The 56,188-nt window shown below is 66.1% G+C and carries 53 protein-coding genes (1 of these 53 running past the window's edge); 10 read left to right on the top strand and 43 right to left on the bottom strand.

Going from position 1 to position 56,188, the window contains the following annotated elements:
* The 18 genes from AC5P8J_RS15130 to hisS form a co-directional block, all read right to left on the bottom strand.
* A protein-coding gene (locus AC5P8J_RS15130) for a heavy metal translocating P-type ATPase (RefSeq protein WP_188249757.1) crosses the window boundary here: on the bottom strand, positions 1-1,463 show its 5' portion. 1,039 nt of this gene lie to the left of the window's left edge; 1,463 of the gene's 2,502 nt are visible here — the first part of the coding sequence; its start codon is at positions 1,461-1,463; its stop codon lies off the left edge, out of view.
* Positions 1,464-1,625: 162 nt separating this feature from the next.
* Positions 1,626-4,583, bottom strand: coding sequence for a TonB-dependent receptor plug domain-containing protein (locus AC5P8J_RS15125; RefSeq protein ID WP_227853980.1), 2,958 nt, complete (start codon positions 4,581-4,583; stop codon positions 1,626-1,628).
* Positions 4,584-4,924: 341 nt separating this feature from the next.
* On the bottom strand, positions 4,925-5,509 hold the full coding sequence (locus AC5P8J_RS15120) for a hypothetical protein (protein WP_227853981.1): 585 nt from the start codon (positions 5,507-5,509) through the stop codon (positions 4,925-4,927).
* 167 nt (positions 5,510-5,676) lie between these two features.
* Positions 5,677-6,414, bottom strand: coding sequence for a copper homeostasis protein CutC (locus AC5P8J_RS15115; protein WP_164144262.1), 738 nt, complete (start codon positions 6,412-6,414; stop codon positions 5,677-5,679).
* Positions 6,411-7,409 carry a glycosylasparaginase gene (locus AC5P8J_RS15110; protein ID WP_164144263.1) on the bottom strand — a complete coding sequence of 333 codons (999 nt, stop codon included), beginning with the start codon at positions 7,407-7,409 and terminating at the stop codon, positions 6,411-6,413. The genes AC5P8J_RS15115 and AC5P8J_RS15110 overlap by 4 nt, the downstream gene beginning before the upstream one ends.
* A 51-nt stretch (positions 7,410-7,460) precedes the next feature.
* Positions 7,461-8,483: a glucokinase gene (locus tag AC5P8J_RS15105; RefSeq protein WP_164144264.1), complete on the bottom strand. Its 1,023-nt coding sequence runs from the start codon at positions 8,481-8,483 to the stop codon at positions 7,461-7,463.
* Between the two features lie 89 nt (positions 8,484-8,572).
* The gene (locus AC5P8J_RS15100; RefSeq protein WP_005409434.1) at positions 8,573-8,857 is read right to left on the bottom strand and encodes a hypothetical protein; all 285 of its coding nucleotides are present in this window, start codon (positions 8,855-8,857) and stop codon (positions 8,573-8,575) included.
* A 35-nt stretch (positions 8,858-8,892) separates the two neighbouring features.
* Positions 8,893-10,482 (bottom strand): calcineurin-like phosphoesterase C-terminal domain-containing protein, encoded by a 1,590-nt coding sequence (locus AC5P8J_RS15095; RefSeq protein ID WP_058982388.1) that lies wholly within the window; start codon positions 10,480-10,482, stop codon positions 8,893-8,895.
* A gap of 148 nt (positions 10,483-10,630) precedes the next feature.
* Positions 10,631-11,251 (bottom strand): bifunctional phosphoribosyl-AMP cyclohydrolase/phosphoribosyl-ATP diphosphatase HisIE, encoded by a 621-nt coding sequence (gene hisIE / locus AC5P8J_RS15090; RefSeq protein WP_227853982.1) that lies wholly within the window; start codon positions 11,249-11,251, stop codon positions 10,631-10,633.
* Positions 11,241-12,017 (bottom strand): imidazole glycerol phosphate synthase subunit HisF, encoded by a 777-nt coding sequence (hisF, locus tag AC5P8J_RS15085; protein ID WP_046985961.1) that lies wholly within the window; start codon positions 12,015-12,017, stop codon positions 11,241-11,243. The genes hisIE and hisF overlap by 11 nt, the downstream gene beginning before the upstream one ends.
* Positions 12,011-12,745 (bottom strand): 1-(5-phosphoribosyl)-5-[(5-phosphoribosylamino)methylideneamino]imidazole-4-carboxamide isomerase, encoded by a 735-nt coding sequence (gene hisA / locus AC5P8J_RS15080; RefSeq protein ID WP_111099137.1) that lies wholly within the window; start codon positions 12,743-12,745, stop codon positions 12,011-12,013. The genes hisF and hisA overlap by 7 nt, the downstream gene beginning before the upstream one ends.
* Positions 12,742-13,344, bottom strand: a complete 603-nt coding sequence (gene hisH / locus AC5P8J_RS15075; RefSeq protein ID WP_006436751.1) for an imidazole glycerol phosphate synthase subunit HisH — start codon at positions 13,342-13,344, stop codon at positions 12,742-12,744. Before hisH ends, hisA begins: the two co-directional genes overlap by 4 nt.
* On the bottom strand, positions 13,341-14,414 hold the full coding sequence (gene hisB / locus AC5P8J_RS15070) for a bifunctional histidinol-phosphatase/imidazoleglycerol-phosphate dehydratase HisB (RefSeq protein WP_111099135.1): 1,074 nt from the start codon (positions 14,412-14,414) through the stop codon (positions 13,341-13,343). The genes hisH and hisB overlap by 4 nt, the downstream gene beginning before the upstream one ends.
* Positions 14,411-15,505 (bottom strand): histidinol-phosphate transaminase, encoded by a 1,095-nt coding sequence (gene hisC / locus AC5P8J_RS15065; RefSeq protein WP_111099134.1) that lies wholly within the window; start codon positions 15,503-15,505, stop codon positions 14,411-14,413. Before hisC ends, hisB begins: the two co-directional genes overlap by 4 nt.
* A complete protein-coding gene (gene hisD, locus AC5P8J_RS15060; protein WP_495216938.1) occupies positions 15,502-16,797 on the bottom strand; it encodes a histidinol dehydrogenase in 1,296 nt (431 codons plus the stop codon). The genes hisC and hisD overlap by 4 nt, the downstream gene beginning before the upstream one ends.
* A complete protein-coding gene (hisG, locus tag AC5P8J_RS15055; RefSeq protein WP_059034314.1) occupies positions 16,794-17,705 on the bottom strand; it encodes an ATP phosphoribosyltransferase in 912 nt (303 codons plus the stop codon). Before hisG ends, hisD begins: the two co-directional genes overlap by 4 nt.
* A gap of 34 nt (positions 17,706-17,739) precedes the next feature.
* Positions 17,740-18,048 (bottom strand): YerC/YecD family TrpR-related protein, encoded by a 309-nt coding sequence (locus AC5P8J_RS15050; protein ID WP_180832226.1) that lies wholly within the window; start codon positions 18,046-18,048, stop codon positions 17,740-17,742.
* Between the two features lie 259 nt (positions 18,049-18,307).
* Positions 18,308-19,702: a histidine--tRNA ligase gene (gene hisS, locus AC5P8J_RS15045; protein ID WP_021202836.1), complete on the bottom strand. Its 1,395-nt coding sequence runs from the start codon at positions 19,700-19,702 to the stop codon at positions 18,308-18,310.
* 126 nt (positions 19,703-19,828) lie between these two features.
* Between hisS and AC5P8J_RS15040 the strand changes: the two genes are divergently transcribed.
* Positions 19,829-20,581: a Crp/Fnr family transcriptional regulator gene (locus AC5P8J_RS15040; RefSeq protein ID WP_021202837.1), complete on the top strand. Its 753-nt coding sequence runs from the start codon at positions 19,829-19,831 to the stop codon at positions 20,579-20,581.
* Between the two features lie 129 nt (positions 20,582-20,710).
* On the opposite strand, the gene thrC is transcribed toward AC5P8J_RS15040, so the two are convergent.
* From thrC to thrA, 3 genes are read right to left on the bottom strand one after another with little or no spacing between them, the layout of a single operon-like run.
* Entirely contained in the window at positions 20,711-22,000 is a 1,290-nt protein-coding gene (thrC, locus tag AC5P8J_RS15035; protein WP_021202838.1) for a threonine synthase, read from the bottom strand.
* A gap of 29 nt (positions 22,001-22,029) precedes the next feature.
* Complete coding sequence (locus AC5P8J_RS15030) at positions 22,030-22,944, bottom strand: homoserine kinase (RefSeq protein WP_227853983.1); 915 nt, start codon at positions 22,942-22,944, stop codon at positions 22,030-22,032.
* Positions 22,941-25,445, bottom strand: a complete 2,505-nt coding sequence (gene thrA, locus AC5P8J_RS15025) for a bifunctional aspartate kinase/homoserine dehydrogenase I (protein ID WP_134735656.1) — start codon at positions 25,443-25,445, stop codon at positions 22,941-22,943. Before thrA ends, AC5P8J_RS15030 begins: the two co-directional genes overlap by 4 nt.
* A gap of 27 nt (positions 25,446-25,472) precedes the next feature.
* On the opposite strand from thrA, the gene AC5P8J_RS15020 reads away from it, so the two are divergent.
* Entirely contained in the window at positions 25,473-25,742 is a 270-nt protein-coding gene (locus tag AC5P8J_RS15020; RefSeq protein ID WP_494540104.1) for a hypothetical protein, read from the top strand.
* Between the two features lie 60 nt (positions 25,743-25,802).
* Here AC5P8J_RS15020 and AC5P8J_RS15015 read toward each other — a convergent pair whose 3' ends face one another.
* Complete coding sequence (locus AC5P8J_RS15015) at positions 25,803-26,753, bottom strand: DMT family transporter (RefSeq protein WP_188249766.1); 951 nt, start codon at positions 26,751-26,753, stop codon at positions 25,803-25,805.
* A 166-nt stretch (positions 26,754-26,919) separates the two neighbouring features.
* Positions 26,920-27,615, bottom strand: a complete 696-nt coding sequence (locus AC5P8J_RS15010; protein ID WP_180877147.1) for a helix-turn-helix transcriptional regulator — start codon at positions 27,613-27,615, stop codon at positions 26,920-26,922.
* 81 nt (positions 27,616-27,696) lie between these two features.
* On the opposite strand from AC5P8J_RS15010, the gene AC5P8J_RS15005 reads away from it, so the two are divergent.
* On the top strand, positions 27,697-28,476 hold the full coding sequence (locus AC5P8J_RS15005) for a DUF6491 family protein (protein ID WP_021202844.1): 780 nt from the start codon (positions 27,697-27,699) through the stop codon (positions 28,474-28,476).
* On the opposite strand, the gene AC5P8J_RS15000 is transcribed toward AC5P8J_RS15005, so the two are convergent.
* From AC5P8J_RS15000 to AC5P8J_RS14990, 3 genes are all read right to left on the bottom strand, one after another.
* The gene (locus tag AC5P8J_RS15000; RefSeq protein ID WP_058982689.1) at positions 28,473-29,525 is read right to left on the bottom strand and encodes a linear amide C-N hydrolase; all 1,053 of its coding nucleotides are present in this window, start codon (positions 29,523-29,525) and stop codon (positions 28,473-28,475) included. The genes AC5P8J_RS15005 and AC5P8J_RS15000 overlap by 4 nt on opposite strands.
* 65 nt (positions 29,526-29,590) lie before the next feature.
* Positions 29,591-30,004, bottom strand: a complete 414-nt coding sequence (locus AC5P8J_RS14995; protein WP_019661402.1) for a DUF6691 family protein — start codon at positions 30,002-30,004, stop codon at positions 29,591-29,593.
* Positions 30,001-30,438, bottom strand: coding sequence for a YeeE/YedE family protein (locus AC5P8J_RS14990; RefSeq protein WP_019661401.1), 438 nt, complete (start codon positions 30,436-30,438; stop codon positions 30,001-30,003). The genes AC5P8J_RS14995 and AC5P8J_RS14990 overlap by 4 nt, the downstream gene beginning before the upstream one ends.
* A gap of 85 nt (positions 30,439-30,523) precedes the next feature.
* Between AC5P8J_RS14990 and AC5P8J_RS14985 the strand changes: the two genes are divergently transcribed.
* On the top strand, positions 30,524-30,838 hold the full coding sequence (locus AC5P8J_RS14985; RefSeq protein ID WP_019661400.1) for an ArsR/SmtB family transcription factor: 315 nt from the start codon (positions 30,524-30,526) through the stop codon (positions 30,836-30,838).
* A 9-nt stretch (positions 30,839-30,847) separates the two neighbouring features.
* Here the strand turns inward: AC5P8J_RS14985 and AC5P8J_RS14980 are convergent, their stop codons facing one another.
* From AC5P8J_RS14980 to AC5P8J_RS14960, 5 genes are all read right to left on the bottom strand, one after another.
* A complete protein-coding gene (locus AC5P8J_RS14980; RefSeq protein WP_019661399.1) occupies positions 30,848-31,276 on the bottom strand; it encodes a BLUF domain-containing protein in 429 nt (142 codons plus the stop codon).
* 83 nt (positions 31,277-31,359) lie between these two features.
* The gene (locus AC5P8J_RS14975) at positions 31,360-32,493 is read right to left on the bottom strand and encodes a hybrid sensor histidine kinase/response regulator (protein ID WP_188249768.1); all 1,134 of its coding nucleotides are present in this window, start codon (positions 32,491-32,493) and stop codon (positions 31,360-31,362) included.
* Entirely contained in the window at positions 32,490-33,065 is a 576-nt protein-coding gene (locus AC5P8J_RS14970) for a chemotaxis protein CheB (protein ID WP_111103713.1), read from the bottom strand. The genes AC5P8J_RS14975 and AC5P8J_RS14970 overlap by 4 nt, the downstream gene beginning before the upstream one ends.
* Positions 33,065-33,889: a CheR family methyltransferase gene (locus tag AC5P8J_RS14965; RefSeq protein WP_019661396.1), complete on the bottom strand. Its 825-nt coding sequence runs from the start codon at positions 33,887-33,889 to the stop codon at positions 33,065-33,067. Before AC5P8J_RS14965 ends, AC5P8J_RS14970 begins: the two co-directional genes overlap by 1 nt.
* Complete coding sequence (locus AC5P8J_RS14960) at positions 33,886-36,993, bottom strand: response regulator (protein WP_171952066.1); 3,108 nt, start codon at positions 36,991-36,993, stop codon at positions 33,886-33,888. Before AC5P8J_RS14960 ends, AC5P8J_RS14965 begins: the two co-directional genes overlap by 4 nt.
* Positions 36,994-37,144: 151 nt before the next feature.
* Here AC5P8J_RS14960 and AC5P8J_RS14955 point away from each other — a divergent pair, with 151 nt between their 5' ends.
* Complete coding sequence (locus AC5P8J_RS14955; RefSeq protein WP_457894825.1) at positions 37,145-38,308, top strand: two-component system sensor histidine kinase NtrB; 1,164 nt, start codon at positions 37,145-37,147, stop codon at positions 38,306-38,308.
* Positions 38,298-38,657: a response regulator gene (locus AC5P8J_RS14950; protein ID WP_021202849.1), complete on the top strand. Its 360-nt coding sequence runs from the start codon at positions 38,298-38,300 to the stop codon at positions 38,655-38,657. The genes AC5P8J_RS14955 and AC5P8J_RS14950 overlap by 11 nt, the downstream gene beginning before the upstream one ends.
* A 107-nt stretch (positions 38,658-38,764) precedes the next feature.
* Here AC5P8J_RS14950 and AC5P8J_RS14945 read toward each other — a convergent pair whose 3' ends face one another.
* Complete coding sequence (locus AC5P8J_RS14945) at positions 38,765-39,229, bottom strand: GNAT family N-acetyltransferase (RefSeq protein WP_032953541.1); 465 nt, start codon at positions 39,227-39,229, stop codon at positions 38,765-38,767.
* A 628-nt stretch (positions 39,230-39,857) separates the two neighbouring features.
* Here AC5P8J_RS14945 and AC5P8J_RS14940 point away from each other — a divergent pair.
* Positions 39,858-40,721, top strand: a complete 864-nt coding sequence (locus AC5P8J_RS14940) for a hypothetical protein (protein WP_495216936.1) — start codon at positions 39,858-39,860, stop codon at positions 40,719-40,721.
* A 277-nt stretch (positions 40,722-40,998) separates the two neighbouring features.
* On the opposite strand, the gene AC5P8J_RS14935 is transcribed toward AC5P8J_RS14940, so the two are convergent.
* From AC5P8J_RS14935 to AC5P8J_RS14920, 4 genes are all read right to left on the bottom strand, one after another.
* Entirely contained in the window at positions 40,999-41,442 is a 444-nt protein-coding gene (locus tag AC5P8J_RS14935; RefSeq protein WP_251102351.1) for a RidA family protein, read from the bottom strand.
* Positions 41,443-41,512: 70 nt separating this feature from the next.
* Positions 41,513-42,025: a hypothetical protein gene (locus AC5P8J_RS14930; protein WP_495216935.1), complete on the bottom strand. Its 513-nt coding sequence runs from the start codon at positions 42,023-42,025 to the stop codon at positions 41,513-41,515.
* 207 nt (positions 42,026-42,232) lie between these two features.
* Positions 42,233-42,967: a HEPN domain-containing protein gene (locus tag AC5P8J_RS14925; RefSeq protein ID WP_478427239.1), complete on the bottom strand. Its 735-nt coding sequence runs from the start codon at positions 42,965-42,967 to the stop codon at positions 42,233-42,235.
* Between the two features lie 292 nt (positions 42,968-43,259).
* Complete coding sequence (locus tag AC5P8J_RS14920; RefSeq protein WP_495216934.1) at positions 43,260-43,874, bottom strand: hypothetical protein; 615 nt, start codon at positions 43,872-43,874, stop codon at positions 43,260-43,262.
* Between the two features lie 62 nt (positions 43,875-43,936).
* Between AC5P8J_RS14920 and AC5P8J_RS14915 the strand changes: the two genes are divergently transcribed.
* Positions 43,937-44,227, top strand: a complete 291-nt coding sequence (locus tag AC5P8J_RS14915) for a hypothetical protein (RefSeq protein ID WP_495216933.1) — start codon at positions 43,937-43,939, stop codon at positions 44,225-44,227.
* On the opposite strand, the gene AC5P8J_RS14910 is transcribed toward AC5P8J_RS14915, so the two are convergent.
* Positions 44,209-44,658, bottom strand: coding sequence for a BLUF domain-containing protein (locus AC5P8J_RS14910; protein ID WP_495216931.1), 450 nt, complete (start codon positions 44,656-44,658; stop codon positions 44,209-44,211). The genes AC5P8J_RS14915 and AC5P8J_RS14910 overlap by 19 nt on opposite strands.
* Positions 44,659-44,830: 172 nt before the next feature.
* Between AC5P8J_RS14910 and AC5P8J_RS14905 the strand changes: the two genes are divergently transcribed.
* Both AC5P8J_RS14905 and AC5P8J_RS14900 read left to right on the top strand, forming a co-directional pair.
* Positions 44,831-45,097 carry a hypothetical protein gene (locus AC5P8J_RS14905; RefSeq protein ID WP_495216930.1) on the top strand — a complete coding sequence of 89 codons (267 nt, stop codon included), beginning with the start codon at positions 44,831-44,833 and terminating at the stop codon, positions 45,095-45,097.
* 6 nt (positions 45,098-45,103) lie between these two features.
* Positions 45,104-45,769: an SOS response-associated peptidase gene (locus tag AC5P8J_RS14900; protein WP_495216929.1), complete on the top strand. Its 666-nt coding sequence runs from the start codon at positions 45,104-45,106 to the stop codon at positions 45,767-45,769.
* Between the two features lie 51 nt (positions 45,770-45,820).
* Here the strand turns inward: AC5P8J_RS14900 and AC5P8J_RS14895 are convergent, their stop codons facing one another.
* The 6 genes from AC5P8J_RS14895 to AC5P8J_RS14870 all read right to left on the bottom strand — a co-directional run bounded on the left by AC5P8J_RS14895 (position 45,821) and on the right by AC5P8J_RS14870 (position 56,188).
* A complete protein-coding gene (locus tag AC5P8J_RS14895; RefSeq protein WP_495216928.1) occupies positions 45,821-46,465 on the bottom strand; it encodes a hypothetical protein in 645 nt (214 codons plus the stop codon).
* Between the two features lie 43 nt (positions 46,466-46,508).
* Positions 46,509-46,808: a hypothetical protein gene (locus AC5P8J_RS14890; protein WP_134729594.1), complete on the bottom strand. Its 300-nt coding sequence runs from the start codon at positions 46,806-46,808 to the stop codon at positions 46,509-46,511.
* A 51-nt stretch (positions 46,809-46,859) separates the two neighbouring features.
* Positions 46,860-51,200, bottom strand: coding sequence for a hypothetical protein (locus tag AC5P8J_RS14885; RefSeq protein WP_495216927.1), 4,341 nt, complete (start codon positions 51,198-51,200; stop codon positions 46,860-46,862).
* A gap of 6 nt (positions 51,201-51,206) precedes the next feature.
* Positions 51,207-54,914, bottom strand: coding sequence for a phage tail protein (locus AC5P8J_RS14880; protein ID WP_495216926.1), 3,708 nt, complete (start codon positions 54,912-54,914; stop codon positions 51,207-51,209).
* A gap of 64 nt (positions 54,915-54,978) precedes the next feature.
* Positions 54,979-55,386 (bottom strand): hypothetical protein, encoded by a 408-nt coding sequence (locus AC5P8J_RS14875; protein WP_180832873.1) that lies wholly within the window; start codon positions 55,384-55,386, stop codon positions 54,979-54,981.
* A gap of 58 nt (positions 55,387-55,444) precedes the next feature.
* Positions 55,445-56,188 carry a hypothetical protein gene (locus AC5P8J_RS14870; protein ID WP_495216925.1) on the bottom strand — a complete coding sequence of 248 codons (744 nt, stop codon included), beginning with the start codon at positions 56,186-56,188 and terminating at the stop codon, positions 55,445-55,447.

The following is a 56,188-nucleotide window of genomic DNA, read 5'->3' as shown; positions in this document are numbered from 1 at the left end:
GCGCCGCGGCCGGTACCGACCATGATCGAGGTCGGCGTGGCCAGCCCCATCGCGCAGGGGCAGGCAATGATCAGCACCGCCACCGCATTGACCAGCGCGAAGCTCAGCGCCGGCGACGGGCCGAAGATCAGCCAGACTGCGAAGGTCGCCAGCGCGGCCAGCATCACCGCCGGCACGAACCACAACGTGACCTTGTCAACCACCGCCTGGATCGGCAGCTTCGAGCCCTGCGCCTGTTCGACCATGCGGATGATCTGCGCCAGCAGGGTCTGCGCGCCCACCGCCGTCGCACGTACCGTCAGTGCGCCCTTCTGGTTGACCGTACCGCCCACCACGCTGCTGCCCGGCTGCTTCTCAACCGGAATCGGCTCGCCGCTGATCATCGATTCGTCGATGTAGCTGCGGCCTTCAACCACCTCGCCATCGACCGGCACACGCTCGCCTGGCCGCACTTCCACCACGTCGCCGCTCTGCACTTCATTGACCGGGATATCGACGGTGCGGCCGTCACGGATCACGTGGGCGACCTTGGCCTGCAGGTTGACCAGACGCTTGATCGCCTCCGAGGTGCGGCCCTTGGCGCGCGCTTCGAGGAAGCGGCCGAGCAGGATCAGTGCGACGATTACCGCCGCCGCTTCGTAGTAGACGTTCACCGTGCCCGGCGGCAGCAGCCGCGGTGCAAAGGTCGCGACCACCGAATAGCCGAACGCCGCAGCGGTGCCCACCGCCACAAGCGAATTCATGTCCGGTGCAAGGCGCAGCAGCGCCGGGAAGCCCTTCTGGTAGAAACGGCGACCGGGGATGGCCAGCACCAGGAGCGTCAGTGCGAACTGCAGGTACCAGCTGGCCTGCATGCCAATCGTGGCCATCACCCATTCGTGCATGCCGGGAATCAGGTGCGAGCCCATCTCCAGCACGAACACCGGCAATGCCAGCGCAGTGGCCACGATCAGGTCGCGCTTCAGTTCGGCACGCTCGGCATCCTTCTTTTCTACGGCCTCGTCATCGGACTGCACACCCGCCTCGATTACGCGTGCGTCATAGCCGGCCTTGTCGATGGCGGCGACCAGCGTCGCAGCATCCGCCACGCCACGCACCGTGGCGCGCTCGGTGGCCAGGTTGACGCTGGCCTGGCTCACGCCTGGCACCGCCAGCAGCGCGCGCTCCACGCGGCCCACGCAGGAGGCGCACGTCATGCCTTCCACGGCCAGTTCAACGGTGGCGGCAGGTACGTCGTAGCCCACCCGCTCCACCGCCTGGATCAGCGCGGCCCGATCGACCGGGCCGGACGGGCGGATATCCGCGCGCTCGGTGGCCAGATTGACCGAAACACTGCCCACACCTTCGACCCTGGACAGCGCCGCCTCGACCCGGCCGACACAGCTGGCGCAGGTCATGCCCTCGATGGGCAGGCTGATGGTGGCAGGACTTGCGGAGGCGGCAGCGGCGCGGGGCGTGCTCATGATCGGATTCCCGGGGTTCCTTCTGGATGCGGACAGGCTAAACCTTGCCATCGTGGGAAGGTCAAATCCAGCCTGTCCGCATGCCTGAAGGGGGGGGGCCGCCCCTGGCGTTCCGTTTCCGCATCCACGCATGGCGTGGATCTACCGGCGAGGTCGGTCTCTTCAGAACGTGAACACATACTCCAATGCGAACTCACGGCCGACCGCGCTCAGCAACCGGGTCGGGGCGAAGTCATAGTCCAGCTTGTACGGATCCTTGTGGTTCCAGCTGGCGGAGTTGAAGGCGTTGTTGACGTACACGTTTACCTTCGCGTGTTCGGTCACCTGGTAGCCCACGTTGAAGTTCCAGGTGATGAACGGCCCCACTCGACCGTAGTAGCGCGCCGTCTGCTGCCCGGCATTGGGGTTCGGGTTCGGCGAGCCATCCGGACGCGTTGCCGGCTCCAGGCAGTTCAGCGACGGGCTGTCGCTGGGCACGTAGCCATCGGCGAACGGCAGGCAGCCGCCGGGGTTGTCCAGGCGGTCGGTGCCCCAGTGGTAGCGCACGCCCGGCACCGAGCCCACGCGGTCGGCATAGACATTGGCATTCCAGTTGCCGCGCTGCCAGGCCAGGCTCGCGCGCAGCTTGCTGCGCAGGTCGCGGTCGCGGCGTTCCGGGTTCGGGTCGTTGGCGTAGCGCTGTTCCTTGGTGGAGATCTGGTTGGTGTAGTTCACACCCAGCTGGAAGCTGCCCCATTGCGCGGTCTCCAGACGGTAGCGCGCGGTCAGGTCGACGCCACGCACTTCGCGGCTGGCCAGGTTGAACGGGCCGCGCTCGATCGACACCAGGCGCCCGTTGCTGTCACGGCTCACGCGCGCCAGGATGCCGGCGCAGTAGTCGCCACCGGCCGGATTGGCCCATGGCGTGCCATCGATGTTCTTGCCGGTCAGGCAGCCGGCCTCGCTGGCCAGCACCTCGTCGGCGCCGACGTCGACGATCATGTCTTCCAGCTTGATCGCCCAGTAGTCGGCGCTGACCGACAGGTTGGGCATCACGTCCCAGACGAAGCCGACCGTCCACGAATCACCGGTTTCCGAGCGCAGCAGCGGCGTGCCACGGCGGTTCACGTCGAAGGTGTACCAGACATCGGTGTTGCCCACGCCACAGTTGTTGACCAGGTAGGCACCGCTCTGGATGCAGCGCAGGCGATCATAGGTCTGCACTTCGGAACTGCTCGGCTGGCCCAGCAGGTAGTGCATGTCCGGCGCGTGGAAGCTGGTGGCATACGAGCCACGCACCAGCAGCGATTCGACCGGGCGCCATTCCAGGCCGACGTTCCAGGTGGTTTCCTTCTGGCTGCCGATATCCAACGCTTCACTGCTGTCATCGGCCTTGTAGTTGCCATAGCGGTCGTAGCGTGCGGCCGCGGTGGCCGTCACGCTCTCCAGCAGCGGGATCTTGAACTCGACTCCCGCTGAATACCGGGTGCGCTCGCCACCACCGCGGTCGACGTTCTGCAGGTCGAAATCGATGCCGGCGCGTGGGTCCGGGCTGAGGTGGTAGCCCTGCTGCGCGACTTCAGCTACCGCTGCGAACGAGATCGGGCCTGCCCAGCCCTGGAACAGCTCGCCGGTGATATCCGCCGAGGCCTGGTTGACCCACGATGACGCGCGGTTCCTGGCCACCGTGCCCATCTGCCAGTATTGGTCCGGCGTGAGCGGATTCCACCAGCGCGATTCGTTCAACGCGTAGATCGCCTCGCCATCGGGGGTGGTGCCCAGGCGCGGGCCGAGGAAGTAGTCGTACGACTTCTGCTCGTCCACCACGTTCTGCCGTTCTTCCACGCGGTAGTAGGAACGGCCCACCGAGGCGCTCCAGTCGAAGCGATCGGCAAGGCGGCCACGCAGGCCTGCGCTCCAGTCCCAGGACAGCTCGCGGTTGGTGTTGCGCAGGGTATCCAGGCCACCGACTTCGTTCGGAGTGAACTGGCGCACGCCCAGGATCGGGCGGTTGCGGTTGGCATCCCAGTAATAGCCGTTGTCGTCGTCGATCAGCGAGACGCTGGGCGGATTGGTGCCCCAGATCGCTTCGGAGTGGTACACCGCCAGGTTGGTCCAGGCCTGCAGGTCGCTGCTGAAATCGAAGGTGGCGTAGAGGTTGCCGGAAACATTCTCGGCGCCGCCGGTGAGCAGCCAGTTGGCGTAGTCGGCGCTCATGCCGCACAGGCGGCCGGTGTTGGTGATGGTGTTGGTAGCGTAGTTGTAGACCAGCCGATCGGCAGTGTAGTACTCGCCGTCGAACTTCTCGCAGGTGCCTGCAGGCGGTGCCAGGCGCTGGCCGTTGGTCGGGTCGATCAATGCCAGGCCCGAGGTGGGGCGGAAGCCGACCTTGCGCTGCTCCATGTTCCAGGAGGGATACGGTGCGTCGTCGGCGTCGTCCATCTGCGGTCGGTCGCGTCCGAACAGCGGATCGCGCTTGGTGTACTGCAGCGCGTAGGTCACGCTCCAGTTGTCGCCGGTCTTGCCGCCGGCCCAGGACAGGTCCCAGGTATCTCGTCCACCTTCTGTGGAGGTACCGCCACGCACGCGCACTTCGTCGCCGTCGTAGTTGGTCTTGAGGATGACGTTGACCACGCCGGCGATCGCATCCGAACCGTAGATGGCCGAGGCGCCGCCGGTCAGCACTTCAATGCGCTCCACTGCTGCGGCCGGAATGTTGCCGTAGTTGGAGAAATTGGTTTCGCCGCCGTAGGGCAGCGGGTAGTCGGCCACACGGCGGCCGTTGACCAGCAGCAGAGAACGGTTCGGGCCCATCCCGCGCAGGTTCAGGCCACTGGCGTTGGGCGTGTGCGAGCCCCATTGCGAGGCGGCTTCAACGGTGCCGGTCGCTTCGGTGAGCGTCTTCAGCGCGTCATACACGCTGACGAAGCCCTCTTTCTGGATCTGCTGCGCGGTGATCACGTTGACCGGGGCCGGGCCTTCGACACTGGCGCGCTTGATGCGCGAGCCGGTGACGGTGACCGCGTCGAGATCCTTGGTAGACGAGCTTGAGGCTTGCTGCGCATTGGCAGCCAGGGGAAGCAGGGCCAGGATCAGGGCCTGGGACAGCAGGTGGCGACGCTTGTGGACGATCTGAGCCATGGTGGTTGCTCTTCGAAGATGTGGACGCACGGGCGGACGGTGGCGCGGCACTACGACGGATCCAGGCGCTTGGATCGGTTCACGACCGATATGGCACCTCCCCTGTGGATCGATCCAAACTAAAGCACAGCTGAACCACGCCCGGCATGCGGCGGCGCAGCAACAGCCGGCGGAATGCCGCTAGCGGCCATCGACATCCATAACAATCAAAATGGTTGCGACACATCGCTGAGAGAACGGCGCACGAAGTAGTGACACGATCACGACAACCGCGCGCGGAACGGTTTTGTCCGCCCTCAGCGATTCCCCTCACCCGATCGAGTCGGGACGAAGCGGTCATTTCAGAGCGCGTAGTGGCTCGACGTATCGCCTCCGGGTCCGATACCCCACCACTCGATGGAGAACCCGTCCCCCTGCCAGATGACCGAGGAAAAGTCGGATTCACTGTTGGATCGCCCTGAGTTCTGGCTCACCAGAGACAGGGTTTCAAGGCAGCTGCTGATCAACACCCTGCCGCGCTCAATGGGCTTCGGCAGGGTCAATTCGTAGACGAACAGATGGATCTCGCGCCCAGCGCCACAACGTCCCATCGGGTTGGAAGCGTTTGAATCGAACACCTGATACAGCGCGCGAAAGCGCTTCTCCCCGATCCGATGTACGCGCGTGTCGAGGAACGCGCCCCGCGCGGTTGGCTCAATCCTCACACCAACCATTTCGGGGTCAACCTGCAGGTCCTTGTCGGCAGTCACCTCCCGCACCCACTCCGGTGCATGCCCTTCACGTGCGCCGATTGCAATGGCTGGCACCACGCAGACAAGCAGCAGGAACAGTCGAAACATGCGGGAGTTCGTTGGCGAACGACGGTATGAACCACTATCGGCAATCACCGACTGCGCCGCCATGCGACGGCGCACCAGCGTATCCATTTCAACGACTTGGCCTGCCGCCCCAGCCGTTCGAACGTGCTGTAAGCGTCACTTCTTCGGCCCCGCAACGATGGGCAGGCCCGGGGTCGGAGCCATTCTGCGAAGGGATCCGACCCCGGGGCCCAAAGAGCAGCCGAGCGTGGGCTCGGCTCTACAGAGGAAGCGGGCTACCTTGCGCCGTCCAGCGCCTGCCGCAGCGCGGCAACAGTGGCGGTGGCGGTCTGGCTCCAGTCCGGGTCCAGCCCGCGCAGCGCCGGGTTCTGGAACTGCATCACCGACCGGCGCAGGCCCTTGGCTGAGGCGTGCAGTTCGGTGCAGCCGGTCCGTCGCGCAACGGCGGCGATATTGGCCGGGCCCAGCCCCGCGCCGGCCATCACACTGATGCGTCCCTTCGCCTGGGTCACCAGGCCCGCCAGCACTTCGGCACCGGCCTCGGCGCTGACCTGCCCGCCCGAGGTCAGCACGCGCTGGCAGCCCAGCCCGATCACCTGTTCCAGCGCTGCCGGCAGGTCGCGGGCCGCATCGAAGGCGCGATGGAAGGTCACCTGCAACGGCCCGGCGGCCTGCACCAGTTCCCGGCACAGCGCCAGGTCGATGCCGCCCTGCACCTCCAGCGCACCGATCACCACGCCATCGCAGCCCAGCGCGCGGCACTGCGCGATGTCACGCAGCATCAGTTCGGTTTCCAGCGCGTCGTAGTGGAAGTCGCCCGGGCGTGGCCGCACCAGCACGAACAGCGGAATCGACAGGCGTTCGCGGGCAATCGCGATGCTGGCGAAGGACGGCGTGGTGCCGCCCTCGGCCAGGTTGTCGAACAGCTCGATGCGGTCGGCGCCGCCGGCCTGCGCGGCCAGTGCCGAAGCCAGCGAATTGCTGGCGACCTCCAGGGTCAGCCGCGTGCTCACGCCTGGCTGCTCGTGTAGATCGACGGCGAGTCGCGCAGGTCATCCTGGCGCTGCGCATCGCACACCGCGTAGACGAAGCCGCGATGCAACGCGCAGGCGCCCACCTCGCCCTGCTTGTTCATGGCCAGGAAGCACACCTGCAGGGTCTTGCTCGCCTCCGGCCGCTTGCGCACCACACGGTCGATCGCTTCGCGGCAGGCCTGTGCCGGCGAGCGCCCCTGGCGCATCAGTTCGACCACCAGGAACGAAGCGGCGTTGCGGATCATCTCTTCACCCACGCCCGAAGCAGTGGCCGCGCCCACGTCGTTGTCGACATACAGGCCGGCACCGATAATCGGGCTGTCGCCGACCCGGCCGTGCAGCTTCCAGGCCATGCCGCTGGTGGTGCAGGCACCGGCAAGGTGGCCCTTGGCATCCAGCGCCAGCATGCCGATGGTGTCGTGGTTGTCGCTGTTGCCGGGAATACCACGGCGCTCGGCGTTGATCTGCGGCTGATACTTCTCCGTCTTCAGCCACTCGCGCCAGGCCGCTTCGGCCTGCGGCGTCAGCAGGTGCTTGCGCTCGAAACCCTGCTGCATCGCGAACTGCTGCGCGCCCTCGCCCACCAGCAGCACGTGCGGGCTGTTCTCCATCACTTTGCGGGCCACCGACACCGGATGCAGGATGTCGACCAGCGCAGCCACTGCGCCACAACGGCCATCGCCATCCATGATGCTCGCGTCCAGGCTCAGCACGCCGTCGCGATCCGGGTTGCCACAATGGCCGACGGTGGGGTTGCACAGCTCGCTTTCAGCCCAGCGTGCGCCTGCTTCCACCGCATCCAGCGCGCTGCCGCCCTGCGACAGCACCTTCCATGCGGCCTGGTTGGCCGGCACGCCGAAGTCCCAGGTCGAAACCACCTTGGCCCCACCCTGCGTGCGCGCCTGCACGCCCGGCAAAGCCGCCATGCCTGCAGCCAGTGCACCGGCCTGCAGGAACTGCCTGCGATCCACCATCTTCCCCTCCCAGTCTGCAATGCACGGCCGGCACGATGCCGGTCATGCCGATCAGTCGTGCGTGGGCTGCCGTGCGGCGTGCCAGACCGCTGCGCCGAGCACGCCCAACTGGCCGTGCTCCACGCGCCATACCGGCACCTGGCGCAGCACCTCGGTCAGCACGCCCTTGTTGAGGAAGCGCTCACGGAAGCGGCCATCGGCCAGGAAATCCTGCACATGCGCGGAAATACCTCCGGCGAGGTACACCGAGCGCGCACCGACGGCGATCGCTGCGTCGCCGGCCAGGCTGCCCAGCCAGGCGCAGAACACCTGCAGCGTCTCCACCGCCAGCGCGTCTTCACCGCTGCGGGCGGCACCGATCAGTGCTTCGGTACTGGTCCACACCGGGGTGACGCCGCGCAGCTCGCACAGGCACGGGTACAGGTTCATCAGGCCACTGCCGGACAGCACGCGCTCGTTGTCCACGTGCGTCCAGCGCTGCAGCAGTTTGCCCAGCACCTGCAGTTCCAGCGCGTTGCCGGCGCCGAGCGCGGCATGGCCGATCTCGCTGGCCAGCACCGGGCGCTCGCCATCGGCGAAACGCAGTGCCGCGCCCAGGCCGGTACCGGCGCCCAGCACCAGCGCCGGGAACGCCTGCGCCGGGTCAGCATCGCCGTTCAGTGGCACCAGAGTGGCAGGCTGCAGGTACGGGATGGCCAGCGCCACCGCTTCGAAATCATTGATCAACTGCAGCTCATGCAGCCCGGACTGCGCGCGGGTGGCCGACAGCGAGACCGTCCACGGCAGATTGGAATTGATCAGTACATCGCCATCGAGCAGGCCGGCGATGGCGACCACCGCGGTCTGCACCGGCTGGCCGAGGCCAGCGGTGAAATCAGCAAGGATCGCTGCCAGGCTGGGGTGCTCGGCACAGGCATAGGTGCGGTGGCTGCCCAGCCGTGGTGCGTGGCCGGGTTGCGCTTCAGCCAGCGCCAAACGGGCGAAAGTGCCGCCGACATCGGCGACAACGAGACTGCGCGGAAGACCGCCGCGGGCGGAGTCGGTGGAAACCGTGGACGCTGCTGCGATGGTCACGCTGGCCTGGCCTGCTTGGATCGATTGAATCGCCTCGATTCTCAGGCATCGGGGCGGCTTTGCCTAGCGCGCCGGCGGTTCAGGTTGGCCTACATGCCTTCCTGTTCGGCCACCTGCACGCCATCCACCAGCACGCGCAGCCGCTGCGGGCGGAAGCCGGCAAACAGCAGCGGCCGGGTGCGCTCGACCAGCACTTCGTGGCCGGCGATGTGGCGCAGCCACGACTGTACCAGCGAGAAGGAGAAGTGCGTGCCCGGATGCAGCGGATGCTGCACCCAGACCTTCTCGGTGGCGCTCTGCAGCAGCATCGCGCCGGTGAACCAGTGGCGGCTGAGGGTCACCGGCGTGGTGCCGGCCATGAAGCGGATATCCATGCGGGGTCCTTTCGCTGGAGAGGCCTTGCGGCGTGTCAGGGCTGGGCCGTCTGCAGGCTGTAGCGGGTGGTGGCGGTGAACACCGCGCCATCGGGCTGGGTGGAGCGTACCTCGACCTTGTGGCTGCCCACGGCCAGGTCGGTCGGCAGCGCGCCACGCCACAGGTGCGGCGACGCGGTGGCCTCCGGCGAGCGGTCGTAGCCACGCAGGCTGTCAGCCAGATCGTCGGCCACGTTCTCCACCATCAGGCGCGGGTCGGGCTGGCTGACCTGCTTCATCGGCTGCCAAGCGCCGCCATCAACGCGGTACTCAACCACGCTGGCATCCTCACCCATGTAGACGTTGGCATAGATGCCCCACGCCGGGTAAGCCCCCTGGCGCAGCACTTTCGGCGCATGCAGGCCGATCTGCTCGCTGGCCGGCTTGCCGGCCACGCGGTACTGCAGGCGATAGCTGCCGTTGCCGGCCACGTCGAGCAATGCGTAGCCCTTCGGCGTGCCATCACTCATGGTGCTGTCCGGCACGCCGGCGGCATCCTTCACCCCCGACCAGAACGCGCCGCAGTTGGCGCCGACGTTGTACTCGTGCAGCGGCTTGTCGCCGTTCCAGCCGTCGGCCTTGCCGTGGTAGACGTGCTGCTGGGTGTGGCTGTGGCCGCTGAGCACGAGCACGTTGCGGAAGTCCTTGAGCAGGTCGAACAGGCGCTGGCGGTCGGCATGGCGGAAGGTCTCGCGCCCCGGCGCCGCGTCGAACAGCGGGATGTGCATGCCCAGCACCAGCAGGCGGTCTTTGTGCAGGCCCTTCAGGTAGCTGGCGAGGAAGGCGAACTGGTCTTCGCGCAGGCCACCGATGTACTTCGGCCTGGCCTTGGGGTCGTACACCACGTCGTCCAGGAACACGAAACTGGCGCCGCCCTCTTCCACCGCGTAGGTGTCCGGACCGTAGATGTTGCGCCAGCTGTCCAGCGAGTGTTCGTCGCTGGCCGCATCGAAATCGAGGTCGTGGTTGCCCGGCACATGGAACCACGGCACGCCAAGTCCGGTGGTGACCTTGTTGATCGCCGGGTAGAGCGTCAAGTCATCGTTGACGATGTCACCCAGGGTGGTGCCCATGCGCGCCTTGGTCTGGCCGACCAGCGGCGCCACGATCGACTGCTGGTAGTAGCCGATGTCCTTCAGGCTCGCGGTCTGGGAGTCGGTGAACACCAGCATCTGGAAGCCGCGCCGACTGTCATGGCGATCCGACTGCAGGGCGAAATCCCAGTTGCGGGTGACGTCGCTGGTCGCGGCGATGCCGCCGTACTTCAACGCCGGCGAACCGTTCGGGCGATAGTGCCGCCAGAACGAAGGCAGGCCGTCGGCCGCTTTCGGGAAGGAATACGCATCAGGCTTGATCACGAATACGGTCTGGCCGTCGCGCACCGGCAGGCTGTAGCTGCCGTCAGCGGCAGTCTTGACGATGGTCTCGCCGTTGGAAACCTGCACCCCGGCCAGGCCCGGATCGGTCGCACCGCGGCCAGGCTTGCCGTCACGCTCCAGATACACCTTGCCGCTGACCACGGTGTCCGCAGCCCAGGCCGGCGAGGTCAGCAACAGGCAGCACAGCCAGGCGGCAGGCAGTTTCATGGGAGGCATCCGGCAGAAAGAGACGCGGTATTGTAGAGCCGAGCCACGCTCGGCTGCATTGCCGGCGGGTCGTGCCGGCCGCTGGCCGGCAAGCCCTAGATGCCCGAAGATGATGAGGTTGCCGGCCAGCGGCCGGCACTACCGCACTTCAACGATGGCGTTTTTCCAGTACCGCGCGCGCATCATCCAGCGACAGGCCGCGCGCGCGCAGCAGCACCAGCAGGTGGTACAGCAGGTCCGACGCCTCGCCCAGCAATGCCTCGTCATCCTGCGCCACGGCGGCCAATGCGGTCTCCACGCCCTCCTCGCCCACCTTCTGCGCGATACGGCGGATGCCGCCCTCGAACAGGCTGGTGGTGTAGCTGCCCGGCGGGCGTTGCGCCTCACGCATCGCCACCAGCTGGCCCAGCCCGCCCAGGAAATCCTTCGGCGCCTGGTCAAAGCAGCTCTCTGCACCGGTGTGGCAGGTTGGCCCCGCCGGCCGCGCCATCACCAGCAAAGTATCGGCATCGCAGTCGACGCTGATCGACTGCACCACCAGCACGTTGCCGGACTGCTCGCCCTTGGTCCACAACCGCTGCTTGCTGCGGCTGAAGAAGGTCATGTGGCCGATGGCCAGCGTGGCCGCCAGCGATTCGGCACTCATATAGCCCAGCATCAGCACCTGCAGGGTGTCGGCATCCTGAACCACGGCCGGCAGCAGGCCGTCGCCCTTGCTCCAGTCCAGCGCCTGCAATGCGTCCGACGACGGCCTGACTTCAATAGACATCCCGCACCTCGATCTGCTGTCCGCGCAGGTAGCGCTTCAATTCTGGAATGGCGATGGCGCCGCTGTGGAACACGCTCGCCGCCAGTGCACCATCGACGTCGGCCTGGTCGAAGGCTTCTGCGAAATGTTCCATCGCACCGGCGCCACCAGAGGCGATCAGCGGCACCTGGCACAGTGCCCGCGCCTGCTGCAACTGTGCGACATCGTAGCCGCGGCGCACGCCATCGCTGTCCATGCAGTTCAACACGATCTCGCCGGCTCCACGCCGTTGCGCTTCGACGATCCAGTCGAGCGTGCGCAGCGGCACCGCCTGGGTCTTGTCCGGATCGCCGCTGAAACGACGCACCCGCCATTGCCCGTCGGCCTCGCGCACCGAATCGACCCCCACCACAACGCACTGCACGCCGAACTCGTCCGCCAGCTCGGTGATCAGCTCCGGCCGGCCCAGCGCCGGCGAATTGATCGACACCTTGTCGGCACCGGCGAACAATACGCGGCGCGCGGTTTCCACGCTGTCGATGCCACCGGCCACGCAGAACGGAATGTCGATCAAGCGTGCGATGCGCTCGATCCAGGCCACGTCCACTGACCGCGCCTCGGGGCTGGCGCCGATGTCATAGAACACCAGCTCGTCGGCGCCCTGGTCACGGTAGCGCTGCGCCAGCTCGGCGATATCGCCCATGTCGACGTGATCGCGGAAACGCACGCCCTTGACCACGCGGCCATCGCGCACGTCCAGGCACGGAATGATGCGCCGGCTCAACATGCCAGTGCCTCCGACAGGTCCATGCGCTGCTCCAGCAGGGCCTTGCCGAGGATGGCACCGCCGCAGCCGGCAGCACGGGCCTCGGCCACATCGTCCACGTCGCGGATGCCACCGGAAGCCTGCACGGCCACGCCCGGCAGCAACGCCGACAGGTGCTGGTAGAGGCTGATGTTGGGCCCAGCCAGCATGCCGTCGCGGGCAATGTCGGTGCACAGCAGGTGGCGCATGCCGGCGCGTGCGTAGCGCTGGGCCAGGTCATCCAGGGTCACCCCGGCGTTCTCGGTCCAGCCGTGCACCGGCAGCTGCCACTGGCCCTGTGCATCCTGGCGGGCGTCAAGCGCAATGGTGATGCGTTCGGCGCCGAATTCCTCCAGCCAGCCGACCACTTCATCGGGGCGACGCACCGCCAGCGAGCCGACCACTACGCGACCGGCGCCGGCATCGAGGATGCGCGCCACGTCGTCGCGGCCGCGCACGCCACCGCCGGTCTGCACCTGCAGCGGCGTCTGCGCACGGATCGACGCCAGCAGCGGCGCAAGGGTGTAGCCACCGGCACGCGCAGCGTCCAGGTCGACCAGATGCATCCACTGCGCGCCCTGCGCAGCGAAGGCCTGTGCACGCGGCAGCGGATCGTCGCCATACGAGGTTTCCTGCGCGTAGTCACCCTGGCGCAGCCGCACCACGCGGCCGTCGCGGATATCCAGCGCGGGGTAGACGATGAAACTCATGCAGCAGTGCCCTCAAGGAAGTTGCGCAGCATCAGCGAGCCGGTCTCGCCGGAGCGCTCGGGATGGAACTGTGCGCCGTAGTAGCGGCCCTGCTCCACCACGGCCGTGAACAGGCCGCCGTGATCACAGGCAGCAACGGTGTGGGTATTCAGTGGCGCCGCATAGCTGTGCACGAAATAGGCGCTGGCCCGCTCGGGTACACCCTGCAACAGCAGCGACTCACGTAGCGGCAGCAGGCGGTTCCAACCCATGTGCGGCACCCGGATGCCGCAGGCTGGTACCAGCTTGCGCACCACCCCGGGAATCAGCCCCAGCGTTTCCACGCCGGCTTCCTCGGAGCGCTCGAACAACAGCTGCATGCCCAGGCAGATGCCCATCAACGGCACTTCCAGCCGCTGCAACGGCTCGACCAGGCCTTGCGCATGCAGGCGCTGCATGCCGGGACCGGCGGCACCGACGCCGGGCAGGATCACCCGCTGCGCGCCGACCAGTCCATCGGCATCGCGCACCAGCCGAACGCTGGCGCCAAGACGTTCGAGCGCATAGCGCACCGAGCCCAGGTTGGCACCACCGGCATCGATCAGCGCGACGTCACTCACAACGCCCCCTTGGTACTCGGCAGTGCCGTGCCCTGCCGGGCCAATGCAGGGCGCAGCGCGCGTGCCAGAGCCTTGAAGCAGGCCTCGACCTTGTGGTGATCGTTGTCGCCCCGTACCTGCAGGTTAAGGTTCAAACCGCTGGCATCGCACAGCGAACGGAAGAAGTGCGGCACCAGCTCGGTCGGCATATCGCCCACGCGCTCACGCTTGAACTCGCCCTCGAACACAAAGTAGGGCCGGCCGCTGAAATCCAGTGCGGCGCTGGCCAGCGTCTCGTCCATCGGCAGGGTGAAACCGTAGCGGCCGATGCCGCGCTTGTCGCCTAGTGCTTCGCGCAGGGCCTGGCCCAGGGCCAGCCCGGTGTCCTCGATGGTGTGGTGCTCGTCGATGTGCAGGTCACCCTCGGCCTGGATGTCCAGCGCGAAGCCGCCATGCTTGCCGATCTGTTCCAGCATGTGGTCGAAGAACGGCAGGCCTGTGGAGATGCGTGCATCAGCGGCACGGTCCAGGTCCAGTTCCACGCGGATCTTCGTTTCTTTCGTATTGCGCTGGACTACGGCGGTGCGCGGTGCGTCGGCCAGCGCGTGGGCAATGCCCGGCCAGTCCCACTGACCACCGAACTGCGCGGTGCGCAACTGGAAACCGCGGATGTTGAGGTTGTCGGCAAACTGCAGGTCGGTGATGCGATCGCCGACCATGCCCGAACGCGCCCAGTCGATGCTGCGGTCCTGCAGATAAGCCGTCATCAGTCCGATGCCCGGCTTGCGGGTCGGCGCATTGTCGTGCGGCCAGCTGCAGTCGATCAGCACATCACGGAAGGTGATGCCTTGGCTCTCGAAGATCTGCAGCATCAGGTCGTTGGGGCCATCGAAGCTGGCGCGCGGGTAGCTGTCGCTGCCGAGGCCGTCCTGGTTGGTGACGATCACGAACTGGTAGCCGGCGTCACGCAGCTTCAGCAGCGCCGGGATCACCTGCGGCACGAAGCGCAGCTTCTCGTAGGCGTCGATCTGGAAGTCGGACGGCTCCTCGATGAGGGTGCCGTCGCGGTCAATGAACAGGATCGGGGTCATGCTGCGGCCCTCCGCGCCGACAGGGCCGCAAGCACGCGGTCATTCTCTTCTGGGCTGCCGATGCTGATGCGCAGCGCATCACCCAACTGCGGCGCGGCGCGCTGGTCCCGCACCACCACGCCCGCAGCCAGCAGCGTATCGAACGCGGCCTGGGCATCGGCGAAGCGCACCAGCAGGTAGTTGCCGGATGAGCGGTAGACGCGACGCACGCCGGGCAGGCCCGGCAGCGCCACGCGCAGGCGTTCGCGCTCGGCAATCACCGTGGCTACGCGTTCGGCGGTCCTGGCCAGCGCGCCGGGTTGCAGCGCCTGTACCGCCAGTTCCGCGCACGGCGTCGGCACCGGGTACGGCGCCTGGCAGCGGCGCAGCACGGCAATCAGCTCCGGGGCGGCGATGAGGGTGCCGACGCGGGCAGCAGCCAGCGCGTGCGCCTTGGACAAGGTGCGCAGTACTGCAAGATTGGCATGTGCGGCCAGAAGCGTGATGGCCGATGCGCGCCCTGCGTACTCGACATAGGCCTCGTCCACCACCACCAGCGCCTGCCCGCGCAGCGCAACCACCACGCGCTCGACTTCATCCAGGGCGATATCACTGCCGGCCGGGTTCGACGGGGCGCACAGGAACACCAGCTTGGCGCCTTGCGCCTTGGCCGCGTCGATCACCGCATCCAGGTCGGCGCGCAGGCCATCCTCGCTGTCCACCAGCGGCACTTCAATCAATGCGGCACCCTGCAGGCGTGCGCAGACAGCGTACATGCCGAACACCGGCGGCGTGACCAGCACGCCATCGCGGCCCGGCACGCACAGCGCGCGCACCAGCAGATCAATGGCTTCGTCGCTGCCGCGACCGATCAGCAGCTGCTGTGGCGTCACGCCGTACAGCGCCGCCAGTCCCTCACGCAATGCCAACGGCTGCGGTTCGGGATAGCGCCGGCTGCTGCCAGCCGCGTCGGCCGGATTGGCCCAGGCCGACTCGTTGGCGTTCAACCAGACCTCGCCCTGCACCGCCGCGCTGCGCGCCGAACTGTAGCCAGCGAAGGCCTGCAGATCGGGGCGCACCAGCCCCAGCACGTCATCGATCGCCGTGCTCATGCTGCCACCTCCATGCGCACTGCGACCGCACGTTCATGTGCATCCAGGCCTTCGGCGCTGGCGATGATGCGCGCGCAGCGGCCGATCGCGGCCAGGCCGGCGGCGCTGGCGCTCTGCACGCTGATCAGGTTCTGGAAGCTGGCGACGCTGACGCCACTGTGGGCACGCGCCGCACCGGCGGTCGGCAGCACGTGATTGGTGCCACTGCAGTAGTCGCCCAGTGCTTCGGGCGTGTAATCCCCCAGGAACACCGAGCCGGCCGCCTGCACCTTGTCCAGCCACGCGCGCGGATCACGCAGTGCCAGGATCAGGTGCTCCGGCGCATAGCGGTTGCTGATCGCGAAGGCTTCCTCCAGCGAATCGACCTGGATCAACCGCGAGGCCGACAAGGCCTGGCGCGCGATCTGCTGGCGCGGCAACAAGACCACCTGGCGCTCCACCTCGACTTCGACCGCGGCCAGCATCGCGGCATCGTCGGTCAGCAGCAGCACCTGTGAATCCGGGCCGTGCTCGGCCTGCGACAGCAGGTCGGCGGCGACGAACGCCGGATTGGCACCAGCATCGGCAATCACCAGCACTTCGGAGGGACCGGCCGGCATATCGATGGCGGCGGCGCCATCCTGCGCGACCTGCTGCTTGGCTTCGGTCACGAAGCTGTTGCCGGGCCCGAACAGCTTGTCGCAGGCCGGAACGCTGGCGGTGCCATAGGCCATCGCGGCGATCGCCTGCGCGCCGCCCAGCTTGAACACGCGCCGCACGCCGGTCAGGCGGGCGGCTACCAGCACTGCCGGATCGGCACTTCCGTCGGCGCGTGGCGGCGTGCACAGCACCACCTGCGGGCAGCCAGCCAGCTGCGCGGGCACGCCCAGCATCAACGCAGTGGACGGCAGCGGTGCGCTGCCGGCCGGCACGTAGAGCCCTACCCGTCCGATCGGACGCAGCATGCGTTCGCAGACCACCCCCGGCGCGGTCTCCACCGCGTATCCCTTGCCCATGCCGGCGGCGTGGAAGCGGGCGATGCGCTCGGCGGCGTCCACCATGGCCTGGCGAAGTTCGGCGGGCACGGCGGCTTCGGCAGCGGCAAATTCGGCTTCGCTCACCTCAAAGGACGAGAGCTCGACACCATCGAAACGCGCGGTGATCGCACGCAGTGCGTCGTCGCCCTGCGCACGCACCTGCGCGATCAACGCAGCCACCGCGTCGCGGGTCTGCTGCGCCACGGTCTGCACCGGGCGGGTCAGCGCGGCGCGGCGCGCGGTTTCATCAAGTCGGGACCAGGTCAGACGGTTCATGCCAGCGACCGCTCCACGCTCAACACCATCAGGCCCTGCGCGCCGGCGCGCTCGAGTTCTTCCATGCGCTGCCAGCTCAGCGGGCCCGGGCACATGGTCTGCAGGCGCAGCGCGCCGCCATCGGCCGGCAGCCGCACCAGCGGCTCGGCATCGGCCAGCAGCTGCGCCAGCGCGTCGACGCGATCCTCGCTGGCGCGGAACATCAGCAGCTTGCGGTCCTGGCGCTGCACCACGCCGTCGAGGCGGCGCAGCAGCATCGCGCGCAGCGATGCGCGCGCATCATCCGGTACGCGCACTGCACCGGCCAGCACTGCTTCGCTGTCGAGCAGGTTGTGTACCGGGGTCAGCTGATTGGCGCGCAGTGTCGCGCCGCTGGACACCAGATCGCAGATCAGGTCGGCCGTGCCCAGGCGCGGTGCGATTTCCACCGAACCGGACAGCTCGACCACCTGTGCGTCCACCCCCTGCTCGGCCAGCCACTGCTTGAGGATGGCCGGGTAGCTGGTGGCGATGCGGGTGCCGGCCAGCTGCGCCGGTCCCTGCCACTGCCACTCCTCGGGTACCGCAAGCATCAGCCGGCACTGGCCGAAGCCCAGCCCGCGCAGCGCCTGATAGGCGTCCGGCAGGCCGACCTGGCGGCGTGCCGCGGCCTGTTCGTCCAGCTCGTTGCGGCCGACGATGCCGAGGTCGCAGACGCCGTCGGCGATCAGGCCGGGGATGTCGTCGTCGCGCACCAGCAGCAGGTCCACCGGCAGCGATTCGCCGTAGCAGAACAGCTTGTCGCGGCTCTCGCGCCAGCTCAGGCCGCAGGCACTGAGCAGGTTGCGGGCGGGCTCGGCCAGCCGGCCACTCTTCTGGATGGCGATACGCAGCCGGTCTCGTGCCGGCGCTGCCTGGGTTGCACTCATGGGGGAGGTCTCGAAGTTCGGAACGGGGCGCGGATCAGCGCGAAGCAAGGCGGTCGATGGCGGCGGCATAGCCTCGATGGCCATGCTCGAGCGTTCGCGCCACCCGTCCGGTGGTGGTCACGCTGACGCCAGTGCGCTCGTGGATCTCGCGGTACGGCACGCCCTGCTGCAGCAGCGGCACCACTTTCCAGCGGTCGGCCATGGCTTCCAGCTCAGCGGGGGTGCACAGATCGCGCAGGAAGGCCTCGACCTGTTCCGGCTCGCGCAGGGCGGCAAAGGCCCGGGCCAGGGCTTCCAGGTCGGCCCTGGGGTCTTTGGCGGCAATGTCGGGACGGGCTTTCACGGGGTCGTTTCCATGCATCAATGTAATAGCGCGTTAGTACATTAGCGCATCATTCCGCGACGCGTCAAATAGGGGGGTGAGGGGGCGGCAGGGCTGCTGCCCTGCGCCCGCGCAGGCCGGAGCAGCGGCAAAGCGGGGTTCGGACCGCCCCCGCCTTCGACAGATGGCCGCGAGCTGTCGGCACGGCCGGGGCCCGGAAACGACAACGCCCACCGGTGGGTGGGCGTTTCGTTGAAGCGCTGCATGCTGCCAATGGCCGTTACATCACCTTCGACTGCTCCAGCTCCACCTGCAAAGTGCTGGCCAGCTCGTCGCGGGAGACTTCGAACTGCTGCTCGCGCACCAGGTCCTTCACCGCCACCACCCCGCGCGCCAGCTCGTCCTCACCGGCCAACACCACGAAGCGGATGCCCGCCTTGGCGGCGTACTGGAACTGCTTGCCGATCTTCTTCGGCTCCATCTGCACTTCGGTGTTGATCCCACCGGCGCGCAGGCGACGCGCGATGTCCAGCGACTGCGGCATGCCCTGCTCGTCCATCAGCGCCACCAGCGCCTGCACGCTGCTGGCTTCGATGCCGTCGATCAGGCCGGCCTCGCGCAGCTGCCAGAACAGGCGCGACAGGCCGATGGAGATGCCTACGCCCGGCAGCTTCGACTTGCTGTAGTGGCTGGCCAGGTCTTCATAACGGCCGCCCGAGCAGATGGAGCCGATCTGCGGGTGGTCGGTCAGCGTGGTCTCGTACACGGTACCGGTGTAGTAATCCAGGCCACGCGCAATCGAGAAATTCAGGCAATAGGCGCTTTCCGGCACGCCAAGCGCCTGCACCAGCTGCAGCACTTCGCGTAGTTCAGCAACACCGGCACGCAGGATCTCCGAAGAACCGGCGTCGGCTTCAAGCGTGGCCAGGTGCGCCAGCGCATCGGCATGGCCCTGCGAACGCACAGCCACGAAGGCCAGTATCTTCTCGACCTGTTCGGCCGGGATCCCGAAGCCTTCGCCGACCAGCGTCTCGCGCACGTAATCGGCGCCGCGCTTGTCGAGCTTGTCCACTTCGCGCAGCACCGCCAGCTGGCGCTCGCCTTCGGCCACGCCCAGGCTTTCGAAGAAGCCGCGCATCAGCTTGCGGTTGTTCAGCTGGATGCTGAAGTCACCGATGCGCAGTTCCGAGAACACGGCGTGGATGACCGCCAGCACTTCGGCATCATAGCGAACGCTCAGGCTGTCCTTGCCGATCACGTCGATGTCGCACTGGTAGAACTCACGGAAACGGCCGCGCTGGGCACGCTCGCCGCGGTACACACGCTGCATCTGGTAGCGACGGAACGGGAAGGTGAGTTCGTGTTCGTGCTCGGCCACGTAGCGTGCCAGCGGCACGGTCAGGTCGAAGCGCAGCGCCATTTCCGGCAGCGAACGGTCGCCCGATTCGGCCGCATTGGCCAGCGCACCGGTGGACTGCACGAAGTACACCTGGCGCTCGGTCTCGCCGCCGGACTTGGTCAGCAGCACGTCGGACAGTTCGAACACCGGCGTCTCCACCGGCAGGAAACCGAAGCGCTCGTAGTTGCGGCGGATCACGTCCAGCATGCGCTGGAATGCAATCTGCTCGCGCGGCAGCAGTTCAAGGGTGCCGGGCGGGGTACGGGGCTTGATCACGGGCGGAACTCCTGCTGGAACGGGACGTGGGAGGGGGCGACATTCTAGCGCCCCCGCCTCGGGCAGGGTCGAACGGCCGCTTGAAGTATCATAAGGCCCTCCCCGCCCGCGATACGCCCCCGCACCATGTCACGGCCTTCCGGCGCTCCGCCCGCCACCAACGATCCCGCCGCGCCGTCCTGCACCACGCTGGACTGCCTGCACTGCTCGGTTCGCCACCTTGCGGTGTGCTCGGCGCTGTCACCCGATGAAGTGCAGGCACTGGAACAGGTCACCGTGTCACAGCAGGTCAGCATGGGCAGCACGCTGGCACGCACGGGTGAAGAGCGCGACCATGTCTATACATTGACCGCTGGCGCACTGCGACTGGTACGCACCCTGGCCGACGGCCGCCGCCAGATCAACGGTTTCGTGCTTCCCGGCGACTACCTCGGACTGAGTGGCAGCGACCATCACCGCTACGACATCGAAGCCATCGCCGACAGCCGCGTATGCCGCGTCGCGTTGCCGCAGATGAAGGCGCTGCGCAGCCGCTTCCCGCACCTGGAGCGCAAGCTGCTGCAGCGTGCCTGCCAGGAACTGGATGCCGCGCAGGACGCTGCACTGGCGCTGGCACGCCTGCAGCCGGCAGAGAAGCTGGCTGATTTCCTGCTGCGCCTGGCCGCGCGCGAGGCCAGGCTCGGTGGTGACGGCCTGCGCGTATCGCTGCCGATGGGGCGTGGCGATATCGCCGACCACCTGGGCCTGACCATGGAAACGGTCAGCCGCACCTTCACCAAGCTGCGCCAGCAGGGGCTGATTGCCCTGCCCCACCTGAACGTGGTGGAGATCCTCGACGAGGACGGGCTGCGCACGCTGGCCGGTGAAGGGTTGATCTGACCGCATCGCGGTTGGCTGGGTTGCCGGCCAGCGGCCGGCACTACCCGTGTTGCGCGAAGGGCATTGTAGAGTCGAGCCATGCTCGACTCATCGCGCCGTGCGCGAACAGCAGCCGAGCATGGCTCGGGTCTACATGGGAGCCAACACCTCACGCAACGCCGCGTAATCGGCGGCCAACGGTTCGGCGTGCGCCGGCCGCTGCAACAACGCATCCAATGCAGGCGGCACGGCCACAGGTTCGCCGATCAACGGTTCGACCACAGCCTCGAACTTGGCCGGATGGGCGGTAGCCACCACCGCCCAGTCACCCTTGGCACCACGCGCGCGCAGGTCCTGCAGCACCTTCACCGCTGTGGCCGTATGCGGGCAGAACAGTTCGCCGTTGCTGGCGTGCGCCGCCGCAATCGTCGCGCGGATGGTCACGTCATCTACCGAGAACGCGCGGAAGGCAGCGCGCAGCTCGGCATCATCACCGTGATAGAGCCAGCGCAGGCGTTCGAAGTTGCTTGGCGCCCCCACATCCATTGCGTTGGCAACCGTGGCCACACTGGCCTGCGGCTGGTAGTCGCCACCGTTGAAGTACGCCGGCAGTACCGCATTGGCATTGGTGGCCAGCACGATCTGCCCGATCGGAACGCCCAGCGCGCGCGCCAGCACGGCCGCCATCGCATTGCCAAGGTTGCCGGTCGGCACCACCAGGTTGAGCCGGCGACGATGCGTCGCGTAATGGGACAACGCCGCATGCGCGTAATAACTCATCTGCGGCAGCAGGCGGCCGAGGCTGATGCTGTTGGCCGAACTCAGCGGCACCTGCGCCTGCAGTTCGCGGTCAGCCAGTGCCTGCTTGACCATCGCCTGGCAATCGTCGAAGGCGCCGGCCACGCGCAGCGCCTGGATGTTGTCGCCGAAACAACCGAGCTGATGCGCCTGCCGCGGTGACACGCGGCCATCCGGATACAGCACCACCACGCGTACGCCGGGCTGGCGATGGAAGGCCGCGGCAACGGCGGCGCCGGTATCGCCGGAGGTGGCGACGACGATGGTCAGATCACGGTCCTTGCCGTCCTGCAGCCGCGACAGCGTACCGGCCAGGAAGCGCGCACCGATATCCTTGAACGCCGCCGTCGGCCCATGGAACAGCTCCAGCACATGGTCACCGTCGCCGAGTGCACGCAGTGGCACCGGGAAGTCGAACGCCTCGCGGCAGATCGAAGGCAGCGCTGCCTCCAGAGCATCACCTGCGAAGAACGGTGCCAGCAGATCGGCGGCGGTATCGGCCAGCGTTGCGCCGGCCTGCAGCTCACGTGGCGCCGGCAGCACCTGCGGAACATACAGCCCACCATCGGGCGCCAATCCTGCAGCGATCGCCGCACTGAGGCCGACGGCCGGGGACTGGCCGCGGGTCGAAACAAATTGCATAGGTTGGGTATCCAGTAAAGGGGAAGGATTCAGCACAAGCGGGCTCCCGGTGCATCCAGCGGCGACACCCAGGCATCGCTGTCGAAACCGGCGGCGGCAAATGCTGCCTGCACCGGTGCGGCAGCGGCGCGGGCCTGGTCGGCGTCCTCGAACCAGGCGAACACGCTGGGTCCGGCACCGGAGATGCCCGCACCCATTGCATGGGCCGACAGCGCCGCATCGCGGGCTGCTTCGAAACCTGCAATCAGGCCGGCCCGCCGTGGTTCGACCAGCACATCGCGCAATCCAGCCCGCACCAGCGCCGCATCACTACGATGGCAACCACTGAGTACCAGCGCGAGGTTCGCACTCTGTGCCACGAATTCACCCAGCGCGTAGCTGCCCTGCAGCACCTGGCGCGCACGGCGTGTTTCCAGCACCGCGTGCGGATGCACCAGCAGGCTGTGCCAGGCCGCCGGCACAGGAATTGGCAGCAGGCGGTCGGCCGTACACAGCGCCAGCCCGCCGAGCAGCAGCGGCCCCACGTTGTCACCATGGCGGCCCCCACTGGCCACGGCCTCGCCATCCAGCGCAAACGGGTACAGCGCCTCGCGCGCGAGTGGCGCATCCAGCAATGCGTTGGCAGCAACCAGCGCAGCGACGCACGACGCTGCTGAGCCGCCCATGCCGGAGCCGAATGGAATGCCCTTGTCGATCTCCACCGCGAAGCCGAAGTCCAGGCCCAGCCCTGCGCGCAGCGACATCAACGCCGCACCTGCGGTGTTTCCGGCCGCATCCAGCGGAAGTTCGACCGCACTGCCACGGATGGCCTCGATGCGCACCACCGGCTCATCGATACACCGCACGCTCACCGTATCGCCAACGCCTGCGATGGCATGCCCCAGAATATCGAAGCCCACCGCCACATTGGCCACCGTGGCGGGCGCAAATGCACGTGCGATCACAGGCGTGCCCCCTCGCCAGCGGCTACCCGCAGCAGGTCGGCGAACACACCCGCTGCCGTCACCTCCGGACCCGCACCCGGACCCTGCACCACCAACGGGTTGTCGCAGTAGCGACGGGTACGGAATTGCACCACGTTGTCGGTCAACCGAAGGTTGGCGAAGGCGTGGTCGGCGGGCAGTTCCTGCAGGCCCACCGAGGCACCGTCAGCGCCCAGCTGTGCCACGTAGCGCAGCACCGCGCCACGCGCCCGCGCGTCCTGCAACCGCTGCAACAGGCTGGCATCGGACTCGCCCAGCCGCGCCATGAAGTCATCCACGCTGCCGTCGCGCAGCAGCGCCGGCACCAGGCTTTCCACCTGTACCTGTTCCAGGCTGAGCGCGTGGCCGGCCTCGCGGGCGAGGATCACCAGCTTGCGCGCCACGTCCACGCCCGAAAGATCGTCACGCGGGTCCGGCTCGGTGTAGCCCATCGACCGCGCCTGCGCGACCAGCTGCGAGAACGGCTGGCTGCCATCGAAGCGGTTGAACAGCCAGGCCAGCGTGCCGGAGAAGATGCCTTCGATCGCCAGCACCTCGTCGCCCGTATCCACCAGATCACGCAGCGTGGTGATCACCGGCAGGCCCGCGCCCACCGTGGCTTCGTAGCGGAAGCGCGCACCACTGGCCGCCGCAGCAGCGCGGATGCGCTGGTAGCGCGGCAGTGGGCCAGCACCGGCTTGCTTGTTCGGGGTCACCACGTGGATGCCGGCTGCCAGCCAGCCCTCGTAGCGCTCGGCCACCTCGGCGCTGCCACTGCAGTCGATCACCACCGCATGCGGCAGGTGCGCGGCCAGCAGGTGTTCGGTGAAGCGATCCAGATCGCTGGACTCGCCGGCGTCCTGCAAGGCCTCCCGCCAATCGGCGTGCAGGCCATCCACTTCCAGCCGCATGCGCGAACGCGAGGCCAGCGCGCGCAGGCGAAGATCCACATTGGCCTTGGCCAGCAGCTGCGGGCGGGCCGCCAGCAGCTGGTCCAGCAGTGCCGCGCCGACGTTGCCCGGCCCGATCACACCGACCGCGAACGTCTGCGGCGACAGCCAGAAGCCCGCATGTGCGGCCCGCAATGCGCGGGTGGCATCGGCACTGTCCACCGCCACAGAAATATTGCGCTCCGACGAGCCCTGCGCGATCGCCAGGATGTTCACCTGCGCGCGTCCCAGCGCCTCGAACAGGCGCGCCGCCACACCGGGCTGGCCGGCCATGCCGTCGCCCACTGCCGCCAGCACGCTGACGCCCTCGCTGACCTGCACGCGCTGCACCTGCCCTACCGACAGTTCATGCGCGAACGCATGCAGCAGTGCCTCACGGCCACGCGCCGCTTCGGCGGCGCGAACCACGCAGCAGATCGAATGCTCTGACGAACCCTGCGAGATCATCACCACCGACACCTGCGCCTGGCGCAGCGCCGCGAACACGCGCTCGGCGGTACCGGGCACGCCGATCAGGCCGGTGCCCTCCAGGTTCAACAGGGCCAAGCCGGGGCTCAGGGTCAGGCCCTTCACCGGCCCGCGCGGCGAGCGCTCGGCGCTGATGCGCGTCCCCGGATGCGCCGGCTGGAAGGTATTGCGGATGAAGATCGGCAGGCCGAGGCGGATGGCCGGCGACATCGTCTGCGGGTGCACCACCTTGGCGCCGAAATAAGCCAGCTCGCAGGCCTCGTCGTAGCTCAGTGACTCCAGCTGCACCGCCTCGGGCACCAGCCGCGGGTCGGCCGACAGCACGCCGTCGACGTCGGTCCAGATGTGCAGTTCATCGGCATTGAACAACGCGGCGAAGATCGCGCCGGAATAGTCGCTGCCGTTGCGGCCTAGCGTGGTGATGCGGTCATGGCGGTCACGGGCAACGAAACCGGTGGCGACCAGGCGCATCTGCGGATGCCGCAGGCGCCACTTGGCCAGGCGGTCCGCGCTGGACTCCCAGTCGACATCCACACCCAGTTCGCCATGCCCGACCACCAGCACGTCGCGTGCATCGAGTACCGCACAGTCTTCGCCCAGGGCACGCAGGTGGCTGCCGAGCAGCTGTGCGGAAAACACTTCGCCCAGGCCCTGCACACGGTCGAGCACTTCGCGCGGCAGCTCGCCGATCACCGCCAGCGCCGCCAGCACTTCGGCCAGCTGATCGAAGCGGGCGTCGATCCATTCGACCGTCTCGCCGACCTGCTCGCCCAGCAGCGCCACGGCGGCGCCGCGATGGCGCGCGCGCAGGGCATGCCACGCCTCGCGCCAACCTTCGTCGCCCTTGGCCGCCAGCTGCGCCAGATCAATCAGCGCGTCAGTGACGCCCTTCATCGCCGAGACGACAGTGACCTGCAGCGGTTCGGGGCGGGCCAGCAGCAGGCCGGCAACATGGCGATAGCGTTCGGCATCGGCCACCGAGGTGCCGCCGAACTTGTGCACGACAGTGGACGGCGCAGCCAGATCGGCCGGGGCAACGGGATGGGCGGGGGCGTGGGAAGACATGCAGACCTCGGCAGGAGGCCCCGTCGCATGCAGGTGTCGAGTTTCCCCGCCACCTGTATGGTGCGGGGCCGTGGTTCTCGGGAGTTACACGAAGACGACGGGCCGCACCAGGGCAGTGGTGACGGTGGTGGTGGTAATGGTGGTGGTGGCGACCGGCGCAGTCGAACGGCCCGCAGTGGCGGGGGCGATCAGGCTGGCGTGGGCGGCATCAAGAACCATGACGCACAGAAAACACTGTGCGCCGGCCCGCTGTCAAGTGCTGCGATGCAAAAAACCATTGCGGCGATCATCGGCTAACGTGCGTACATTTGGTTGCAACTGAGACCAAGCGCGCATCAGCACGCTTGTCGACCGGATTCAGCCGGCATGTTCGGCGATCGCCCGCGGCGTGCGATGGGCATGCGCGCACAGCATCACGCCGGCCATCAGCAACACGATCGCCAGCGCTTCCAGCAGCGACGGCCAACGCTGTTGCCAGGCGAAGGCATACAGCAGTGCGAACAGCGTTTCGAACACGATCATCTGGCCAGTCAGGGTCAGCGGCAGCAGGCGGCTGGCGCGGTTCCAGAATGCGTTGCCGAGGATCGAGGCCACCACTGCCACACCGGCGCTGATCGCCCAGAACCCACTCCACTGCGCCGCCGAATGGCTGCCGGTGTGACCGATGAAGGCCATCGGCACCAGCAGCAGGGCCAGGCCGCCAGTCGTCACGCCGGTCAGCAGCGACCAGTCGTGGCTGGACAGATCCGGTCGGCGCGCCAGCCAGCGGCTGTTGCCGATCGAGTACAACGCCCACGAGAACAGCGCGCCGAACGCGCACAGCAGGCCGATCAGGCGCTGCCGCCACGGGGTGGCCAGGTGCTCGGACATCAGCGCTTCCCAGCCAACCAGTCCCACGCCGAGCACGCACAGGCCCAGCGCCGGCAGCAGCTGCCTCAGCGGCACCGCCCCCTGCTCGCGCACGCCAACGAGGGTGACCACCACCGGGATCAGGCCGACAATCAAGGAGGCTGCAGCGCCACCAGCCCACTGCACCGCCACGGCCAGCAGCAGGAAATAGACCAGGTTGCCTGCCAGGCTCAGCCACAGCAGGCCGATCCATTCGGCACGGCCCAGCCGCGGCGCCAGCCGCTTCCATCGCGGCAGCAGCAGGGCTACGGCGATCAGGCCGTAGACCAGATAGCGACCGGCCGACAGTTGCAGGGCGTTGAACGACTGCAGCACGGCGGGCGCGAGGAAAACCACGCCCCACAGTGCGCCGGCGGCAACGCCATTGGCGATGCCCAGGGCCATCGGGTTGTTGCGCATTCGGGTTCTTCGGGGGAGAGAACGGGCCGCGCAGTGTAAGCGCTGGCCGGTAGGGGCTCTTGACCCAGGCTATTGCCTTGTCATCTCTGTAGAGCCGAGCCACTGCTCGGCTGCGATTGGCCGCTGTGCAGATAGGGGCAGCCGAGCGTGGGCTCGGCTCTATAGATCAGCCGGCGCTCCTGCGCCACGCAGCCGGGGTCTGGCCACACTCGCGGCGCAGCGCACGAGTCAGTGCGCTCTGCTCGGAATAGCCTGCGGCCAGCGCGATATCGCTGATCGGCGCCGTACTGGTGCGAAGCTGGTGCTTGGCCCAGCGCAGCCGGCACGCGCTGAGCCAGGCCTGCGGGCTCAGCCCGAACTCGCGCTGGAACAATGCGTGCAACCGGCTCTCGCTGACACCGACAAATCCGGCCATCCGGGCAACCGGCCAGGCCCGGCCGGGATCGGCCTGGACCGCCGCACACAGGCCCTGCATGCGCGCGCCACTGCCCGCCGGTGCAAACACCTGCAGCAGCTGCGGCAGCAGCGCCGGCATCGGCTGCCCTGTCTGCACGTCGGCCAGGCGCCGGCGCAACGCCAGCGGCAGATGCAGCCAGCGCTGCCGGCACAGATGCTCCTGCGTGCCGTCATCCAGCACGCCTGGAGGACAATCAACGATCACGAAACCATTGGGGCCGTCCGCCATCTGGTCATGCGCTTCGCCGGCAGCAACAAATGCCCCCTGCAGCAGGTCCAGCCGACCGCCGCGCCCTTCCATCTCGAACTGCAGCTCGCCCTGCAGCGGCAGAACCCACTGCGCGTAGTCATGGCGGTCCAGGCCGGTGGCCTGCCCGTAGTGCCGCAGATGGAAGATGGCGCCCATCCGGGCAGTGTGCGCGTGTAACAACGGCCGTGCAAACCGCTGCTATAGTCGGTCCGTCATCCAACGCAGGGAGTGCAGGTCATGACCCATCAGCAGCTGTCCCTGGTGCTTGCCACCAGCCTCGGCCTGGCGCTCACCGCCCCGGCCTCCGCGCAGGAACGTACCCCACCGGCGCCGCATTGCATGGACGCGGTCGGCGTCCAGGAAGTGGAGCAGGCGTCACCGCGTTCAATCGCCCTGCGAGCCGCCTCGGGCCAGGCTTATCGGATCGACTTCAGCGAGGAGTGCCCCGGCGTCCGCGGTGCCACCACGCTGAAACTTGAGGCGCCCGCTGGCTGGGCCTGCGGTCGCCCCAGCGAGCGTGTGGTGGTCGATGGCCGCACCTGCGCGATCAGCGCGGTGACCCCCGTGCAGGATCGCGACTACGCCAACGTGGCCCGCGACAGCGACCGCCTGCGCATGGCCACCCTGCCCGCCCTGACCATCCGCGAGCGCAGGGACATCCGCCGCAGTTTCGGTGGTTCGCCGTCGTACTGCTTTGCCACGCGCAACGTGCGCGCGTGGTCGTCCGACCCGCAGGGCATGCTGGTGGAGACCAATCCGCATCGCAATGGTGGTCACCGCTACTATCGCGTGGAGCTTGGCAGCCACTGCCGCCAGCTCGACCGTGCGCCACAGCTGAGCTTCCACTCCGGCATGCAGAACGGCCTGATCTGTGGCAATCCGGGCGATCGCATCCTTACCGCCGGATTCGAGAAGGGTGACCTGCGCAACGATGCACTGGCGCCGCTGCCGCAGTACACCCACGGCGGCTGCACGATCCAGGCGGTCTATCCGGCTTCCAGCCAGGCGTCGAACTAACCGTCGACGCCGAGGAAGGTGAACGGTGCGCTGGGTACGAACTGGCCCAGCGCATCGCCGGCAAAGGTATTGCGCTGGTCCTTGCCGAGGTCCAGCTTGAGGACCTGGCCGCCGAAGTCGACCTTGTTCAGATCAACCCAGAAGGTGTTCGGGGTCAACGCCGACTCGAAAAAGTACAACCGCCGCTTGTGGTCGGCTACGGTGCGCCAGCGCGTGGAAGAAATATTCGGCTCGCCTGGCGTGGTGATGCCATACGGCACCGATGCATTGCGGATCACGCTGAACACGCTGGCCAACGCCATCACCGGGTCTTCGGCCTTGGGAATGGCATTGATGTAGAACGAGGCGCGGGCGAAGCGGTCGGCGGAACGGTTGGTGCCGGGCAGCATCACCGTGCCACCGATCTGCTGCCAATAGCTGTTCAACGCCAGCTGGTGCTCGAAGATCGGCGAGTTGGTCATCACCTGGTAGCGCCGGTCATGATGGATCACCTGCCGACCGCCGATGTATTCGACGATCGCGCTGTCGCCGCTGGCATCGGACAGCGACAGGTGCAGCGTCGCCTGGCGGTCTTCGCCGGGCACCTTGTCGGTGACGATCGAGTACGGCTCGCGCTTCAACGCGGTGACCGCCTCTTCAACGGTAGCGAAATTGTCCAGCACATACTGCGCCCACAGCGAAATCGCCAGGCCCGGCTTGTTGCCACGCTTCTGCGGATACTCCGATTCGACCAGCCACAGCAGGTTGGCCACCAGGCCCTTTTCGTTCATGCCGTCGGTGGTCGACACGTCGTAGCCGGTGGCCACCACGCTGCCGTAGCGCGCGGTCCACGCCAACGACTTCGGGCCGGCCAGCCCGGTACGCGCGATGCCACGCGGCAGCACATAGAGGTTGGTCGCGACGTCGACCTTCCAGTCCATCGAACGTGCGGTAATCACGTCCCCGTTGTCGCCCAGGTACACCGCGCGCGTGCAGGCCAGCGCCGGCGTGGTCGCGGACGCCAACGCCACGGCCAGCATCACCTTTCCTTTCCAGTTCATCCGTGCCATGCACTACGCTCCTTTCCCCGTGATGCATGATCTGATCCGATCCAGGGTGACACCGGAGTGAAGCCTCAGCGCACGAACCGATCGTGCGCCCAGAAGCCCAGGACCATGGCAGGCACGAACCACAGCGCCTCGCGCGATGCCGCCGCCAGCCCCGCGATGGCCGGGCCCGGGCAGTAGCCGGCCCATCCCCAGCCGATACCGAACAGTGCGGCACCCAGCAGTAGACGCGTATCGACATCGCGCGCGGTGGGCAACTGGAAGCGCATCGCGAACCACGGCCGCGCGCGCCGCAGCGCCCAGCGCTGGCCGGCCGCACTGACCAGCAGCGCCGACCCCAGCACCCATAGCAGGGTGGGATCGAAATCCCCGGTGACATCAAGGAAGCCGAGCACGCGACGCGCATCGGTCATGCCGGAAAGGGCCAGGCCTGCGCCGAACAGCGCACCCGCTACAGCGGCAGCAGCCCTCGGACGACTCATGCCAGGGCTCCACCGTGCCGGGCCAGGAAGGTCGTCAGCATCGCGAACGCCATGAATAGCAGCACCGCCAGCGACGATCGCTTCGAACCGCGCGCCAGGCCACACACGCCGTGGCCACTGGTACAGCCGCTGCCCAAGCGGGTGCCGAAGCCGACCAGCAGGCCGGCGCCGACCAACTGCCAGGCCGGCAATGCATCACGCAGCAGTGCGCGTGGCGATGCCGCGGGCACCGACTGCCACCACAGCACCAGCCCCGCCGATGCCAGCAGGCCGGCCAGGAATGCCCAGCGCCAGCCACGCTCGCCTTCGGCTGCCCGCAGGCTGCCCGCAGCGATGCCGCTGATGCCCGCCACGCGCCCGATGCTGGCCAGCAACAGCACCGCAGCGGCACCGATCAAGGCGCCGCCGGTGACCGCACCCCAGGGCAGGTTCATGCCCCACCCTCTTCGCCACCGCACATGGAATTGCTCCTTAATTTAGACTACTCTAAATTAGATCATCCTAAACAAAGGAGTCAACATGGTCCGGTCCCTGCCCGACGGCGCAGCCATGGCCGAACACGCTTCAGAGGCAGCCACGCTGCTCAAAGGCCTGGCCCACCCCGCCCGGCTGCGGGTGTTGTGCCGCCTGGTCGAAGGCGAGGCGGCAGTAGCGGAGCTGCAGGCGCTTACCGGGCTGAGCGCGTCGGCGCTGTCCCAGCACCTGGCGGTACTGCGCGCGATGAAGATCGTGGCAACCCGGCGCGAGGCACAGGCGATCCACTATCGGGTGGTCGAAGGGCCTGCGCTGGGTGTGCTGCAGGCCCTGCACGCTGCCTACTGCGGCCGGGCGTGAGGTTGAATGTCAGCCGGCATGCAGCGCCGGCTGCACCACCGTGTCCAGCAGGTCGACCGGTGTCGGCGCCGCGCGATCCCCCTCCAGCGCCCGGCTGAAACCGGCCCAGTCGCTGGATGACAACTGGCGCAGCAGCGCTGCCTCCACCGGCAACGCCCGCATCGACCAGTAGGGAAACTGGCGCTGGCCGAGGCGGCCTCGCGCCAGCTCGATGATGTCGATGTGACTGCCGGCCTGGAGAATGCGCTCATACACCGAGTCGATGCCATCCGGCGGCCCCTCGATGTACTGCAGGAAACGATTGCCATCGTGCAGCAGCACTCCGGTCACCCCCGCCATCTTGTTGAAACGCGCAGCGTCTTCGACCAGCGCCTGCAGGCGTTGGCTGGAGAGCTCCGGCAGCGCCCGGCTGATGTAGGCGATGGCGCGCAATGGCATGGTGCTTCCTTGGCTGGGTGTGAACGCACGGTAGCAGTTGCGGACGAGCCCGTCTCAATACGCCCGCCCGTTCCCTGAAGAATTCAGGTTTCGATGGCGCCCGCCCCGTCCCACCGCCGCGGCAGCACGGCCTCGAACACGACCTGGCCTGCCTCGTTGCGCGCCGCGATCCGGCCGCCGTGCGCGCGCACGAACTGATCCACGATGTACAGGCCCAGCCCCAGTCCCTTGCTCTGGTGGAAACTGGCCTTGAACGGCTCGAACAAGCGCGGCAACAGCACGTCATCGATATGGCCGGCATTGCTCACCCGCAGCACCACCGCGCGGGCATCGTTGCCATCCAGCTGCACGTGTGCCTCGCTGCCATGCGTCAACGCATTGCCCACCAGGTTTGCTGCGATCTGGCCCAGGCGGTCCATGTCGCCTTGCAGGCGCGTGTCGCCGACGGCGTCGAAACGAATGCGCTCCTGACCGTGGGCACTGCCCGCTTCGGCGATCACCGCACGGGTGACCTCACGCAGGTCGCAGGCGGTAGCCTGCAGCCGCAGGCCACCACTGCGGATCCGCGAAAAGTCCAGCAACTGCTCGACCATCCGCGCCATGCGCAGGGTACTGGCCTCCAGATGCGCCAGTGTATGCTGCGCGCTGCTGTTGTTCGCCGGAAGCTCCAGCGCCAGCTTGTCGGCACACAACAGGATCGCCGACAGCGGCGTGCGCAGGTCGTGGGTCAACACGGCGGCCATCGTCTCGTTGAGCTTCAGCGCCCGCTCGAGCGCCTCGTTGCGGGCCTTCAGCAGCTGGCGCTGCTGGTACAGCTCGATGAAGACGTTGACCTTGCTCAGGATCACCTGTGGTGCCACCGGCTTGTGCAGGAAATCCACCGCACCGGTTTCGTAGCCCTTGAACGCACGCAGCGGATCGTCCGGCGAGGCGGTCAGGAAGATGATCGGCACCGTGCGGCTGCGATGCGAGCCGCGCATCAGTTCGGCCAGGGTGAAGCCATCGATCTCGGGCATGTGCACATCGAGCAACGCCAGCGCCACCTCGTGCTCCAGCAGCAGCTCCAGCGCCTCCGCGCCCGAACCGGCCAGCAGCAGGTTCACGCCCTCGCGCTGCAACAGCGCCTGCATGGCCACCAGATTCTGCGGCACGTCGTCGACGATCAGCAGGTTGACCGGGGACTGCGACTGCGCAGGGTCCGGCGGCAACAGGTTCATGCAAACAGCTCCTTCAGGCGACGACACATCAGTTCAAGGGACAGCACGGCATCGGCACCAGCGTGCTGCAGGGCGGAGGCCGGCATCATCGATGCCTCGGCCTCCTCGGGACATTGCAGCCAGGCTCGACCACCGGCGCCGCGCACTGCGGCCACCCCTTCACTGCCATCGCTGCTGGCGCCGGTCAGCAGCAGGGCCAGCACCTGGTCGCCGAATACGGCCGCTGCCGATTCGAACAGCGGATCGATGGCCGGGCGCGAGAACAGCACTGGCGCGTCCACCGACAGCGCCAGCGAGCCGGCGTCTTCCACCAGCAGGTGGTAATCCGGCGGCGCGAAGGTCACCGTGCCACGCAGCAACGGCTGCTTGTCTTCGGCCTCGCGCACCGGCAGCGCGCAGTACGGTGCCAGCACTTCGGCGATGCGGCTGCTGCGATCACGTGGCAGGTGCAGCACCGCCAGCACCGGCACCGGCAGCGTCGCGGGCAGCGCGCCGAGCACCGCCTGCAGGGCCGCGACGCCACCGGCCGAAGCCCCGATCACCAGTACGGCCGGGGGTGTCGGCGTGGCCATCAGGCCACCTTCCGGTACAGGCGATGCTCGCGCGAACAGACCTCGAACGCATCGTGGTGGCACCCGAACTGCAGCGACTCCTTGCTGCCCAGGCCCAGGAAGCCGCGGTGCACCAGCGCTTCACGGAACAGGCCCACCGCGCGGTCCTGCAGGTCGCGGTTGAAATAGATCAGCACGTTGCGGCACGACACCAGGTGTACTTCGGAGAACACCGTGTCGGTGGCCAGGCTGTGGTCGGCAAACACCACGTTGCGGCGCAGCTGCCGGTCGAACACCGCGCCATCGTAAGCCGTGGCGTAGTAATCGGACAGCGACGCGGCGCCACCGGCCGCCAGATAGTTGCGGCTGAACTGCGCCATCCGGTCGATGCCATAGGCCCCGGCTTCCGCGGTGGCCAGCGCCGCTGGATTGATGTCGGTGGCGTAGACGATGCTGCGCTCGAGCAGGCCTTCCTCGTGCAACAGGATCGCCAGCGACCAGACTTCTTCGCCCGTGCTGCAACCGGCCACCCACAGCTTCACCGACGGATAGGTGCGCAGTACCGGCACTACCTGCTCGCGCAGCTCACGGAAATAGGCCGGGTCACGGAACATCTCCGAGACCTGCACGGTGAAGAACTGCATCGCCTGCGCGAACAGGTCCGGCTCGTGCAGCAGGCGGTGCTGCAGATCGGCCAGCCGCCCGCACTCATAACGCTGCATGGCCTGGCGGATCCGTCGGCGCAGCGACGACACCGCGTAACTGCGGAAATCGTAGTGGTAGCGCTGGTACAACGCTTCCAGCAGCACCTTCAGCTCCAGGTCGAACAGGGCCTGCTCGTTCATTGCCGCGAGCACCAGACCCGGCACAGCGATACCAGCTTGTCGACGTCGATGGGCTTGGCGATGTAGTCGTTGGCACCGGCCTGCAGGCAGCGCTCACGATCGTCCGGCATGGCCTTGGCGGTCAGCGCGATGATCGGCAGGTCCTGCAGGTGGCGTTGCGCGCGGATCTCGCGCATTGCGGCCAGCCCATCCTTCTCCGGCATCATGATGTCCATCAGCACCAGGTCGACCTCGCGCTCGGCCAGGCGATCCACCGCTTCCTGGCCATTGCGCGCGATCTCCAGGGTCACGCCCAGCGGTTCAAGCACACTGGACAGTGCGAAGATGTTGCGCACGTCGTCCTCGGCCAGCAGCACCGTCCGACCGTCGAGCACAGTATCGCGACGGCGCGCCTCGCGCAGCAGGCGCTGCTGGTCGGTCGGCAGGCTGGCCTCCACGCTGTGCAGGAACAGGGTCACCTCGTCCAGCAGGCGCTCGGGCGAACGTGCGCCCTTGATGATGATGCTCTTGGAATAGCGACGCAGGCGCTGCTCTTCCTCGCGGCTGAGCGCGCGACCGGTGTAGACGATCACCGGCGGGAAACCGACATCGTCGTTGCCGGCCATGTGCTCGAGCAGGTCGTAGCCACTGCCGTCGGGCAGCGACAGGTCCATCACCATGCAGTCGAACGTGACCGTGCTGAGCTGTTCCAGTGCGCCGGCCAGGGTGCCCACCGCGACGATCTGCAGCTGGTCGCGGCCCAGCAGCAGTTCCAGGTTGCGGCGCAGCTCGCTGTCGTCCTCGACGATCAGCAGCCGCCGCACGTCACGTTGGCTGGTCTGTTCCAGCTGTTCGATGGCCGTCACCAGCCGCTCGCGCGTGGTCGGCTTGATCGCAAACCCGATCGCGCCCAGCTCGCGCGCCACCTGGCTGCGATCCGTGGCCGAGACCACATGCACCGGGATATGGCGGGTATCCGGGTTGCGCTTCAGGCGCTCCAGCACGCTCAGCCCCGACACGTCCGGCAGGCCGATATCGAGCAGGATGCCGTTCGGGCGCAGTTCGCTGGCCAGGGCCAGCGCCTCTTCCGCCGTGCCCGCTACCACGCAATCGAAGTCCAGTTCATGGGCCAGGGCCACCAGCGCTTCGGCGAACGTGGCATCGTCCTCCACCGCCAGGATCAGGCGACCGGCGCGCTGCCGGCGACCACGGTCGTCGGCCACGCCGGCCGTCGCAGTGACCGGCGCTGCCGCGCTCGCAACGCGCACGGGCGCGGCTGGCAGCACGGCCGGTGCCGCCGGCGGCGCTGCCAAGGGACCCTCGGCAGCGTCAGCCGCGCTCGCGGCGGGCGCACCCTGCAACGGCAGCTCCAGGATGAAGCAGCTGCCGCGTCCGGGCTCACTGTCGACCTGGATGCCACCGCCCATGCGCTCGGCCAGATCGCGCGAGATCGACAGGCCCAGCCCGGTACCGCCGTAGCGACGGCGGGTGCTGCCGTCGGCCTGGCGGAAGGCTTCAAAGATGACGTCCAGCTGCTCGCGGGCAATGCCGATGCCGGTGTCGCAGACCTCGAACCGGATGCGGCCGTTGCCGCCGGCACGCACGTGCAGGCTGACCTTTCCATGCTCGGTGAACTTCACTGCGTTGGCCAGCAGGTTCTTCAGGATCTGCTGCAGCCGCTGGCTGTCGACCACCAGCTGGGTCGGTGCCAGCGCGTCGGCTTCGATCTGCAACGCCAGGCCCTTCTGCCGCGCCATCGGTTCGAAGGTCTCGCGCAGGCGCTGCAGCGCGCTCTCGACCACCACCACTTCATCGGACAGTTCGACGTGGCCGGCCTCGATGCGCGACAGGTCCAGGATATCGTTGATCAACGCCAGCAGGTCGTTGTTGGACGAGAGGATCGCACGCGCGTACTTCACCTGCTCCTCGGTGAGCGTGCCATCCTTGTTGTCGGCCAGCAGCTTGGCCAGGATCAGCGAGCTGTTCAGCGGCGTGCGCAGCTCATGCGACATGTTGGCCAGGAACTCGGACTTGTAGCGCGAGGTCGCGGCCAGCTCGTTGCTGTTGCGCACCAGCTGGCTCTGCGCCACCAGCAGCGCCTGCTTCTGCGCCTCCAGCTCGTGGGTGCGCTCTTCCAGCTGCACGTTGCTCTGTTCCAGCTCGGCCTGCTGTTCTTCCAGGTGGCTCTGCGACTGGAGCAGGCTGCGGCTCTGCTCTTCCAGTTCTTCGTTGGCCACGCGCAGCTCTTCCTGCTGGGCCTGCAGCTCTTCACCCTGGCGCTGCGACTCTTCCAGCAGCACCACCAGTTGCGCACGCAGCAGCGATGCGCGCAGCGCCATGCCGACGGTCTCCGCACAGCGCTCCAGAAGTTCGCGATCCAGATCACGCAGTTCGCCCACCTTGGCGCGACCCAGCTCGATGACCCCGACCACCGCGCCATCGCTGCTGATCGGCGCCAGGATGCGCTCGCGCACCGGCAACCGGCCGAGGCTGGTCTGCAGTTCAAGCACGGCGGCATCATCGCCGTGCAGGTGGCGGATGCGTTCATCACGAGCGACCTGCCCGGCCAGCCCTTCGTGAAGGGCCAGCGACGCTGGCGTTCCCGCAGGCAAGGCGACGCCACCGGTCAGCTGCAACCGCCCGCCTTCCAGTCGGTAGACCGCACCTACCTCCGCGCCGAGCTGCGCGGCCAGGCTTGTCGCTGCAGCCTCGGCGATCTGTTCCGGCCCCAGGTCACCGCGAAGGCTCATCGCCACCGCGTTCTCGGCTTCCTGCAGCCAGAGCGCGCGCATTGCCTGGCGCCGGGCCTGGATCGCGCGCGAGACGATCAGTGCGATCATCAGGAAGGCACAGCCGCCAATGGTCCGGTTGACGAAGGAGAACGCCGAGTTGGAACTGGCGGGCGCGACGTTGAAGCCGATGACCAGCAGGAGGCAGGACAGCAGGGCCACCACGAACGGCGCCCGCGCGCTGCGCTGGAACACCGTGACGCCAACAGCCAGGAAGTAGGCCAGCCATACGGCATAGCCGAGCGGGACGACCAGTTCCAACGCGATGGTCGCGGCCAGCAGCACAGCGGACGTCATCCAGATCCAGCGGTCACGCGTAGTCGCACCAGGACGCATGCAGGTCGGTTCCAGAAGGCAAAGGGTGGAAGATGGTACTCCGTGTCGCATTCAGCCGCACAGGACAAATGGCACGTGTGAGGTGTGCACGCATCCTTCACACTTGAATGCCTAGCTTCACGTCCCTCACAGGGGTAACACTTATTTACACGTGGACGCAGCTGCCTCTACGACGTCCGTGCTGACGGACCCTTCCCGACAACTGCGACTGCTGATCGACAGCGTGCGCGATCATGCGCTGTACCTGCTTGATCCTGAAGGCATCGTCTGCAGCTGGAACCCCGGCGCCGAACGCATCAAAGGCTATTCAGCCGACGAAGTGGTGGGAAGCCACTTCAGCCGCTTCTACCTGGCCAGCGACCGCGAGGCTGGCGAACCACAGCGCCTGCTCCGCGTCGCAGCGCAACAAGGGCATGTCGCCAGCGAGGGCTGGCGGGTACGCCGTGATGGCTCGTCGTTCCGCGCCAGCGTGGTCATCGAGCCGGTCGTCGAAGCGGGCGAACTGCTCGGCTTCGTCAAGATCACCCGTGACATCACCGAGCAGTGGCAGGCGCAACGGCTGCTGCGTGATGCCCAGCGTGCGCTGCGCAATACCCAGCAGTTCGAAACGGTCGGCCGGCTCAGCCGCGGCCTGTCGCACGAGTTCAACAACCTGCTGACCACCATCGGCAACGCGCTGGACCTGTTGTCGCTGCGCGTCAGCGGTGACGATGCACGCGCCGCCGAGCTGCTGGATGCCGCGCAGGCGGCCACTGACCGTGGCGCGCTGCTGACCCGCCAGCTGCTGGCCTTCAGCACCGGCCAGACCCTGATCCGCGAACCGGTGGACATCAATACGCTGGTGCGGCAGTGGCTGCCGGACCTGCAACGCGCCTGCCCGCCCACGGTGACGCTGGATGCCCATCTCACCCCCGGCCTGCCGCAGGTGAGCACCGATGCGATGCAATTGCAGACCGCCCTGGCAAACCTGGTGGCCAATGCCGTGGAGGCCACCGCCGATGGCGGCCGCATCCTGATCGGCACCGCACTGGAACATCGCCTCGACCCGGATGCGGACACCACGCTGCAACGCGGCTATGTCACCCTCAGCGTCTGCGACGAAGGCCACGGCATGGCCGCCGACATCGCCGAGCGGGCCAGCGAGCCCTTCTTCACCACCAAGGACATCGGCAAGGGCAGCGGCCTGGGCCTGAGCCAGGTGTTCGGATTCACTACCCAGAGCGGCGGCTTCGTCGATGTGTCCACCACCCCCGGTGTCGGCACCACGGTCAGCCTGCTACTCCCCGCAACAGAGGATGCAACCGATGACCGATGAACCGATCCGCGTACTGATGGTGGAGGACCAGAACGATCTGCGCGAGATGATCGGCATGGCGCTGCGCGATTTCGGCATCGAGGTATCCACCACCGCCGACGGCCATGAAGCTGCCGCGTTGCTGAAAGGCGACGCACGCTTCGACGTGGTGTTCAGCGATGTCAGCATGCCCAACGGCATGTCCGGTATCGAGCTGAGCGAGCATGTGGCGCGCGAACAGCCGCAGGCGCGGATGATCCTCTCATCCGGATACGCGCGCTCGCAGCTGCCGCCACTGCCCGATCAGGTGGAATTCCTGCCCAAGCCGTATCGTTTGCGCCAGCTGGTGGAGCTGCTGAAGCAGGATTGAGGGAAGGCCGGTCAAGCGCTCGACGGCCCTCATCCCTGACGCCCCAACGGCTTGTGTCATCCTGCGGGCAATGGTGTGCCCTGAAGGCCGCCACGCCGGAGCAGCGTTCAGCCCGAGGTGCGCTGCATGAACAGAAGGTCGGGGGTCGAGAACGCTTCAACCTGCTGGAAACCGAGGTCCCGGTACAGCGCCACGGCAGCCGTGTTGTCACGATAGACGCGCAGGGTGAGCTGCTGCACATCCGCTTGGCCCAGGGCCTGTGCACTCAATGCCTGCATGAGCAGCCGGCCAAGGCCGCGCCCGCGTGCCAGCGGGGAAACGATGATGCGGCCCAGATGTGCGGTGCGGGCGTCAGTCATCCAGTATTGGCCGAATCCAACGCAGGTACCCTGCTCGTCCAGCAGCGCCCAGCCTGGGCGCGACCCGATTTCGAGCACCTGCGCGAACCGTTCCGGCAGCAGGGGAAACGGCACACCGGGGCCTGCCCAGCGCCGGGTCGCCTCGGCTGATTCAGGCCAGTTGGCCACGATGGCGTAGTGCGACGGCTGGACGGGGCGAAGCTGGGGGCTCATGGCGTTCATGGTGCGTCATCTGCGCCAGGCCTACACGCTGCGCGGCCGCATTTGGGATCTGCCATAGGGCAATAGATTCCAGACGCGCCGCCATCACGCCCCGTGTGCCGCCGCACCCAGCCCAGCCCGGTTTCGCGTGTTCAAAGGCCTCGGCGCGTTTCCCGTTGCCCCGCCCTCTGAAGCGGGTGTTTTCGCGACTGATCGGGTGCGTGACCGGCAGCCACGCCCACGTGGATTCGCGTCATGGCCTGCGCGGCGGCGGCGCTGGGCTGTCTGGGGAGGACTGCCTGCCGCTGCCGTCCGGCGAGCGGTTGCCATGCGGCTGTAGCAGATGGTGACCCCGGCCCGATTCGAACGGGCGACCTTCCCCTTAGGAGGGGGGCGACGAGTCCAAATGTACCAATGCTTCCAGAATGGCCTGTGCCAACACTGTGCCGAATTGGCCAGGACCAGCACCCAGGCAGCGCTGAATCGAGGAGCGGAAGCACATAGCCGATGCGCGAGATCCAGCAACTCTTCCTCCGCGGACATGCGCCTTTGACAACATGGAAAGTTCATGAAACATTCACGATCCGCCCAGCCATCCGGCTGCCAGGAGTTGGCGGAGACAGACTAGGGAGAGCAGTGAATGAAGATTGCGAAGATCATAGCGGCTATGGGTTTACTCGCCGCCAGCGCCTTTGGAACGGAAGCGCAAGCCACCACCCTGCGATGCGACGGATGCTCCGGGCCGGAAATGCAGGAGTGGGCCATCATGCAGGCCGCTCAAAACGGGTACACCTACGACGAGGTGTACGTCATCAACCAGACCGACAACTTCATGAAGAAGTTCATCGTGACCGTGGATGCTGGCGGGGGCGATATCCCGGATCAGATACCTGACGGCACGAGCTACGGGACGGCTACCGAGGTCCCAGTACCGGCCACTGAGCTGCAGTACTTTTCTGTAGCGCTTGTGGTCAATGGGCAAATCATCGCAATGGCCAGTGGACTGCCAGGCTCGATGTACGACGTAGTGAACAACCCATCGGCCGACTTCGCACTTTCGGAATACGCGCGAACCACTCCGCAAGCTCACGGTCAGACGCTGTTGGATTTTCTGTCGGCATTGAAGTTCAGCCTTCTCGATTTTTCGAAGATCGACATATCAATCAGGCTAGTGGCGAGCGATAACTCTTACGCGACACTAGTGTTTGATCCCGTTGCGAAGAAGTGGGAACGCCTGAAGAACGAGACTCGCGACTCTAGCGGCAACGTCATTCCGTCCACGAAAACTGAAGTGACAGGTGGGTCTAACAGCTACAGGGAATACACGTTCAACAACCCAAACGATTTTACTAGCTTCGTTCAGCACGTAGGAAATTTGGGGGTTGTGTTCGTAGGCTCAGTTGGAAACGTGGGCAGTCAGACAGGTGTGGTCTGTACTTCGATCATCAAGAGCACCGAAGGCCAGGAGTCCCGCGAAGAAACGCAGTGCTCAACGACCAATTGAGCTGGAAGCCTAAAAAAAAATGCCTCCGCAACTGCGGGGGCATTTTTTTATCTGCAAGAGAGCGCAGGCTTAGAAGTCTGCCTGACTCTGGAACCGAATCAAAGACTAGCATTGAACTGATTTCTGGAGCAGACATGCCGTAGCCCTTGTGTCGCAAGGAGCCATGCCGGAGTTTTCTGGAGCGCTCAAGCGCCGCAGCGCCGCTGCTCTGCCCTCCAGGCCTTAAAGGAATTCTTCCGAGCGTAACCGCATGGCAGGGCTGAGCCTGCCCGTGCCCTCAGCTCTGCACTTCTGCCCGGAAGGCAATCTCGATCAGCTGCTCGGGGAAAGCCAGCGCCGAGACTCCAATCAGGTTGCTGGCCACCTGCGGCACCGGCTGGCCATACACGGCCGGCCGAACCTTGCCACTTGCCGCGAAGGCCGCCGGAACGTCGATTACGAACAGCGTTTCCTCGACCACATCTGCGAGCGACCCTCCCAGCTCTGCCAGCAGCACCTGGGCGTTCTCGTAAGTCCGCCTCATCTGGGCTTCCATGGTGTCGAAGTTGGCGGGCTTGCCGTCGGCCCCCAGCTCCGCCGGCGCAACCAGCTCGCCCTGCGGCGTGTGCGAGAGCTGGCCGGACACGAAGATCGTGTTGTTGACGCGGACGGCCTGTACGTACCCGTAGGCCGATTCCCACGGCACTCCGAAGCTGGCGGTCTTTCGATTGGTAGCGTTCATCATTGCTCTCTCTGGTGAAAGGGCAAGTGTGGCAAGCATTTTGAGTCGACCGCCTCCCCTGAACGGGGGATCAGATTCGAGCGCGGGACAGCTGCTCTCTACCTGCCTTGACCCACGCCTTCATCGGATCCCTCGCCCTGGGCTTGGTCTCCTTCGGCGGTCGGCGCGGCTCCAGCGCTTCCTTGATCCTCGCCAATTCCACAGTCCCAGCTTCAGCCAAGCGTCGGGCCTGTTGCTGCTGCTCGCGGGTCGGCGGCAGGCCGGGCAGCGGCGGCTCGGGCTGGATCGGGGTGCTGTCGGTCAGCCGGGCAACCGCCTGGCGCAGGGGCAGATCGGGATAGAGCCTGGCCGCACACCAGCGCTCGGCGTACCGCTTCGCCTGCCGGACGTTGGCCGCGCGCACTTCCTTTACTTCCCAAAACTTGTGGCCTTCTAGCCATAGGCGCACCCCAGGGCCGCCATCGGGTTCGACGCCGGCCGTCTCCCGGCCGTTGTACCAAAGCGCCCAGCGCTCACCCGTCTGGACCCATCCAGAGGGGATCGGGGCGGTGCGGAAGCCGTGGTAGCCGTCGGAGGAACGCATGGCCGGAAGAATACGACCGGCCGTCGCAGATCCTGCGAACACGGCGGCGACCTGGCTGAATCGTTCGGGCAGAGCCGAGCTACAGTCGACCCTGTCTCACCGAGCAGAAAAAAATGGACATCCCGGTCGGCAGAATGCCGCCACCTTAGAAGCGGTGTTTTTCGGGACGGTGTCAAACCGTCAGAGTCGACACTTGATCCACTGATGTTAAACAGAGCCAGCGTCTTCTTTAAGAATAGCCTTGACCTCCTCCACAGCCGTTGACGCGCTCTTAGCCTTGGGCTTTGGACGAGGCACAAACTCAAGGACAACACCACCGTCAAACCACTCTCTCCCCAGCCGCTCACCGACGTACGCATATACTGCATTGTTAGTAAGCGTCGAAAGTCGCAATACCAAATCAGCAAAATCCAGCACGGTCCTCTTATGCACAGATTTTTCCACCTGCACTCGGTGTGCGATGTCACCCCGAAGCGAGATATATGAATCGAGCCTGGACATTGCGGCAGCCGAATCAGTTCTGTGCCATTTCCATGCAGCAGACACTGACTCCATTCCCAACACCTTTTTAAACAGTTCGTCGATCTTCCCAGCCTTCGGGGTATTAAAAGATCCGGTTGTGGATGCCAACACAGCCTTCATGTTGTCGCTCATCACGTCACGCCACCCAGAACCCGCAAGAGCCCAGGCCTTAATGCCATTGTGCTTACTTCCAACGCTCTGCAGAACATATTCAGGAAATACCGTATGGTCATTTCCTTTTTCAACAAGCGCCTGTAACGCATAGGCAAGTAGATCCTCTACAAAAGACTCCCAAGCCGCGGCAAGAAATACTATCGCGCTCTTGTTTAAAACCTCCACACCGCGTTTTCGTCCAGGGCCTTTTCCGGCTATCGTCTCATGCGTTTTCACCAGCAACCTTACGTCATCGATGTTATCCATTAGACGTTGGACGTGTGAGGGCGTCGATGCTGCGGACTCCTTTCCCATTACAAAGACCTCATACTGCAAGGCGGCCGGCGACGTGCTAGCCATACGCATCTAGGAGACACCATGTGCGGCCGATTCGTCCAGCTCCCCGTGATCGACTTCGGCCAGCCGGGGCTGGCTGACCTCGTCCCAGGCCTGGCCGAGATTCAGCCCAGCCACAACCTCACGCCGACACGACGCTGCTCACGTGCCACGAGTTGAGCTTCCTGCCACCCAGGAACTTGCAGGACTCACGCCCAAGGACTTAGATCTGACCTAAGTCCTGGGTCACCACCTGCCCTTCCCGAAGCACCGTAGCAAGAAGCCGCCCCCCGGCCACCTGCCGCCCCACCCGCTTATTAAGCCATGCCGCTTGGATCTTGCCAGCTGCGAGCACATCAGCCGGAGCGAAGCTATCTGGCCTTCCGGCAAGAGGCTCTCCGGGCGAAGCTAAGCCACCCTCCAGCGGTTGCACAATTGCTGGCCTAGAGCTGTCGCTCTTGGCATACGCAGTAGCCACCATCCGGCCGCTCTTTGGCGACCAACCGCCCAGCACCAACTCCGTGCCCAACGCGTCCATTTGCAGACTCGCCTCGGCAGCAGCTCTCTCATAGCTTGGCCACAACTTGTCGATCACAAGCCCGAGCTCCTTTGTCAGCTGCTCCATTGTGAAATCTGCCCGGAAGCTTGCCTGGAGCGCGAGCTCGTAGATGCGAAGAAAGAACTGAGTGGACCCGCGTGCCGCCAACACCAAGTTGTACTGCGGGACAAGCAGCATCTTTGCGCCGGACGAATGCGCTCCGGTGCGGGCGTCCTCCGCGAGGGTATCGACCGCGACCAAGAGCTGGTCAGGACGTAACAGAACGTTGAGGATGCTCATAGCGGACTCGCCCGGAGGTCGCCAGACTATCGCCTTCCCCACCACCGACTGTCGAGACCGTCATGACAACCGAAATCACGGAAATCCTCGATCGCCTGCATGCGTGCGAGTCCGAACTTCAGATGCACCGCGGCTATCTCAAGGCAGCGGAATACGCGCTTCGAGTACTCACGCTGACTCACCCAGCACCCGAACGGCTCTCCGATACTTGGCTAAGTCTTTTGCCCAGCATCGCCTCTAAGCACAGGCAAAGCGACGGCGATCTGTTCGCCGTCGCTTTCCAGCAGTCGCTCACCGTGCTCACCGAGCAGATCGGGGAGCATCGGCAAGGGGATCAAGCGGCTACAGCGTAGGGCTCGACCAGGCCGGCCAAAAGATCCATGGCCGCTGGGTTTGCATCCTCGGCGTCGCCGCGCTGATTGAATCTGGTCCAGTCCGCTTGAGCCAACCGTTTCAGTTCGGCTGGTTCGACTGGAAGCCACTTCATTGGCCAGAGCGGCAAGCGGCGTTGCCCCACCCTGCCCCTCTGCAGCTCTACGATCTCGTTGTGGCTGCTCGCGCCCAGCACTCTCGAATAGGCCACTGATAGCCCATCCTCTGGCCCCTCCAAGTACTGGAGGAAGCGTTCGCCATCGAAGAGGAGCACCCCCGTAACCCCAGCATTACGGTTGAACCGGGCCGCGTCGTCCACAATCTGATCCAGCTTTCCGTTGGATAGGCTCAGTTTGTCGCCGGCAATCTCCGCTCCGGCACTGCTCACGTATACAACCGCCCTGATGGGCATTAGTGCACCTCCTAGATGAGGCACGACACTATCAGGGTTAAAGCAACGTTTACGTGAGAGCGGCGCAATTTCCCCAACGATTCAGTAACCCGTGATTCTGAATGAGGGCGCTCATCACAGAACGAAGGCACCCATCGGGGCAGCATTCCGAAAAAATGCTAGGTACACCGCAATGCCCGATACAGGCCTTTTCTACGTTCTAGACCTTGATGCAAAACGCGACCGCGATGGCAACCTCGACCGCGTGACCGAAATCAGCGTCCGTTGCAACCACTGCAAGCACATCACCCGTTCCAAGGCGCCGCAGCTGGAGACCATGCCTGGCGGCACACTACTCGCGTGCGCCGGATGCGGCGAGCGTCAAGCCGTCAGCAATGCTCGCCTGGTTGAGTGCGACCACGTGCTGGGGCACACGCTACCCCAAGCGATGCCGGCCTGACTTGCCATGTGCGGCCGATTCGTCCAGCTGCCCGTTGTCGACTTCGGCCAGCCGGGGCTGGCTGACCTTGCCCCCGGCCTGGCCGAAATCCAGCCCAGCTACAACCTCGCGCCGACACAGCGGGCCTCGGTAATCCTGGACCGGGGCGAAGGCCAGCAGGTCACCCGCTTGGCGTGGGGGCTGCTACCGTTTTGGGCTAAGGCCAAGGGCCTGCAGGGCTCGACCATCAATGCCCGAATCGAGACGGTGGCCACCAAGCCGGCGTTCCGGTCGGCCTTCAAGAAGCGCCGCTGCGTTATCCCCATGGCCGGCTACTACGAGTGGTCGGTGAGCCCGATCGACGAGAAGAAGGATCCCTGGTTCATCCATGCCACCGGGCCGCTGCTGGCCGCTGGCCTGTGGGAGGACGCCAGCCCCCTGCTGCCCGAGGGCAACCTGGGCACCTTCACCATCATCACCGGCGACAGCAGCGGCGTCTCGGCCGACATTCACGACCGCATGCCGGTGTGGCTGCATGCCGGCCAGATCGATGAGTGGATGGCCGCTAGTCCGGACGATGCGATGGCGATGCTGCTGGCCAGCGAGCCGCCGGCGATGGAAGCCTATCGGGTGACCAGGGCGGTGAACACGCCGCGGAACAACCGCGAGGATCTACTACAACCCGTGGCATAGCCTTGACCGAAGCACGAAAGAACCTCCGGCTGTTCGCTGCCTGTACGAAGTTCAATGGCCGGTCACGTCGATCAGCACGAAGTGGCCGGATGCACTGAACTGCGTGGCGTTGTCTGACTGCGGTATCAGGGCCGTCGCGCCGGCGTAGTAGAAGCGTCCCGACCCCGCGGCGCCCGTTCCATCCCCCTGCGGCCCGGTCAAGCGGAAGCCCACGCCACGCTCAATCCGCTGACACGAACGAGACGAGATCACAGCGTAGCGCCGACCAGCCGGGACCTGCATGTAGGCCCCCTCTGCCGCCCCGAACGGGGCAGTTGTCACGTCTACGATGCGAAGGGGCTTCGCCCAGGAAGCGAAGGCCAACTCGCCGGTGTGCTCTCGGTACACCTCGATTCCTTCCTTGCCCGGTGTTCCAGTCAGAACCGAGTCGTATACCCACACCGTGCCGAACACAAACGATGAGCCCGTGTAGGCCGACACTCGCCAGTTGTTGCCGCCGATATTGGTCAGAATCACGCTGAGCCCGAAGTTGTTGTTCGGACCCGTGACCGCGACCACTGGACTCTTGGCCTGGAAGTCACGCGTGACGTACCGGGTTACCACGATCCCCGACACCTGGTAGGCAACTGCGCCAGCTTCGTTGATATCGAATTTGTGGCGCAGATGGAAGTTGAGCAGATCGCTTCGGACCTGCACCGTCCCGGACGGGGTGTATGCCTCAAACCCTCCTACTAGCATTTCAATGCACCCCGTAGAGAACAGTTGCCGGGACCAAGGCAAAGACGGGCTGCCCATTGGCATCCACATCCGTGCCCCAATAGATCCGGCCGTCTGAGTACCAAATGGTTGGCGTGCGGCCAGGCTGCGCAGGCGGAGGCACCACGTAGAAGAGGAAATCCCCAGGTGGCAGCGGCCCCACCCACGTCGAATTGCCGTGCACGGAGTCGGTCTGAATCGTGCCGATGAAAAGCCCCAAGCGGGTCGTGTAGTCGATCTCCAGCGACCCGTCGAGATTGAAGGTCTGGATGCCCCCAGGCATGCGATGCTCCCTAATGATTGGCGGGAGGGCGTTGGCGCCTCCCGCACTTTGCTACTGCCACCAGCCCATGCGCGTGGCGAGCTGCCCGTTCGGGTAGTAGGTGCGCCAGTTCCCGTCGCTGTACTCCGTCCGCTGACCGCCGCCCGAAGAAGTCACACGGAACATGTCCGCAACCACGTCGAACGCCACCAGCCCGCCACTATTCTCTAGCACCAGTCCGCCTACCTTGTTGTCGGCTCGCACCGATACACGATAGGACGCGGAGCTTTCCGTACCACCTGCCGACCATCCGCTCGGCTTCGTCTGCCCCGGGGTCGCCTCTTCCAGCATCGGGCGGACCCAACGCAGGAACGAGTTACCCGCAGCAGTGGCCCTCCCTGCGAAGATGATGCGCAGGAAGTGGGTAGCTGCCGGGGCCTTGCCCTTCACGAATATACGCGTGTAGTTGTCAAGGTGCGCACCACCACCCGGGGGGTCAATCTCCGGACTAGACATTTGCCCCGTGGTAGTGTCGTTCTGGTGCTTGAACTCGCAGATGATCTGTGCCTCGCGATTGCCCGACACGTAAGCAGACACCATGTATTCCTTGCCCGGCTCGACCGGCACGTCTATCCACTGCCACACACGTCCCGGGTTCACGGAACCCGCCTGAATCAGCGCGTACGTCCCATAGGGGATACCCGTGTCGTTGAACCACTGGCCTTGGTAGTTGGTGTATCCGGTGAGCCCGTCGGGGGACCAATGATTCATGCGGGCAATTACTCCCGGGTCAGCGAACGTCGCGTTCGGCATCAGATTGCCACCGCCGAGCTGGGAAATCGACGCCTGCATCTCCTTCACGACCGCGGCATCAGCCTTCCCGCCGAGGCCCGCCTGCACACTCTGGATGGCCGAAGCGTTGGCGTTAATCTTGCCTTCGTGCTGCTGCACCGTGCTCTGCATCTGATTGAACGCGGTAGCGTTGACGTTGCCTACCTGCGTTTTCAGGCTCACCAAGTCCTGCGCAGTTGCGTCCAGCTTGCTGCCCTGCTGGTTCACCGCCGTGGTCAGCCCTGCCGTCGCTGATGCGTTGGCGCTGATCATCAGCTCGTCGGTCACGTCGTAGAACTCGATGCGATCGACAAGGACTGTTGCGTCGCCAGATCCACGATTGGTGATCCACACCTGGCTCATTACCTCAGTGCGGGCGTCGCCCACTGGATGCTCCAGCACAAACCGCTGCCAGGCACTCGTGAGGTTCGGGGTGGTCTGATCGTTGTTTCCCTCGCCTGTGGCATCCCGAGCCCGGCAGCGCGCGGTCAGCGTTGCACTACCGCCCACCACCTTGGCGACGACTACCGTACGCAGCTTGCGACCAGCGCGCCCCGTCTTCAGTGGAACCCAACGGCCGCCATTGGCGTAAACGAACGGCGAACCCGCTGCACCTGCCTTGTGCACCATCTGAATTGCGCTGCCCTGCTGTCCGCCACCAGAAACCCAGGTCACATCACCGTTCTGCTGATTGCTGTTCCCCTTGACGAACGGCGCCATGTCACCGTCGAACATCGCGTTGACGTTGAGGTTTTCGCCTCGGTTGAAGGATGCATTGAGGGTGCTGGACAGGACGGTAAGCTGCTCCGCCTGCGCCGCCGCCTTGTTCTCTGCGCCCGTAACACGGGTGGTCAGGCCGGTCACGGCATCTGCAGTGGCGTTGACCCCCTGCTGGGCGGTGTATGCGTCGGTTACATCGATGACGAACGCGTCGTCGTAGATCACGTCGCCGCTGGTCACCCCGCCGCGGATTGTGGCACGGATGATGAAGCTCCAAACGTCGTCCCCCACGGGCACGTACCCAGATAGCTTTGTCCATTCCGATCCGACGTTCTTTGCAGGCATCACCTGGACGTTCGGATAGGCCACCGTGCCGTTGTTGCGGCGCACGGTAGCCTGCAGTCCGACGGTGCCGTCACCCGATCCGGTGGTCAGTGGGTTCGCAGGGTCGTTGCGGACCCAGACTTCCGCGTAGAACACGCGGCTGCCGTTCGTACGGAACTCGATCAGGGACACGTCACGGATCGCCCCCGTGGCGGTCAGGCTTAGAGCCTTGGTCCCGGAACGCGCGAACGCGTCCGTGATGCGCCCTATGCCATAGGCGTCACCCGCCTTACGCGTCTCAAAGCTCCCGTCCTGAATCAGGTTAGCGCCGCTGAGGATCGACGTCGACAGGTCACTCTGCAGCTTGGTGATGCTGGTCGAGGCGGAATCGATCTTGCCCTCGGCGGTAGTCACCCGGGTGGTCAGGTTCTGCAACGCCGATGCGTTGGCGTCCGCCTTGCCGGAAACGTTGGTCAAGTCGCTGCGAAGCGAAGTCAGCTGCCCTGCCTGGGAGGTGATCGTGTCGCCCTGCTGCGTCACCTTCGTGCTGAGGTCCGAAATCGCCTGGGCATTCGCCAGCAGCTCGGTCACTTCCTCCAGCACAACATCGTCAACCCACAACGTACCGACAGTGTTGTCGGCATAGATGCCCAACTGCAGTCCGGTGATCGACGTGTTGTCCGGGATTGCGTACACGGCACTGAGGTAGGTCCAGGCAGCTTTGTCCGCGACGAAGAACGTTGCTCCGGCGAGCAGCTCACCGCTCTGGTTCGCCAGTCGCATCTTGCTGTTGCCAGCCGTGCCATTGAAATCCGGGGTGCTGCGATACCAGCAGCTATAGCGATACTTCTTGCCTGGGCTCGTCGGCATCGCGGTGCGACCATTGGCATACGCAACCTTCTGCCGGATGGCCCCCGGATCGAAGCGCACACACATGCCACCGGCACGTCCCTCCGTGGCCGGCCAACTGGTGCCGGTTGCGCCCGGGTCGTAGGTCCAACCAACGTCCTTGCCTGACTGCCACGAGCCATTCAGGACCATGTTGCTGCCCTGCGAGATCAGCGCCGGCAATGTGGCGGCGATCGTCGTGATCGACTGAGCCAGCGCGCTCGTGGTGGTGGCGGTCGCCTCCTGCAGCGCCGTAACCGATGCAGCAGTTGCCAGCGAACCGGCACCGGCCGGCATGCGGGCCTCCATCGTGCTGATGCGCTGCACCTGCGCCGAGTCCGCAGCCACACGGGCCTTCAGCTCCTCGTAGACAAGCCCTGCAGTCAGCTGCAGCGGATCCGTTCCGGTGTAGTTGCCACGCATCTGAACGGCCAGCGTGTTGCGCTGGAGAGCCTCAGCGGCATCTGCAGTGATACGCGCCTGGGTTTCTTCCTGTACCAACGCCACCGACGCGCCGGGCTGCGGACGACCGACGGCGATGTAGTCGATCAGGTAGTAGTTGGCGACGGTCTGCGCCGCCCCCAGCTGCAGGCGAATCGCATCCACCGTGGCCGGCCACCACGCAATGTCCTGCACGTCGACGGTGGCCACGCCGTTCACGTCCCACGCCGGTTCCGGGATGGCCACACGCTTCTGCGTGTTCCATGCCTGGTCCGTGGTGGTGATCCACTGGAGGAAGCCGTTCCACGTCGGCGAGCCCACGCGCTTCACGCGCAGCTTCACGAAGCGGTATGCGCTGCCGTCTACGGCCAAGGCCACCGGCGACTGCACCCAGGGCGCGGTGGCGTGGTTGGCGGGCCGCAGCCAGCCATCCACGAGGGTTGGCGCGCCGTTGCCCGTCCACCCTTCAATGGTCTGGTTGAATGGCCAGAGCTTGATGCTGTCGAACTGCGTCCCGCTGCCGGCCGCAACCTCCGACACCGCGCGCGCCAACGATTCATCGGCGCTCTGTCGCAACTGCTCCTCTCGGCTGATCGCCGCCTCGCGCGCCAGCTTCTCGTTCAGGAGCCCGTCGATCCGCGCCTGGGCCTCCGCGCTGATCGCCTGCATGGCTTGGGTCACGCCCTGCTGCCGCAGCAGCGCCTCGGCGACCAAGTCCTGCGCCGCCTGCGCCAGCCCGGCGGCGCGCGCCGCTGCCTCGTCTGCGATCGCTTGGATGCGGGCGCTGATCTCCGCCGCCAGCTTGGCCTGCTGCTCGGCCAGGTCCTTGGAGGTGGTGGGCGGAACGACGCCCACCACGGTTCCGGTGCCGGTCTTGCCGCGGACGGTCGGGGTGATCTGGAACCACCAGGTCTTGCCGCTGCCGTCGCTGTAGACGTACCGCGTCTCGGTGGTGCGGTGGATCTCCGTCCAGGGGCCATCCTGGCTCTCGCTACGCGAGATGACGTAGATCACGCCCTCCAGATCCACCGCATCCCATTCGAGGACCACGCCATCGGCCACCGGCGTGGGGCTGACGCCGGTGGCCGGCGGCACGTCCGGTGCCTTGAAGGGCACGGGGAACCACGTGGAAAAGCGCGGTGTAACCGGAGACGCGGACGGCAGCCCGCCCACGCCGATTTCTACCAGCGTGAGTTTCCTTGCTTGCATTGCTGATTACCTCGCGTAGTTAAGCGAACTGCGCAGTTCGGCACTGCTGGCGTTGCGTACGCCCTGGGTAGTGGTCGACACGAGCTGGCGGAGCAGCTGGTTCTGTTCGGCGAGCAGAGCGTTGCTCTGCTGTATGGCGGCGGTGGTTTGCGTCTGAGCGTCGTTGTTCACGACCAGGTCGAACACGGCCCGGCTGAAGTTGTCCGGCAACGCCTCGATGGCGTCGGCCAGCGCACCCATGCTGGTTCCGTCCGGCTGATTGAGATCTCCGACCTTCATGCCATCAATCAGGCCGGTCACGCGGCCGTACAGGCTGTTGTAGTCCTGACCGCTGGCGTAGAGGTTCCGACCGACGCCCAGCACCGCCTGTGCCGCCGCCTGCGCTGCGCTGCTGTCCCCGCCCGACACTGCCCGCTCCAGCTCCTGCATGGCCTGCTGTAGCTTCTCCTGATCGGTCAGCGGCGACAGGTCGCTCACAGATAGGCCATAGCTAATGGCTTTCTTGTCCTTGTCGATCTGCGCTTGCAGCTTGCCCATGTTCGTGGCGCGCAATGCCTCGATCTTAGCCAGGTCCTCAGCGCGCGCGCCCGACAGGCCCAGCGCCTTAGCGTAGTCGTTGGCGGACTTCACCTGTTGGCGGTAGGTGCGCTCGATGCTCAGGGCCTGCTGCTGGTAGGCGGTCAGGTCACCCGTCAGGAGCTGTGTCGACACATCGGCCATCAGGGTGGAGTAGTTGCCCAGCAGGCCCGACACCTTGTTGATCTGCGTGGCCAAGTCCGTACCGGCAACGCCGGCCAGGTCCTGGAAGTAGTCCACGGCCTTGTTCACCTTGTCGATCTCCAGGCCGTTGAGTGCCCGGCCCAGCTCGTCGGCATTGCCCACCGCCAGCTCGATGGATGCTCCCAGCGCCGCGAACACGTCCGCCGAGTCGAAGTAGCCATCTAGCTGCCCACCGAAGCCCGCTGCCTTGACCGCCTCGGTATAGAGGCGCTCCTGCATACCAGCGAGGTAAGACTCCAGCTGCTGCTGGGCCTCCGCCGAATCTGCCGACAACGACAGTTTGCCCAGGCTCACCTTGACCCCAGCCAGCTGCTGCGACATGTCCATGCCCAATTGCTTGGCCAGGTCCGTGGCAGCGCCGCGAATCTGCCGAGCCGCCATGTCGAACGTGCGATCGATACCGGGGTCGAGTGCCCCGTATTGGGTCCACTTCTTGTCGGAGCGGAACCAGCCGCCCTTTTGCTTCACGTCGGCGTAGCTCTGGCCGTCCAGTCCACCGAACCCGTAATCGCCGGTGATGCGCTGACCGGTGATCTTGGGCGCACTGCGCCCGAACGCCTTGCCCAGCAGCGAGCTGCCCGAGAAGATCGCCGCCGTCTTGCGGTTCATGCCCAGCGCGCGCCCGATCACGTCCAGCGACATGCTGTCGAGCATGACCGGCGTCAGCAGTCCACCGGAGGCGAAGTGGCCACGTTTCAGCAGGTCAAACTTGTCCTGGTTCTCCAGCCCGAAGCCTTCCTTGTAGGCGCTGCCGGCCATCTGCATACCCATCGCGATCAGAGCCGCATAGGGTGCAAAGGCCGCGACGGCTCCCAGCGCGCCCGTAGCTGCTCCCGCAGCGCCGGCCCCACCGGCAGCGGCCGAGCCGCCTCCCGTCAGTGCAGCCACGTTGTTGCCGAAGCCCATTAGGGTGTTCGGGCCGAAGCCACCCGCCGCGGCTGCGGCGCCGGGAGTGAACCCGATAGCGCTCTGGCCCTTCGACAGCCGGCTCGCAATGTTGGCGGCGTTCTGGCCGCCTGCAGCAGTACCGTTGCCGCCGAAGATCCCCAGGATGCTGTTGAGGCTCAACCCGTTGCCGCTGCCGAGGCCATTGATGCTGTCCATGATGCGCGTCTGAATCGGGAGCACCAGCTTTTGCTCCAGCAGCTGGCGTGCAATGTCGCGCAACCCCTGCCTGGCAATGTCCTTCATGTCGTCCCACATGCCGGACCAATCGCGCAGGCCGCCCGCGACGAAGTTGGCCATAGCGTCCGCGGTGTCGCTGACCAGGTACGTTCCCACATCCGCCCACTGCTGCAGGCTGGCGGCATACTTGTCCGCGTCGATGCTGGCCTGAGCCGCAGCGCGCGCTTGCGCCATGAGCGAATCGCTGAGGTCGGCGGTGATGCCTGCGCCGGCCGCGTTCGCCTCGTTGATAGCTTCTTGCATGTCGCGCTGGTTCTGCATCTCGCGGCGCGCGCGCTCCCGCGCTGGCCCGATGAGGCGCATCATGTCCAGCTCGCCGCTCATGGTGTCGAGCAGAGCCTGCGGCGCCCGCTTGCGCTTGTCCAGCTCGGCGGTGGTGGTGGCCAGCTGCGCCGCTGACTCCTTCTCCAGGATGTTGAAGGCAGCGCGCGTGATGTTGCCAGCGGCCAGTTCCTTGTTCAGCTCGGCCAGGCGCTGCTTGTGCTTCTGCTCGGCCTCGGCCAGCGGGCCGGCCATCGTGGCAGCGGCCATGTCCGCCTCGGCGGCGTACCGCCGCAGCGATTCTGCCTGGCGGTCGACGGTGGCGCCGCTCGTCTTGCTATCGCGCCCCAGCTTTGGCGGCTCGTAGGGCTTAGGCTGGCCCGGGATGCCGGCGGTGGTGTCGACTGTGGCGGTCACGCCCCGGAAGGGGAACGCGGCGATTAGCGCGTCCACCTCTGCCAGCTCGCCCTGCACCTTCTTCTTGGCGTCATCGCTGAAGATGCCCTTCCAGTTCTTCAGGCTGTCACCCAGCGCGCCGCGCCGAGCCTGGAGGCTCTCCAGGGAATCAGTGTTGCTGACGGGCATGAAACCCTTCGATTTGAGCCAGCCGGTGTAGCTGACCACCAACTGCCCGAAACCTGCGGCGGCATCCAGAGCGGCTTGGCCGAACGCGATAACGCCATTGGTGGCCGTGTGCATGGCCTCCTGCGCCTTGGGATCGTGCAGCAGCTTGTTCAGCTCGGTCAGGGTCGGGATCACGCCCTCGGCCACCTGAACCTTGACGCCTAGGAAGGCGAGGTCTGCCTCTTGGGTGACCCGGCGCAGATCGTTCATCGCCTTGGCCGTGTCGTTGCTGATGATGGCCCCAGCTGCCTCAGCAGCCTGGCCCCACTGCTTGAACCCGGCGCTGTTGTTGCGCAGCAACGGGATCAGCATCGCCGAGTCGCTGGCGATGGCCTCCATGTAGAACGTCAGCTCCGTCTGCGACAGGTTGGCCCGCTCCAGGCTCTTAAAGTAGAGCCCGAGTGCGTCCGGGCCGGATAGCTTGCGCATCTGCTCGGCAGTGACGCCGGCGCCCTTGGCGACGTTGTTGAAGAAGTCGGCCATGGCGCCGCCACCCGTCTGGATGTAGTCGCCAATCTTGTCCTGCACGTCCTTGAGGATATCGGCCAGCTTCTCGTGACTGATCCCCACTGTGTTGGCACCTGCAGCCATGCGCTGGAACTGCTGGGAGGTGGTGCCCGACAGCTGACCGAAACGCTCGTACTGTGTGGCCAAGTCGCCAACCTGACGCGTCCACATGACTACAGCTGTGCCGGCTGCGGCAGCCGCGGTGCCTAGCGCGGTTCCCAATGCGGTGCCCACTTCGGACAAGGTCCGCTGGATCGCGGCAGAGCGCTGTGCCGCGACGTGTTCTGCCTTGGTCATCCCCTTTTCAAAGGAGCCGGTCTTGGCGAGTAGATCAACAGTGAGGGTGTAGAGGCTCATAGATTTCCCAATAAAAAGCCCCGCAATGCGGGGCTCTTTGAAGTCAGATTGAGGTCAGTTCAGGTCAAGGGATCGAGTACTGGTCTCCCTCCAAGAGGCCGTAGACGACACCAGTTCGCTGGTTGATGAACCTAATGCGGGCGATCCACTTTTCAGAGGAACCAGCGCCGTAGTTGGATAAGCATCGAGCGTTGAACTGTTGGGTGCTGAAATTCATAGCAGCCCAGCGCTCATCGACCAAAACGTCTGCTCCACTCGAATCAACCCGCCCAGGTCTGGCTTCGCCGGACGATTCAAGCGACTCGACGGCCTGCACGCAGGCCGCAGATACCGCTGCTGCCTCGGGCACAAGCTTTGACGCTCCTTCACGGCTCTCCGTTGGCGAACTACCGCTGATGACAAGCCACATAGCTGCAGCTCCAAGAACAACAACCCCTATTACAGCGAGCGCGACTCTCTGCCCGGAATCCATGGTCACAGCCTCCTCAAGTGGATGCGCTACAGCATAGTGCCAACTACCGCTGCAACCATCAGGCCGGAACTTCTTCAAACTCCATGTATCCCGAGAAGTATTGCCGGGTGATGTTCTCGGCACTGGGCAACTGGGTCGGGAAGCCGTAGAGGGCGGTCCGCGCCGCCAATGCTGGATCGAACGCCTTGGTCACAATATCCCGGTACTGGGGCACGACACAGGCGCGCCGTCGGCCCGCCAGTTCGGCCCCGATCATCTCCCAGTCCATCCCTCCGAGGCCGTTCCCGCGCACAACCGGCGTGGACCGGCCGGACAGCGTGCAGGTCAGCCTCCGATACAACGGCCCCGGCACAGTGTTGACCTGGCCTCCCTTCGTTCGCGTGTGGGCGCTCGTGTCGATCACGGCCACAGCCCACCCGTCGCTAATCCCCACCTCGACTGCCCGGAAGATCGCAATCTCGCCCACGTCCACGTTGGTGGCGGTGGTGGCAATCTCCACGGACACCACCGAGACCAGGGCGCTGGCCTGCGGGAACAGCCAAGCGCAGACGCTGCCGTCAGGCAGACGCACCGTGGTCCCGGTGGCTCCGGCGGCGCTGACTTGCACGCCGGGCGGAATGTTCAGGCCGAGAATCGCGATGATCCCCGGGACCACAGCGTCGGCGAGGGTGATGGTGATAGCCAGCGAACTGGTGCGGCGGATCCGCGACGCCCTGCCAGGCTTTCCGTCGAAGAGCGCCGAGCCCTGGTCCGCACTCAACCACGTGCCACCGGTGAGGGTCACCGTCGCGACTGCCGGCAT

The organism is Stenotrophomonas sp. YJH_SMC_37 (assembly GCF_059370035.1).
This window is presented reverse-complemented; position numbering and strand designations above follow the sequence as displayed.

What these genes read in the sequence shown, in the direction of transcription:
- AC5P8J_RS14910 (WP_495216931.1), bottom strand. Translation starts at nt 44,658, where the DNA reads ATGCCCATCAGGGCGGTTGTATACGTGAGCAGTGCCGGAGCGGAGATT.
- AC5P8J_RS14945 (WP_032953541.1), bottom strand. Translation starts at nt 39,229, where the DNA reads ATGAGCCCCCAGCTTCGCCCCGTCCAGCCGTCGCACTACGCCATCGTG.
- AC5P8J_RS14965 (WP_019661396.1), bottom strand. Translation starts at nt 33,889, where the DNA reads ATGAACGAGCAGGCCCTGTTCGACCTGGAGCTGAAGGTGCTGCTGGAA.
- AC5P8J_RS15110 (WP_164144263.1), bottom strand. Translation starts at nt 7,409, where the DNA reads ATGGTGGATCGCAGGCAGTTCCTGCAGGCCGGTGCACTGGCTGCAGGC.
- AC5P8J_RS14875 (WP_180832873.1), bottom strand. Translation starts at nt 55,386, where the DNA reads ATGGATTCCGGGCAGAGAGTCGCGCTCGCTGTAATAGGGGTTGTTGTT.
- AC5P8J_RS14870 (WP_495216925.1), bottom strand. Translation starts at nt 56,188, where the DNA reads ATGCCGGCAGTCGCGACGGTGACCCTCACCGGTGGCACGTGGTTGAGT.
- AC5P8J_RS15100 (WP_005409434.1), bottom strand. Translation starts at nt 8,857, where the DNA reads ATGGATATCCGCTTCATGGCCGGCACCACGCCGGTGACCCTCAGCCGC.
- AC5P8J_RS15005 (WP_021202844.1), top strand. Translation starts at nt 27,697, where the DNA reads ATGACCCATCAGCAGCTGTCCCTGGTGCTTGCCACCAGCCTCGGCCTG.
- hisIE (WP_227853982.1), bottom strand. Translation starts at nt 11,251, where the DNA reads ATGTCTATTGAAGTCAGGCCGTCGTCGGACGCATTGCAGGCGCTGGAC.
- AC5P8J_RS14880 (WP_495216926.1), bottom strand. Translation starts at nt 54,914, where the DNA reads ATGAGCCTCTACACCCTCACTGTTGATCTACTCGCCAAGACCGGCTCC.
- hisA (WP_111099137.1), bottom strand. Translation starts at nt 12,745, where the DNA reads ATGAGTTTCATCGTCTACCCCGCGCTGGATATCCGCGACGGCCGCGTG.
- AC5P8J_RS14970 (WP_111103713.1), bottom strand. Translation starts at nt 33,065, where the DNA reads ATGGCCACGCCGACACCCCCGGCCGTACTGGTGATCGGGGCTTCGGCC.
- AC5P8J_RS14940 (WP_495216936.1), top strand. Translation starts at nt 39,858, where the DNA reads ATGAAGATTGCGAAGATCATAGCGGCTATGGGTTTACTCGCCGCCAGC.
- hisC (WP_111099134.1), bottom strand. Translation starts at nt 15,505, where the DNA reads ATGAGCACGGCGATCGATGACGTGCTGGGGCTGGTGCGCCCCGATCTG.
- hisF (WP_046985961.1), bottom strand. Translation starts at nt 12,017, where the DNA reads ATGTTGAGCCGGCGCATCATTCCGTGCCTGGACGTGCGCGATGGCCGC.
- AC5P8J_RS15015 (WP_188249766.1), bottom strand. Translation starts at nt 26,753, where the DNA reads ATGCGCAACAACCCGATGGCCCTGGGCATCGCCAATGGCGTTGCCGCC.
- AC5P8J_RS14925 (WP_478427239.1), bottom strand. Translation starts at nt 42,967, where the DNA reads ATGGATAACATCGATGACGTAAGGTTGCTGGTGAAAACGCATGAGACG.
- AC5P8J_RS14930 (WP_495216935.1), bottom strand. Translation starts at nt 42,025, where the DNA reads ATGCGTTCCTCCGACGGCTACCACGGCTTCCGCACCGCCCCGATCCCC.
- AC5P8J_RS14960 (WP_171952066.1), bottom strand. Translation starts at nt 36,993, where the DNA reads ATGCGTCCTGGTGCGACTACGCGTGACCGCTGGATCTGGATGACGTCC.
- hisD (WP_495216938.1), bottom strand. Translation starts at nt 16,797, where the DNA reads ATGAACCGTCTGACCTGGTCCCGACTTGATGAAACCGCGCGCCGCGCC.
- AC5P8J_RS14935 (WP_251102351.1), bottom strand. Translation starts at nt 41,442, where the DNA reads ATGAACGCTACCAATCGAAAGACCGCCAGCTTCGGAGTGCCGTGGGAA.
- AC5P8J_RS14980 (WP_019661399.1), bottom strand. Translation starts at nt 31,276, where the DNA reads ATGCCATTGCGCGCCATCGCCTACATCAGCCGGGCGCTGCCGGAGCTC.
- AC5P8J_RS15095 (WP_058982388.1), bottom strand. Translation starts at nt 10,482, where the DNA reads ATGAAACTGCCTGCCGCCTGGCTGTGCTGCCTGTTGCTGACCTCGCCG.
- AC5P8J_RS14905 (WP_495216930.1), top strand. Translation starts at nt 44,831, where the DNA reads ATGCCCGATACAGGCCTTTTCTACGTTCTAGACCTTGATGCAAAACGC.
- AC5P8J_RS15020 (WP_494540104.1), top strand. Translation starts at nt 25,473, where the DNA reads ATGCAGGTGTCGAGTTTCCCCGCCACCTGTATGGTGCGGGGCCGTGGT.
- AC5P8J_RS15000 (WP_058982689.1), bottom strand. Translation starts at nt 29,525, where the DNA reads ATGGCACGGATGAACTGGAAAGGAAAGGTGATGCTGGCCGTGGCGTTG.
- AC5P8J_RS14950 (WP_021202849.1), top strand. Translation starts at nt 38,298, where the DNA reads ATGACCGATGAACCGATCCGCGTACTGATGGTGGAGGACCAGAACGAT.
- AC5P8J_RS15040 (WP_021202837.1), top strand. Translation starts at nt 19,829, where the DNA reads ATGTCACGGCCTTCCGGCGCTCCGCCCGCCACCAACGATCCCGCCGCG.
- AC5P8J_RS14920 (WP_495216934.1), bottom strand. Translation starts at nt 43,874, where the DNA reads ATGAGCATCCTCAACGTTCTGTTACGTCCTGACCAGCTCTTGGTCGCG.
- AC5P8J_RS15120 (WP_227853981.1), bottom strand. Translation starts at nt 5,509, where the DNA reads ATGGATACGCTGGTGCGCCGTCGCATGGCGGCGCAGTCGGTGATTGCC.
- hisB (WP_111099135.1), bottom strand. Translation starts at nt 14,414, where the DNA reads ATGACCCCGATCCTGTTCATTGACCGCGACGGCACCCTCATCGAGGAG.
- AC5P8J_RS14985 (WP_019661400.1), top strand. Translation starts at nt 30,524, where the DNA reads ATGGTCCGGTCCCTGCCCGACGGCGCAGCCATGGCCGAACACGCTTCA.
- hisG (WP_059034314.1), bottom strand. Translation starts at nt 17,705, where the DNA reads ATGAGTGCAACCCAGGCAGCGCCGGCACGAGACCGGCTGCGTATCGCC.
- AC5P8J_RS14975 (WP_188249768.1), bottom strand. Translation starts at nt 32,493, where the DNA reads ATGAACCTGTTGCCGCCGGACCCTGCGCAGTCGCAGTCCCCGGTCAAC.
- thrA (WP_134735656.1), bottom strand. Translation starts at nt 25,445, where the DNA reads ATGTCTTCCCACGCCCCCGCCCATCCCGTTGCCCCGGCCGATCTGGCT.
- AC5P8J_RS14885 (WP_495216927.1), bottom strand. Translation starts at nt 51,200, where the DNA reads ATGCAAGCAAGGAAACTCACGCTGGTAGAAATCGGCGTGGGCGGGCTG.
- AC5P8J_RS14995 (WP_019661402.1), bottom strand. Translation starts at nt 30,004, where the DNA reads ATGAGTCGTCCGAGGGCTGCTGCCGCTGTAGCGGGTGCGCTGTTCGGC.
- AC5P8J_RS14915 (WP_495216933.1), top strand. Translation starts at nt 43,937, where the DNA reads ATGACAACCGAAATCACGGAAATCCTCGATCGCCTGCATGCGTGCGAG.
- AC5P8J_RS14890 (WP_134729594.1), bottom strand. Translation starts at nt 46,808, where the DNA reads ATGCCTGGGGGCATCCAGACCTTCAATCTCGACGGGTCGCTGGAGATC.
- AC5P8J_RS15125 (WP_227853980.1), bottom strand. Translation starts at nt 4,583, where the DNA reads ATGGCTCAGATCGTCCACAAGCGTCGCCACCTGCTGTCCCAGGCCCTG.
- thrC (WP_021202838.1), bottom strand. Translation starts at nt 22,000, where the DNA reads ATGCAATTTGTTTCGACCCGCGGCCAGTCCCCGGCCGTCGGCCTCAGT.
- AC5P8J_RS14900 (WP_495216929.1), top strand. Translation starts at nt 45,104, where the DNA reads ATGTGCGGCCGATTCGTCCAGCTGCCCGTTGTCGACTTCGGCCAGCCG.
- AC5P8J_RS14990 (WP_019661401.1), bottom strand. Translation starts at nt 30,438, where the DNA reads ATGAACCTGCCCTGGGGTGCGGTCACCGGCGGCGCCTTGATCGGTGCC.
- AC5P8J_RS15010 (WP_180877147.1), bottom strand. Translation starts at nt 27,615, where the DNA reads ATGGGCGCCATCTTCCATCTGCGGCACTACGGGCAGGCCACCGGCCTG.